The following is a 57,671-nucleotide window of genomic DNA, read 5'->3' as shown; positions in this document are numbered from 1 at the left end:
GGCATTGGCGGACGGGGGAATGGCGTCAATGCCCGATAGATTGCCAATGCCGCCGGCCAGGGTTCGGGGGTAAGAGTAAAAAACTGCCGTCCCAGCGCAAACCGCCAATCTGAGGGCAGCCAGCCGGCAACAGCAATCTCATAGGCCAAAGAGACTGCTGTGTGGCTGCCCTGCACGTATGGAAGTGCCGCCTCATCATCACCGGCGTACCAGCAGAGGAAGGTCAGTGCGAGATCAGAATTGACAAGAGCCATCACCCCGGCACCCTGGGTTGGTGCCGGCTCAAAGGCACTGCCACCACGTAAGCCGGGCGCAAAGAAACGACGGGGCAGAATGTTACGATCCTGGGTGCAGGCGATGGTATACGGTGCACGTGGCCGAACACTGTTGCCCGGCGCCTCAAAGGTACAGCGATCTGGCGAGCCAATCTGGACATGAGGAATGATCAACCGTACACCGTACATGCGGAGTTCATCACCGCTGACATTTTCGATCTCAATCCAGCGCTCGATCACCTCGTCAGACAACAGGTAATGATCAAACACCTTGAACGGGCCAAGACCGACAATAATTGTCATCTGCAGGTAACCATCTGGCAGAATCTGCAAACGATGCCAGATGTAGCGCGCGAACGTCTGCGCGGTAATCCAATTGGTCGGCGAACCGATAGCAACATCAACCCCGGCAACCGGAGGGCCAAAACCGAGAATATTTGGGCCATTATCACGACGAAAGACGATCAGAGCGCCACTATCCGTTGACCAGCCGAGTTCATAACGAGCGGTGCGTAAAATGATCTGGTCAGTCTGTTCGTAGAGTTCGTAACTCATTGAGCAATTGGCGAGTGTCAGGAGAGGTAGTAGATACTACCTGTCAGGTTGTAGAGATTATAACACGAAGTATGGCCGCTTCATAAGGCAAGGTCACGCTGTCGATTGTTCGATGACAAACGTCGTGGCAGCATTTGTAGCAAACAGAAGGATTTCCTGCCAGTCCCATCCTTTCCAGATACCGTACACCACACCCGCCCGAAAGACATCACCGGCTCCGGTGAGATCACTGCTCTCCGTTGAAGGCGGTGCTGCTTCGTACCAGCTACCGGCAACCAAAACCCAAGCCGGACGAGGGCCGTCGGTGATGAAGACGGGGGCGCCACGCACCTGTTGCAAAGCAGCTGCCCGTTGAAACGGTGCGGTACCCAACAGATCAACCGACGTAACAATCACATCGGCGGCCTGAGCCAGGGGATCGGCAGGATCGCTCACATCACCGACCACCACCAGCCGATTGAGCTGTCGTGCAGTGGTAGCGACTTCCGTGGTGTAGAGGCCGTAGCGACTGACACTAACGATCTGGCAGGTTGCTAAGACTTCTGCTGATGGTGGCGAAGCCGCCGTCTGTTGACGCAAAGCAATGATCGTGCGTTCACCATCGGGGGTAATCAGGATATGGCATACCGGCGTTGCGACGTTCGCACTTCTTTCGATGTGGGTCATCAGGCCCAACGCGGTTAACTCAGCCGCAACCAGATCACCGCCGGCATCGTAACCTAACCGGTCTCCGTACAGGAGCGGCTTGACACCCCAGCTCACCAGTGCGCGGGCTTCGTTCAACGCATTGCCGCCGGCCAACCAGCGTGTACGCACGGCATGGATACCGCTGCCTTGTCGCGGCCAATGGGGTAACCAGATGCGCAAGTCAGCACAAAGAGAGCCGTAGCAGAGGATTGCATTCATGACGACACCGGGTCAGGCAATCACGGGTACATGCTGAGGCCTTGCCACTGCTGCGGTGTGAATATCATATGCAAAGCCTGGGTATGAATAGAGTATGGTTCTGCGGTTGTATTGTCACCGCAGAACCATCAACGCTTTACCTATGCACCGGCTGGGGTTGGCGAGGGTTGACCGCGATTATTTTGATGATGCGGCCCGCTGACCTGATTGTTTGCAGTCGGCATCCGACTCAGCGCAATTTGCAGCACCTCGTCCATCGAGGAGACCGGGATTAGATTCAGTTCCCGCCGCACCTTTTCTGGCAGTTCACTAATATCCTTCGCGTTTTCCTTCGGCAAGATAAAGGTACGAATACCGGCCCGATGCGCGGCCAGCGTCTCCTCTTTCAGTCCACCGATAGGCAAGACCTTTCCGCGCAGAGTGACCTCACCGGTCATCGCCACATCGCGGCGCACGGGGGTGCCGGTCAGCGCACTGATCAGCGCGGTGGTCAGCGTAATACCGGCGGATGGACCATCCTTCGGGACTGAACCCTCTGGGATGTGAATGTGAATATTGGTTTCTTCAAAGATCGCCGGATCAATCCCGAAGTCGGCAGCACGTGAGCGAACGTAGCTCACCGCAGCCTGCGCGCTCTCCTTCATAACCTCACCGAGCTGACCGGTGAGTTGAAGCTGGCCCTTGCCCTTGAACGGCAACACCTCGATATTGAGAATATCACCACCGGCGCTCGTCCAGGCCACACCGGTCGCGACCCCAACCTCGTCTTTCTCCTCGACCAGACCGAAGGTGAAGCGCTCGGGACCAAGATATTCCAGCACGGCAGCCTCATCAATCACAAACTTCTGCACCGAGCCATCGGTTGCTTCGCTTTGTTCGGCCACCTTACGCGCCACTTTACGGCACAGACTGGCGATCTCGCGCTCAAGGCCACGCACACCAGCCTCGCGGGTGTATTCGCGAATCAGCTTGATGATGGCGCCATCGGTAAACTCGATCTGATCCTCACGCAGCCCATGGAACTCGCGCTGCTTGGGAATCAGGAAACCGCGTGCGATCTCCATCTTCTCGTCTTCGGTGTAGCCACTGATCTCGATGATCTCCATGCGATCACGGAGCGGCAGCGGGATTGGTTCAAGCTGGTTCGCCGTGGCAATGAAGATAACCTTACTGAGATCGAACGGCAATTCAAGGTAATGATCGCTAAATGCGTTGTTCTGCTCTGGATCGAGTACCTCTAACAATGCCGAGGTTGGATCGCCGCGGAAATCGATACCAATCTTGTCAACTTCATCAAGAATGTAGACCGGACTCCGCGATTTAGCCGTCTTCATGGCCTGGATGATCCGACCGGGCAACGCGCCGATATAGGTGCGGCGATGACCGCGGATCTCAGCCTCATCGCGCACGCCACCGAGGCTGGTACGGACAAATTTGCGGCCCAACGCACGGGCAATGCTGCGCCCCAGGCTGGTCTTACCTACACCGGGCGGGCCGACAAAGCAGAGGATGGGACCGCGCATCTTATTACCGGCCAGTTTAAGCACAGCCAGGTATTCAAGAATACGCTCTTTGACCTTTTCGAGGCCATAGTGATCTTCGTCGAGCACCTTTTTGGCCTCAGTAATGCTGATCTCTGGCAACTCCTCATCAGCCCAGGGCAGCGAGAGAATCCAGTCGAGGTAGGTCCGAATCACGCCTGCTTCAGGGCTGTGCATCCCCTGCTGGGACAGCCGCTTCAACTCGTGCAGCGCCTGATTCTTCACATACTCTGGAGCGTTCATCTCGTGAATCCTGCGCCGCAGCTCGTCAATCGGATCATCGCCATCTTCATCTTCACCCAACTCACGGCGAATAACCCGCAACTGCTCGCGCAGGAAATACTCACGCTGACTCTGGTCGAGTACCTCGCGGGTATCCTACTGAATCTTGACGCGCAGCTTCAGCAGCTCCAACTGTCGTGCCAGCACCAGGTAAGCCTTGCGCAGGCGCTCGACCGGATCAAGCGTATTGAGGATCTCAAGCCGGTCCTTGAAATCGAATGCCGGCCCCCAGGTCACAATATCGGCCAGATGACCGGCGCGATCAATGCGATGCACAAACTGCACCGCCTCCTGGGGCACCTCACCGAGATGCTCGACGAATTCATCAACCTGCTGCTTCACCGTCTCCATCAGGGCTTCGACCTCGATCCCCCCGACCGGTGGATCAAAGATTGGTCGGCAACGCACCCGATAGAAGGGTGTAATCTGGATCGCTTCGATAATCTGTGCCCGCTGCTGGCCTTCAAGGATTACACGGGCTGTGCCATCGGGCAACTTGGCAAACTCCTGCAACTGCGCAATAACCCCAATCGGCGGTAGATTCTGCGGCTGGTTGCTCTTGTATCCTTCGAGCTGATTCTCGCGCACAAAGATCAACAAAACATCACGATCTTCTTCCCACGCTCGCTCCATCGCACGGTACGACTTCCCCTGCGGTACCTGGAGCGGGATGGTCATATGGGGCATGATGACCATTTCGCCGAGCACCACCATCGGGAGACGGCGTTCTGGCTCTTCGTGCAGGTCATCCTGCTCTTCAGGCAGATCGTCAAAGAGAGACATTGGTTCATTCATAGTAGTTTTATCTCCTACGTTCTATGAGGAACGTTACTCACACTATTTACACAGCAGCCGTTGCCGGTATTGGCTGCAAAAATTGTCGTTCGTACAACCGGGCATAGACACCATCACGGGCAAGCAGCTCGTGATGAGTACCAATTTCAACCAGCTCACCCGCTACGATCACCGCAATGCGATCAGCGCGCTGCACTGTGCTCAGGCGATGGGCAATGACGATACTGGTACGTCCGGCCATGAGCCGTTCCAGGGCCTCTTGCACCAACCGCTCGCTCTCGCTGTCGAGCGAACTGGTGGCCTCGTCCAAAATCAGGATGCGCGGATTTTTCAGAATCGCCCGGGCAATGGCAATCCGCTGGCGCTGACCGCCACTCAAGCGCACCCCACGCTCGCCGACCGGTGTATCGTACCCATCTGGCAATTGACAGATGAACTCGTGCGCATTCGCCATCCGGGCAGCCGCTTCAATCTCTTCATCAGTGGCTTCGAGACGGCCATAGCGGATGTTATCGCGAACACTGCCGCTGAAGAGTTGGGTTTCCTGCAACACGATTCCGATCTGATCCCGGAGCGACTGTATCTGGACCCGCCGCACATCATAACCATCGATGAGCACGCTACCGGCACTCACGTCGTAGAACCGTGGGATCAGGCTGGCAATCGTACTCTTGCCGGCACCGCTAGGCCCAACCAGGGCTACCATTTCCCCTGCTTCAATGGTGAGCGAAAAGTCGCGCAGGACTACCGGTGCAGGCGAGCCATTGCTGGTTGCCGATTGATAGGCAAACGACACCTCGCGGAACTCAATCCGCCCCTCGACAGGCGGTAAGGGAATGGCATCAGGCGCATCGGCCACCAATGGTTGCTGATCGAGCAGCTCGAAGACCCGGGTGGTTGCCCCAAGTGCCTCTTGCAACTGAGCAAACAGGCTTGCAAACACACCCATTGACCCGGCAGCCATCACTGCGTAGAACAGAAACGAGATCAGGCTGCCCGTCGTCAGCACACCGGTGCTCACCAGATAGCCGCCGATAGCCAGAATGCCGATCAACGCCATCCACACCGCCAGCGACATTGCCGGCTGAAAGATCGCGCGAATCCGGGCAAGCTTCAACGCTGTCGCAAAGGTTGCTTCGACCGCTGCCCGAAAACGGGTAATTTCGTAGTCCTCACGTCTGAACGAGCGAACGACCCGCACACCGGCAACCGTCTCTTCCAGAATGCTGGTTGCATCGGCCAGCCGGTCTTGCACGGCGGTCGAAATCTGGCGTAGCCAGCGACCGAAGAAAACCCCAATCAACACCAGCGTCGGCACCAGGATCAACGCCAGACCACTGAGCTGCCACGAGACAACGAGCATCAGAGCAACAGCCCCAACTAACTGAATGACACCTCCCAGTAGCGTTGGCAGACTATTGGTCACCGTTGTCTGGATAAGGGTCACGTCGTTGGTAATGCGCGACGTGATTTCACCTGTTCGACGCTGCTCGAAAAAGGCGAGATCGAGCTTTTGCAGATGTTCATACGCTGCAATGCGTAGATCGCTGACAACACGCTCACCAACGAAGCTTAGACAGTAGGTCTGAATAACACCGGTCAGAAGTTGCCCAATCATCACAATACCCAGAAGTTGGGCAATCTGGACGACCGGTAATGCCTGGTCGCCGGTTATCAGATTAACAACCTGACCAATCGCTAACGGAATTACCAGACCCAAACCGGCACTGATGACCATGGCGATCAGCGCTACTACGATCCAACCACGGTAAGGACGCAGATAGGAAAGTAGCCGGGACCAGCTTACATTACTGGCAGCTTGTGGTGGCGGTATCAATTGAAACGGTAACCGTAACAAAGTACGCTCCTTGAACGCAAGCAGGCGAACCTGCTTATCGTTCACCACGATAATGTCATCCTTTATGCCAATCGTCCTGTCTCACTCCGTTCGAGCACGCGCGACATCCCGGTTAATACCCCTTCCAGAAGTTCGAGCAAGCGTTCGGCATCAGCCGCCGGCAGATGTCCAAGTGCGGCATGGATTTGCTCGCGCCGGGCCTGACGAATCGCAGCAATCAAGGCTAGTCCCCGCGGCGTGACCTGCACCATCACCTGACGACGATCCCGCTCGTGCCGTGTGCGCTCTACCAACTGTTTATCAAGCAAACGATCAACTACACCGGTGAGCGCCGCTGCCGACTGCTGCGTCGCTTCGGCCAGATCTGACATCTTGCACTCGCCGTTCGTTTGCGCCAGATGAAGCAGGGTGTAGAACTGGGTCAATGTCAGGTTAAACCGCTCATCATCGAGCAACTGCACAAACTGGCGCTGCGCCAGCCAGCTTATGCGTAAAATCATTTGCTCGATGGCATCGAGGGTTGACGGGTTATTCGTGGCATTGGCCAGTTCTGATTCGGTCATGCGTTACCCTATTCCTAGCGCGTGTAGATATTTAACAATGTTAAGTATATCAGAAGCAAGCATCCTTGTAAAGAGGATCACGACCTTTGGGGGCGATATGAGTCAGCGCAATGTCTACGACAAATACATCACTGCCCGGTACCAGATATGGCGTAGGGGCGGGTTGGCACCTGGGGCGGGTTTGGCACCCGCCCCTACTGGTTCACGGATTGTCAGACCCGTTGCGCACAACACAACCGCACGTTATCGTCATCACCAGCAGTGACACCACTCCACCACGCACCTGCGCGTGAGCACGGTCGGGGCGGCAGTATGAGGGTAAGGGCGTTCAAGACGTCTCTAAACTCTATCCCCCTCATACGCTCTTATATCATCTTGAGTGATCCAGTGCATCACTGTCCGGCACCGGATATGGCGTAGGGACGGGTTCGGAACCCACCCCTACAATCCGTCACCTCCGCAACGATCTGTCTATACAGATCAATGGTACGACCCTGATGGACGTGGGGTGATCGAATAAACAGTGTCATCCCCGTACTGGAGGACTATCAGGAGTGACACCGACGAGCCGCAGGTAGGTGGTCGCAATATGAGAGTAAGGTGTTGGCATCGTAGCGGATTTTCTATGCTATCAGATATGCCGGAAACCAGGGTGATACGCACCCGGCATAGAGCACGCCAGACGTGGCAGCGTGGCTGTCGAACTCCAAACGACACGACACAGACAATCCTGAGCGAGAACTACACCCACGAAGGGACTAGAACCTATTTCAAAAAACACCTACTAGAAGTTATATCATTCATTACTGACCGATCCCATAATTGTGACGAGCGCACCCAGCCTCCCCGTAACCAGCAGGGTCACCAGCGTGACACGTGCCGGATCGTGAACACGGCTGCTGCGGGAGCATGGCAGCCATACTCCAAACTCTGCAACACGCGCATGACGAGCGGGCAAGGCAACCAATCCAACGCGTGATTGGACTATATGCTGTCATTGACGATTGGCAAGCGTTTATGCGTCTGTGCGACAGTCTGGATGCACCACAGCACAGCTTTTACGAAATAAGTTCTAAAATTATGCTTTTCCTACCTTCTCTCTCCTACCTCCTATCTACTATCTTCTCTCTCCTATCTCCTCAACCAACTACCGACACGCTACCAGGCACACTACTTCACGTTGCAGGAGTGGCACCCAGACTGTCGGATTGAGATCGAGGCGCTGCGCTCCCGGTGCGCCCCACAATGCCGAACCTCGCACAGTCATGCCGTTGACGCGGAAGGTTACCTGCCGACCGGCCATCCCACACCCTTCGCTGCCGGGTTGGGCCGCAGCCACGTCGATGACGTAGGCAACTTGATTGTTTACTAATCGCGTTTGGGCGCTGCCACAGACGACACCATTGATCAATGCTTCTACGGTCTGACCGGGGGCAAACGTTGTCGTACCCAATGGTGCAATATAGCCGTAGTAGGTTGTTGGCGGCTGCGGCAGTGCCGATTGCAGGGTGGCACCACCTGTCAATGAAGCGGTTCCGGTTGCCCCATCATCAGTCACAAAAACCCAATAGCCGCGACCGTAGGTCAGGCTGGTGAGTGTGTTCACCAGAGTATCAAAGGCAGGGGCAACCGTTGGGTCGTACCGACGCCAGCTATTGGTCACTTCGTCATAACCGTATACAATGCGATAATGACGACTATCGACGTGAAGACGACTGAACGCAACCGGCACACTTTCACCCGACCACGGATAAGCCAGCAGGTTCCAGCCGGCTGCCGGGCGCAGCGTTGTTAATAAGGTGTACAGTCCTGCCCCGGCCGCATCACCGGCCAGCTCGCGCCGTTCGAGATCGCGCCGATAGACAACAATTTCACGCCATGCCTGGCTGGTTGGATCATATTTGAACATACTCAACCCACCGGCCGTTCCGGGTGGCAAACTGATTTCGTCGTAGCTCAAATTGATCGAGAAGCCGGTCAGGTCTGTTGCAGTTACGCCATTCAGCCAGTAGCCCGATCCGACCTGCTCGCTCCACGGCGGTGGTGTAGCCGGTGCACGAGTAGCCGCTTGAAATGAGAGCAGATCACCCGGTCCAAAGACACCATCAAGGTCGTATATCATCGCCTGGCCATCGAGTGACGCCGGAGCATCGTTTGGACAGGTTTGCCGCCGTGGATTGCACGGTCGTCGTTGCTGAGGGACTGGTGATTGATCGGCAGCCAGACGCGGGGTATCCGCTGGATAGAAGTAGAGATTGACATCGGTGATGGCCTCGCGCCGTGGTGCCGTCTCATCAACCCACAGGTGGAGCAGCGCCTGCTCGAAAAATGTCGGGGCAGTTATCTCAGCCTGTGCTACTCCAGCGCTAGCAGTTAGAGTGACGGTAGCCGATGACGGCGCATCAAGTGGGAACAGGCGAGCACGTAAGGGAGCAGTAATACCCTCTGCACGCACGATCACCCGAATCCGTTGACCATCAATCGGTTCGATCCGGATGTCTGGTTGCCAGTCAGATCGCTCGGTAACAGTTAGCGCTGTCTGACCACTCACCAGCGCTTCGACGCAGCCGAACCGCCGTACCGCCAGCTCAAACAGGCAGAGACGATCACCCGCTCGCGCACCGCGTGCTTCGAGCTGATCGCGCACCGGAGCACCGAGATCGATCAGTCGATCAATTGTCCCATTGCCATCATCATCGGTAAAGAGGATACCACGTGCGCTGCGGTCAGGTTGAAGGCGGATTGTACCTTCGTCAGTTTCCTGCAGCAGACTGAACGTAGACTGGCGGAGTGTGCGCGGCGAACCCGCTAGTGGCATTTCAATCACTTCGGTGAGCTGCGCCGGCAGCGTGTTAGGGCCGGTTATCTCATTGAAGGTTGTCGGACGATGTGCGGCTAACGCCGGGTAAAAGGCAACAATTGTCTCCCAATCAGCACGGCCATTTTCAAGCTGCGAAAGCGTTTGTTGACAATTGGTCGTCCACCCGGCAAGCGGATGAAATTCCGATTGTTCTTCACGGTAGGGATTATTCATTGCGCCTGGACAGCTCTCAACCCCAACCAGCACGCGCCGACCGTCAACCTCGCTAAAACCGATATAGTTGTCAGACAGGAAGAGTAAATAGTGTCCCAATTCATGCGCCAATGCCCGTGGCCAGTCCTCACCCACAGCACCGCGACTGGCACCGTACTGATTCCAGGTTGCCCCAATGCGAACCCGTCCCGGATAAAAGACCACCTCTTCTCCCAGAGCATTGGTAGTAATTGTGGTCTGTTGAACAATGCCACCTCGATCCGAGTTCGGCCGCAAGCGATTCGTCGCGTAGATCCGCACATCGGCCAGATTCCAGCGTTCACGGTTGTGAAAGATTCTGACCCGCCCCAGCGCGACCTGGCCATTTGTCCAATCGTAGAGCAGCTCCGAGGCACGACGGAGATCGGTGCGTAATTGGGCCATGTAACCGGTATCATTGCGCGCATCCCACTCAAGCGAGACATCGATATCGAAGAGGAGAAGAGGGTTATCAGGGCTGACATTGACCGCATTGACACCCGCATCGCTGAGGGTGGTCAGTGTTGGCGGGTCGCCAGGAACGATATTGGTGTAGTAGAGCGGACTATCGTTGACCAGAAGGCGAAGACTCCAGGCGGTGAGTGTACCGCCATCGAAGGGAAAGTTATCGGCAATAACCAGTCGCCAGTCACCGGTAATCGGCTCACCACGCAGTTCGTCTAGTGGGTCAATGGCCTGAAACTGTGCGCCTCCAGTAGGCGGACAATTATTGCCGGCGATGGTATCGCTGACCGCAATCGCAAAACCATTATTGTCACCACAAGATCCATCAACCAGACGCACGACTGTTCCTGAAGGACTGATCAGGGTCATTGAGAGATCGCTAAAATAGGTGTGCGTGCCTGTAATAATGACCGAGTCAATGAACTGAATAATCCCGGTCTGCGTAATCGACAGGGTTGCTGTGATCAGATCGGTGCGATCAGAGGCAATTGGAATTGGAGCATGGGTACTGGTATAGGAGACCAACTCACCAATAGGCTGCAGAACAGCCACATCGTCACCCGCATTCACCAACCCGGTCAACGTAGCATTGCCACTCGCATCAGCTCGTAATGGCCGATCATCAACAAGAACGGGTTCGGCCAGTGCAGTACTACCGGCGGGCTGGCGGAAGAAGAGAGCACCGTGGGCCGGCGCCCCACCAGCCCCGGTAACCACTGTCTGCACTGCCCCACTGAGCTGATTGCGATAGACGCGGGCCGGCGCATTCAACCGAACGACCACCAGGTCAGGAGTACTTGACCCCGCCATCTGCCCCCACGCCAGTCGGCTACGATTCGTTGCCCGATTCGCAAGCGTGGAGACCAGGGTAAAACCACCACTGCCATTATTCCGCAGCAGATGTTCACCGATGGGTAGCGTCTGTATTACATCACTTCGTGGTTCACTACTGAGTGCAACATCGATGAAACCATCACCATCGTAATCAGTTGCAACAGCAGCAACCGCATTGATCCGCTGACTCGTCACCCATGACAAAGCCAGTGTCAGCGGCATATCTGACTGATGAAGATAGAGGCGCACATTTTCACGCACGCCGGCGATGAACAGATCGGGTTTACTGTTGTTGTCAAAATCGCCGGTAATGACGGCACGGGTGTTCGTATTCACTATATCATCGACCCAAATTGGGGCCGAACCGAAGAAGGGCGCGGCTGATACGCCGCCAAAGATGTGAGTTGGCCCACCTCGTAAACCAACCACTAAATCGGGTATATTGTCACTATCCATATCGGCCAGGGCCATGCTGACGGTGGTGAACCCTGCCGGAACAGCTTCCTGCAACGTATTCGGCACACCGGCCAGGATTTGATCGTCGAGGTAGTAATAAATAGAACCCGCTTCGGTACCAATCAGCAGGTCTGGATCGTTATCACCGTCGAGATACCCCCACAGGATCGTCTGTGAGAACAGGTTTGGGGTGGTAAATTGCACATTGACCGCCACCCCACTGGAAACCAAATCTACCCGATATACGAATAGAGGGTCATCGTAATTCGCTTCTGCTAACAGAATCGTCCCACTGTCAGTGACAGCCCAGGCCAGATCAACGGTTTCATTAGCATTCGGCGACGTCCAGATCGGTGTTAGAATAAGTTGACCTGTGCTGTCCAATCCGTCGTTGCGCCAGATCTGAGTCGGTAAGTTGCGCCGACCAACGGCCAGATCATCATCACCATCGCTATCAATATCGAATGCAGCAACACTCGTATACTCATCACTGGCCGCTGATTGCCAGATCTGTTGGAGTGGTCCGGTTTCGGTTTGAGCACGAACCGGTAGCGGCGTGTTACCGACAATACCGGCAATGAGCAACAGGCATAGCATTATATACGCTCGTGACATAGGCCCCCCTATGGTTTTGTGGTGGCGACTGCCGATTGCGGTAACACGTATGTTGCTGCAAAGAACGACAGTCGGTTCGATCATCACTGACCAATCACGATGTCAGCACAGTGCATACCCGGCAGAAACAACAGCAGATAAACGTGAATGCCCAGATCAGATAACGGTCATTGACAAAGCGAAGCGTCTTCGCGCGCAAGCTGGTAACGTACACACTCATCGGCAGTGGGACGACGACTACGCATTACAGCCAGATCAAGCGCTGTATCCAGATTGAGCGGTAACCGAATAACACTCCCATTCGCACTGACGGCGACCAGTTCACGCGGGCCGCTAAACCCGATTGCCACCGGCAAGCCATCAACCCCCATGCGCATCTGCTCAATCCCATCGGCAAACTGCCAGATTTTCACTGTTTGATCAAAGCCTGCGGTTGCAATCAGTGTACCACTGGGGTCAAATGCAAAATCGGCAATTCCTCCGCGATGAGACGCCGGAAAATCGCGCTGATTCAACGTGGCACTGTCACGCACGAGGATGATTCCCTCATTCGACTCACTAACCACAACTGTGCCCTGCGGATTAAAGCGAACCTGGCCATTAGCCCGCTCATCGACAGTCTTAACCAGTGTCTGGGCAGTCCGATAGTTCCACACCATCACTAGCCCATCACGGGTAACAATCGCCAGCAGGGGTTGGGTTGGATGTAGAGCAGCGCCGGTGATCACCGTCTCAAAGCGATCGCTCAGATCGAGCATTGTCAGCGGACGGGTTACCGACTGTTGCCACTGCCAGAGCAATGCCTGCGTCCGGCTGCTGGTTAACAAGAGGCTGCCATCGGCACTAAAAGCCACATTGCGCACGCGCGCCCGGTGTTCAATGACGGCTTGCAGGCGACCAGACGCAACGTCCCAGACACTCACCTGTGCATCAGCACCGGCAGCAGCCAGCCAGCGCCCATCGGGACTAAACGCCAGCATCTCGATAGCTGCGGTATGATGAAGGAGTGGACGAGCCGGGGTGTTGGGACGTGTGAAGAGGGCGATCCGACCATTCTCACCGCCTACGGCTACCCATCCACGTTGAGGGTCGGCGGCCAGTGCAGTTGGGGCAAACCACTGAAGATCACTAACATCCCAAAAACGCACCGTCCCATCGAATGATGCCGTCACCACCTCCTGCCCACCGGGCAGCCAGCGGGTCTGGCTGATCTGGTCGGTATGACCACGGAGAACGGTGATAATCTTGCCGTTACTTAAACTGATCACATACTCGTTGCCATCGTTGGCCGCAACCAGGGCCAGAAAACCATCCGGGCTGAGGTAGAGATCGTTCAGGGGCGTGCCGAAGGTCGTTAATACCGTGCTATCCTCACCATTCGTCTCGATCAGCCGTGTCTCTTCAATGAGGGCCAGCGTACCTGCCGGTGTGTACGCCAGCGCCGCAATCGGTTGCCCACTGAGTACTGCGCGTCCAACCAGTTCTCCATCGCGCATGCGCCAGATCAGCACCTGCCCCTCTTGACTGGCAGCAGCGATCCGCACACCAGCCGGATCGATAGTCAGGCTACGCAGTGGAACACCTTCGATTCCGCCCATCACGATCTGCCGCCTGGTTGCTAAGTCCCACCGTCGTAACCAGCCATCGTAGCCCGTCGTGTAGAGCGTCTGCCCATCAGGACTGAATGCCACCGCGAGGAACCGCACTGCCAGCGGATCATCCGGTGGGATACTCTGGGTAGCCAGCGGATGCCACAACCGCTCTGGCTGATCAGGACTGAGCGTATTCCAAATCAGAATGGTGCCATCCCAGGTGACCGCAGCGAGTTTCGCGCCGTCGGGGCTAAAGGCGATGGCCGAGACATTGATTGCGAAGGTCGCTAAACGTTGCATCTGACCGGTAGACCGTTCCACCAGAACAACCTCAGCCAGATCATCAGCAGGCGACACCGCTGCCGCCCACCAGCGCTCATTCTGACTGACTGCCAGCGCGGTCACCGGTGCGCCCAGATCAAACGTTGCTCGCACCCGTGAGGTAGCCAGTGCGCGGTAGAGCATTGCCATTGCGCCGAGATCAACCGGCTCTTCACGTTCTCGTTGTATCAAAACTGCCTGCCGGGCCAGCAACAATGACAGTTGTGGATCAACGGACAGGTTCACAGCCGCCTCTGCCGTCAATTCACGGATACGAGCCAACCGCGAGAGTCGTTCAGCTTCCTGATAAGCAAAAAAAGCAGCGGCTGCTGCAATGAACATAACCACTGCCAGGATTGCCGATACAACTCCTAATTGTTTGATCAAACGCTCACGACGACGTTCAGTATCAATCTCAGCCTGCCGCGCCAGACAGGCAGCAAGAAACTCTTCATCAATCTGCTCGACCAGTTCAGGATGGGCCGCCACCCAATTTCTGGCTGCCACCAGATCATCATCGTGGAGCAACAGACTTTCTGGACGGTCAGTTGCTGCCCACAGCGCAGCCTGACGTTGAAACGGACTCAACTGCTCACGCCAGGCCGCATTATTCTGGCGAACCGGTTCGATGAGCCGATCATGAGCCAGCTCATACCAGATAAAATTGCGTCGCTGCTCAGCCCGGATAAGATAGGCATCGATCAGGGGCAGCAATGCCTGATTGGGTAAACCGGCGGTTGTATCTTCGCCGCGCAAGACCTGATTGCGAATGCCGGTTGCAGTGATGAGCTGTTGATCAAACCAATCACGAATCACCCGCTCGCGCACACCACTGGTTGCCGCTGCCGCCGCTACTCGTTCGGCATAGTAATCGGCCAGGGCAGCATCAACTGACCCCACCGTGCGTAGTGCAGCGGCATTGATAACAGCTCCTGTCGGCGCACCATCGGGAAACAGGCGTTGCCAGAGTCGATAACAGACCACCTGTAACTGCACCGGTTCCACCGTACTCCCCAGCATCGTGCCAATCTGGTCGGAGACAAGTTGAACGCGCGACCGGCGCAAATCATCAACCAGTGTTTGAGCAGCCACCTGATCGAATTCAACCCCCAACGCCAGGGCCGGCTGACGAATGGCAGCCAGTGCCGCTTCCGGGCCAAGCAGATCGAGCCGGAAGGTTGTGCGAAACCGCGACGGCAGCAAGTAGGCATATTCCATTAACGGTGCCAGGTAGTCTTCGCGGATTGCGAAGAGCGCCCACACATTCCGGTGCTTGCGCAACAGATCACCAATTGTCTGGCAAAATGCTACCTTCGCTGCCCGATCAAGCGGATCGACGGTGAGCAGTTCTTCAAATTGATCGAAAATGATGACGGTATCGTCCATCTCCGATTGATCGGACGGCACGATCAGATCGGCCAGCGACCGGTCGATAGCTTCGTCGCCACCAATTGAGAGTGCAGCAGCCGCCAGATAGCGATTAACACCGGGGGGTATATCGTCCGGCAATGCCAGACCAACCCGTACAATCGGCAGGACCCGAAACTGACGTGCTTCCAGTGCTGGAATCAGTGCAGCCTGGATCAGCGAACTCTTGCCGGCACCTGACGGTGAATAGAGCAAGACAATTCGTTCAGCGACAAGCAGGCTGGTCAGGTCACGCACCTCGCGATCGCGACCGTACAACCGATGTTCGCGGGTAAAAGCCCGTGGCCCAAGATAGGGGTTTTGCTGTAACATATCCTAGAACCCACGCCGACGACGAGGTCGGTCACTCTCAACAAGGTGCAGGGCCAGCGCTGTACAGAAATCGCGTGGACTACCCCAGAAAATACTGATCGCTGCGGTATCTTGAAAATAGGCTTCCAGATAACGAATCGCCCGATCAGGCTGCAAGACCTGATCTTCGCGTGGCAAAAGCTGTCCGGCGATTTGCACGTAGCGCCGTCGCCGCGATCCACCGCGTAATGGTTTAATCAAACTATGAAACAGGGTACGAAAGCCTATATCCTCTAGCTCAAAGCCCAAGAAGAGGAGTGCGCTATCGGCCAGCGCATCACGGACAATCGCAGGGATGCGCTCGCGTTCTGCCGAAATGTTGATGAGAAAATCGAAGTAATCATCTTCGGTTAACACCAGCGTTTCGAGCTGATCAAAATTACCAAACAAATGAAAGACCAGCGGGCGTTCGGCTGATGGCCGATAATCCGGCTCGCGCTCGAAGATTGACGGCAAGTGATCCAGGTCTTCGTTCCAACGACACAGTTCGATAACCGGCTGCTTGCCGGCTTCGATCAACGCATCACTCAGCATATTCGAGGCATTGGCCGTGATGTACACAGGCAACGGTTGTGCCGCCAGCACACGGTACGGATCGTGCGGATCGCGTTCCCGCTCGTGGCGACCGATCAGGCTATACATCTGCTGAAGATCGAGCTGAGCGAGATCGGGCAGCGTGTCGCCATACGTATCAAGTAACAACTGGCGCAATGTTTCAACCAACGAGCGGCGGGGGAAGCGGTAGTCGTGTTTGATCGAGAGAAATTGCGCGACATACGCCAACTGCTCGCCTTCGTAGCTCTCCATTGGATAGCGATACCGTTCAGCCCACATGCGGGCAATGGCCCGACTGGTACCCAAACGGGTCTCGGCCAGTTCCGGGCCGATAATCGGCGTACACAGCCCATCGGCCATATAACTGGCGAGAGCTTCGATCTTCTCTGCCGTTTCATGTTCATCGGCAAAACCGGGCACATACCAGATACGACCGCTCTTCAAGCGCGAGTAGAGAGCCGGCATCCAAAAATCAGGGAGATCACGGACAGTGCCCCTGGCTACAGCCATCGCCGCATCGATCATCCCGTGATGCTGCAATTCCTGGCAGAATGCCGGTATAAAACGCTCGATTAAACGCATCGAGACATTGCCCTGCATCGCGACCACCGCAGGTACACCGGCTTCGGCCAGACGCGGCCCAATTGCTGCCAGCGCACCATTGTCGGTCGTCATGCCACCACCACTTTGACAGGCAATCAGCATCACCAGGCGCGGACGTTCGGCAAGTTCGCGCAACCGCTGACAGAACGACGAACCATCAACCCGATCAAAGGTATTGTCCGGTTTCACCAGCCAGAGGTACGTATTTCCCTCGACAAAACTTCCGTGTGCCACGACGTAGAGCACATCAAACGGCTGCCCTTTACGAGCAGAAGTGCGTAGGGTAGAGATGATCTGTTCAAGTGTTGCAGCACCGGGTTCAACCAATTCAACAATGTCAAAATGGGCAAAGCCGGCACGTGCCCGAGCGAGTTCACCCGCAACGTCAACCGGTGCCAGACCAAAGCGCTCGATGCCATGGGGATTAGCAATGGCGATCAATACCCGCAGCGCATTGCGCGAACGAGCACGAATCGGCTGCACATCGTTGCTGGTCAGGTAACGCGAAAAATAGACCTCTTCCCCCATCAGCAACGGCTCACCATCAGGCATACAGAGCGTTTCCCACCGCAACGCATGGAGTTCGGCAGCGCTTGGCGCGATGAAGAGGCGAAAACGGATGGGGAGCGGACGCCGGCCACGGCGCGCAATTGCACGGGCGGCCTGAAATTGAGCAAGTAGATCGGGATCGCTCAACAGCATTGTGCCCAACGCAGTGCCGTATGCCACCGGGTCGGTATTTAGTTCACGCAGACGGTTGAAATCAAACTGGATTGGACGATCAACATTGCCCCGTTCAATGCGTACATCAGCATCACTGTCAGGATCAGCGTATGAGAGTGTCACCGCGTAGCCTGCATTGCCAATGCTCCGCAGACTGAATTCGAGGTCAATGATCTCGTCCATGAGGAATAGATTTCTGTCCAGGAAAGGGAAACTACCTGGCTATCAGTATAGCAGGTAGTTTCCCCTCCTGCAAGGATTTAGGGCGCTGCAATTGGCCAGTGTGCCCAGGCAACGAAAAGATCACCGTGTGGACGAGCGCCGACGTAACCACCATTGATCGCAGCAGCTCCGTTACTAAGGCCATAGGCATTGGCAACCAGCTCGGCGCAAATGGCCAGACCGAAGCCATGACCTTCCTGACCACCGCTGCTAAATGTGAAACCGCCGCGGAAGAGATCACTCCATTGCTGCCCGAAGCGCTGCACGAGGGCTGAATGCTGCACAGGATCAATGCGATTGGCAACCACTAGCCGCAACGATGGCGACTCGCACTCTAAAATGGGAAAGATGCCAATCATCACCCGCTGATCGGCACTATGGCGTGTCGCATTGTTCACAAGATTGTACAGCACCCGATCAAGTGCAGAGAACTCAACACAGCGGTCGGCTACCACCCCATTGTAGCGGGCATCAACGATCACACTCGCCGTCCCATCAGGCAGGCGATAGTCTGCCTGTTGCCACTTCTCAAGCAACAGATCAACCCCGTGCTCACGTAATTCGATGTCACGAGCAGTGCGTACCGGGTCGAGGTCGGGAAGGCAATTGCGCATAATCTTGAGGTGATCACGTGTTAAGAGGTAGATACGCTCGGTATCAACTGGCTGGTGTTGCGCCAGTTCGAGCAATTGCAACTGCAATACAAGTGCCTGCAACGATCCACCACGCACATCGTGGATAACCTGGCTCAATGTTGAGTCGCGTTGTTCAAGCGAAATATTGCGCAATTCGTTGAGCAAATCGTGCCAGCCGGTTTCGCCAAGCAAATGAAGCAAATGACTGTGATCAACGTGGCGCTTCTGAACAAAACTGCTGTAAATCCTCAGCAAGGTGTCGTATAAACGTCGTACCAGGTCTTGCAGCGACGGCGGTAGTTCAGAAATACTCAGGCTACTACTACTGCGGACAAATGGATCACGACGGAGAAAAGGCAAATTGCACGGCGCAAGTGCTTTGACGGTATCATCACTGAGGGGAAATGCGCCAGCCATGATTGAAACCCTTCCAAATCAGATCAATCAATATTCCATATAGTTAAACGTCATTGTACTCGATTTTACTAACGATGTTGACGAAGATTTATCAGGCACAGCTACTCACGCAGAAATGCAGCACAGGCTTCGGGAATGCTGGGGTTGATAAAGATGCCGCTGCCCAGCTCAAAGCCGGCCATATACGAAAGGCGGGGAACAATTGCCAGGTACCAGTGAAAGTAGCCGTTCTCTGCTTCTTTGGCCGGAGTTGAGCGCAATACCAGATTAAAATCGGGATCGTTGAGCCGATAGTAGAGGCGATGAAACACCTCACGGACAACATCAGCCAGACCATCAAGCTCCGCCTCGGCAATGTGAAAAAAGCTGGCACGATGTTTTCGCGGCAAGACCCAGATATGAAATGGTGACGAAGCAGCGTAGAGAACAAAAGCCACAAAATCATCATTGGCGTAGACGATCCGTTCCCGCTGCGCCAGTTCGTCGGCCAGCATTGTACAGAAGACACACTGTCCGGTATCGTCGAAGAAACGACGTGCCTCTTCGATCCGGTGGCGCACATCAGCAGGCACAACCGGAACGGCCATGAGCTGGCTGTGCGGATGTGGCAACGAGGCCCCAGCCCGTTCACCGTGGTTTTTGAAGATCACCACCTGCTCAATCCGGGGATCACTGCTCATCGCCAGTCCCCGGCTAAGATAGGTTGCCAGCACCAGCCGCACCTCAGCATGGGTCATCAGACCAAGCGTGGTATTGTGGTGTGGATGCTCGACCAATACCTCGTGGTAACCATAACCACTTATGTTACGCCGTACACCCTCGAAGTGACGTACAAGCGGCCTATCACCGTGCAGCGCCGGATACTTGTTGCGAACAATCCGCACCTGCCAAGGCCCGGTGATCGGATAGCGATCAACTTCGAGGTCGAGTTCTTCATTGCCTACACAGAAGGGGCATTGAGGATCGTGCTGAGGTCGCTCGGCGGTCAACAGTTGCTGACGATGTTCGGTAAACGAATTTGGACGACGGGCACGTTCGCTGGCAATGATAACCCATTCACGAGTAGCGATATTTTGCCGTAATTCGGACATGAACCTGCTCCACAGCGGACAAAGACCGCAGCGCCGCGTTATGCTCTGTATTGTAGCCGTGATGGGCAGGTTCGGCAAGTGGATATCTGTCGATGGATGTTATCAGGTACGTGGAGAGCACTTCTTTTCATCATCGTTCAACATCGACAATTTTCGCGTTTAACAAGAGAGCATGACGCTTTTAATCATTTATTCATCTGATAAATCACATTTCATTTTGTTCACATTACTTGACTTCCCGTGATTTGACTGAATAAAATAATGACAAGAGATAATATCGCAAACAAACTTCGCATTTCACGATCCTTAATTCACGATTTATCTCATCAACGTAGTCGGAGTAACGCTATCAGACACTATCTAAGCATTAAATCCATCGCAAAACATATTGTAAGCTGAGACACCATCAATACCGTATCTCTGCCAGTAGCGTCTACAGCAAGCAGTGCATTACCAGTTCTGTGGCGGAATCGTTTATACAGGCATTCTCCTCGTAAGGCAGGTATCGTGATGTATCGTTTGCCAGCATCCCTCGTTCTGTTTACCGGTGTGATCCTTTTCCTGGTAGCGACGTTCTCTATCGCTCAGGGACAACCGCAAAATCTGATCCAGGATGGTGGATTTGAGCAGGGGGCTATCAATTGGGCAGGATGCGGAAATGTCGGTCTGGTGGATGCGCAGGTTAGCGGTTCAGAATTCGTGTACGCCGGTCGTTATGCTGCTGCGTTAGGGATTGACGCCGACGGGAGCGGTTGTCCGCAGTTGCCCAATCTGACTACCCCTAAACAGATATTGCAACAACAATTGAGTATTCCGGCCAACGCACCAGCAGTGACTGTTTCCTTCTGGTACCGCGCTGCTGCCGGTACAGCAGTCGATATGTTCCTGGCACGTGGTCTCTACCAGTTCGATCCGAGTCTTGGTGGTGTGAAGCTTGGTTCATTTGCCACCGATCTCCCTCCCGGCTGGCAACTTTATCGCACTGTCCTGACTGGAGAGAACCTGGATCGGGTACGCGGCCAGACACTCTTCTTCTCCATTGTTATTCAGAGTGATGCTCCCACAGAAGAAACCGCCTATCTGCTCGTTGATGATGTCCGGGTGGTAGCCGCTGACCAGCGTACTCGTGCCTCACCGCTGCCGCCGGCCTTACGCGGCGATGGCAGTCGCCCACTGGCTGTGATTCGACGTGAAGGTGATAGCCGGTTCCTTTACCGGATGGATACCGATGGCGGAAACCGTACACTGCTCTACCGCGGTTTACTCAACAATGTGCGCAATCCGGTCTGGTCACCTGATGGGCAGCGGATTGCTGTGGTTGACTACAATACCTGGCCCTGGCCGGTGCCCGACCCTGATCCGCAAAATAACCTGCTGGCCTCAGCCATCACCGTTCTCAATGCAAATGGTGGTGGGGGACAACAGGTATTTCAAACGCAGAGCCAGAAGGGGTCGCGTTGTCCGTTTGTCGGCGTGCCAGGCCAAAGCGAGGTGCCATCTCAGATACTACGTGTGAATCATCTGGCCTGGTTGTCAGCCGATCAGCTTGTCTTCGACATCGTTGGTTTTAACCAGTTCTGCAATGGGCAGGTGACAGGTGGTGCGGCCAATATCCATGTCGCTCCGGCACGCCCAAATAACACCTTTCCCCCCACACTGGCCGCAGCAGCAGTAAGACCTACCGCCAATCGCAATGGCCGGGTCTTGTTTGAACATTTTGGCGGACGAACCAGCGGGATATGGGAAGTAGTCGCAACATCATCTTCACCGACGCCGGAACTGTTGCTAGCGGGCGGACGCGAAACCCAACCGGTCTGGTCACCTGATAGCAGACGCTTTGCCGTCGTGCGCGACACAGTGAGTCCATCGGCAGATGCGAGCGAACGGGTTACCGCTATTATGGTATATGATCGCGACAATCTCGCGTTGCCGCGTCAGGTGCTCTTTGCCGACCATGGTCGCTCCGTCAGATCGATAAGCTGGTCACCGAACGGTGCGTATCTCGCTTATACCCTCGAACAGGCAAACGGTCAGAGTGACATCTGGTGGCTGGAGATAGCCAGTGGCGCAACCGGCCCCATCACAACCGATGGCGTGAGCCTTGAAGCAAGCTGGCGACCGGTCAGTATCGCATCGGTCTACTTACCGATGGTAATCCGCTAACAACAACGTGTCAGATCACATCTCTATCAAATCACACACCTGTTTCAGCGGAGGAGCGGCACATTCGCAGCTCCTCCTTTTTATGATGTATAATCGAAGCAAGGAGCCGATACACCACCAGCTACCAGTGTGACAACATTACTATCAATAAATGAAAAGAGAAAGCAGTGAGAAGATTACCATTCTACATTGTTGATGTCTTCGCTGAACACAAATATACAGGAAACCAGCTTGCAGTATTTCGCGAAGCAGGAACGCTCTCCGATGATGAAATGCAACACATTGCCCAGGAGATGCATTTCTCGGAAACCACATTTATTGTATCAGACCGACCACGTAATGGTGGTTTTGATGTTAGAATTTTTACCCCTGCAGAAGAGATACCTTTTGCAGGCCATCCCACTCTAGGCACTGCGCATATTATCAATACATATATTCTTCAACGTACCACCGACCAGATCATTCTCAACTTAAAAGTGGGCCAAATCCCCGTGACATGTCAAACAGACGGGTATAGCTGGATGCAACAGATGAAACCGGTCTTTGGACACCAGCATGATCCGGAAATGATCGCCGGTATCCTTAATATAAACCCTTCCGAACTAGACGAACGATTTCCGATCCAGGAAGTTTCTACCGGTCTTCCCTTCTTTATTGTGCCATTAAAAACTATCACAGCCTTAAAGAAGGTGAAGATCAACAAAGACAAATATTTTTCTTTTATAGCAAACACCGCCGCGAAAGCTATTCTTGTCTTTTGTCCCGAGACTCACAATCCAGACAACCATATCAGTGTCAGGGTTTTTACCGACTATTATGGTGTCCCCGAAGATCCGGCAACAGGAAGTGCAAACGGATGCCTGGCTGGGTATCTGGTAAAGTATCGCTATTTTGGCAAAGATAGTATCAATATTCGCAGTGAGCAAGGCTACGAAATCAATCGACCTTCACTTTTACTACTGAGAGCAGAGCAACATGGCAATGATATTAATATCTTCGTTGGCGGGAAGAGTATTGTGGTCGCACAGGGCGAATTCATCTAACGTGACAAACTGGAATTTGATTGCTACCCATAACCGTATCACCAGAAACCTGATGGTCACGCAGTTTCGTGCTGCACTACATCCATACCGACGAAACCTGGAAGGTGATACGCTGGCATGAACTCACCAGATATTCGCTGGATACAAAGGTTCAAACATTTTACAAAAGCTCTATGGCAACTTGAACAGGCAATAGAACTATCTCGCACCAGAGCACTTTCGGAATTAGAAACCCTGGGACTCATCCAGGCTTTTGAATATACGCATGAACTGGCATGGAAAACTCTAAAGGATTTTCTCGAAGATAAGGGTGTGTACAATCTGTACGGTTCCAGAGACAGTACTCGCGAGGCTTTCAAGCGTGGTCTGATTGATGATGGCGAAGTCTGGATGGACATGATCAAGAGCCGCAATCTCTCTTCGCATACGTACAATCAGGAGATTGCCGATGCGATTGCCGGCAGAATCGTTGAACGCTATGTCACGGCCTTTCAGCAATTGTTGAACAGACTCAATATCATCGCTGAGGAAGAACGGGCATGAGATTTGGTCTTAAGGAAACAACGATCGAGCAGATTTGTACCGTGTTGTCGCATTATCCCCAGGTCGAAAAGGCTATTCTGTACGGATCACGCGCCAAAGGTAACTACAAGCCCGGCTCTGATATTGATCTGACCTTGACCGGCAATGAAGCATTGACCCTCGACGTGCTCTACCGAATTATCAATGACATCGACGATTTGCTGCTGCCCTATACCTTCGATCTCTCTATCCTGCACCAGATCAGCGATCCCGACGTGATTGAACACATCCAGCGGGTTGGGGTAGAACTTGTTGCAAAAAACAGCTACCAGAAGTTATCTCATTCTACCGACCGACTCCAGGATCGTGACAGGCACACCGCATCCGCGTAACCAGCCGGTTCAACGGCGTATCACGCACCGGATCGCAAGCACGGCCGGCGCGGCAGCATGGCTGCCGCACTCCAAACGACGCAACACGCGGGTGATAGACGAGCAAGGCAACCAATGCAGCGCGTGATGGCACTGGAGATGGTTATTAGAGCGCGACAGTACAGCTTTTTTATGAAATAAGTTCTAGTATTGTACGAGAAAGGAACGGCCAACACGCATCTCCAGCCCGACGAGCACTGAATTACACGGCATCATTATTGATTATCAAATACGGTACGCGACCGGTCGCACGGTGATCTGCGGGTGTCCGATCCATCCACGAGCAGTCATGATTATTATGTCAAGTCTAACAGGGTAGCAGTCATGGCCCACCAGCCAACGATAACCCTGATGCTGTGCCTGAACGATGTACCGCCGGACGCCAGCGCTGGTATGATAGGGGTCGTAGGGGCACGGCATGCCGTGCCCCTACGACTGCCACGACAACAGCAACATAATAGTGCACGGCTAGAGCCTGTTATGGACTTTTCGGTTCTGCTCGTATATCATGACGCTATGACACGAAAAGCGTATCCCAGTGATGTTTCCGATGAAGAGTGGGCGTTTGTTGCGCCCTATTTGACACTGATGGACGAAGCAGCGCCGCAGCGGAACTATTCCCTGCGCGACGTCTCCAACGGGCTGCGCTACCTTCTGCGTACCGGTGCGCCGTGGCGGATGCTGCCCAACGACGTACCGCCGTGGCACGTGGTGTATCAACAGACCCAGCGCTGGCTGAAAGCGGGCGTGGTTGAGCAGATGGTGCATGATGTGCGGATGCTGCTGCGCGACATCACCGACCGCACACCCCAGCCCCGCGCCGTCATTGTGGACAGCCGGACGCTTCAGTCGACGCCAGAAAGCGGGGGACGTGCCGGCTACGATGGGCACAAACGTCGGAACGGCTCGACGGTGCATCTGGCCGTGGATACGCTTGGACAACTGCTGGCGGTGGTGGTCACCCCAGCCAACGACCAAGACCGGGCGCAGGTAGCGGCACTGGCGCAGCGCATTCAAGAGGTAACTGGCGACACGGTAGAGGTGGCCTTCGTTGACCAGGGCGACCCTGGTGAGCAACCGGCAGCCGATGCCGCCGCCCACGGCAGTCGCCTGGCGGTGGTCACGCTGCCGACCGCCAAACGAGGCTTTGTCTTGCTGCCGCGGCGCTGGGTGGTCGAGCGCAGGTTTGCCTGGATGACGCGCTTCCGTCGCCTGGTGCGTGACGACGAACGTGTGGCAGCGACGCTGGCCGGCTTGCATTTCGTTGCCGTTGCCATCTTGTTGGCCCATCGGTTTGTCGCTCTCATGGTTCAAAGTTCATAACAGGCTCTAGTGGCACAACAGGAACGCTTTAGCTGGGGATGGGAACAACCGGTGCAAGCCTCACCACGATTGACCTTGAGGTTGAGGTGATGACTGCGCAGATACGACGTGGGAACAACCGGTGCAAGTTTCACCACGATTGACAGCCTGCTACACATCACGTATACTGAAACATCAGATGATATGATCTTTAGTCAGGAGTGATCATGTCAATTACCAGACAACCGCTCGTTGAACAAGTAATCGAACATCTCCGACAGCAGGTTCAGGCACAGGTGTATCCGGTAGGCAGCCGCTTACCACCAGAGCCACAACTGATGGCACAACTCGGCGTTGGGCGTTCGACGGTGCGCGAAGCGATTCGGGCCTTGGCCCACGAAGGGTTGCTGGAAGTTCGCCAGGGCGATGGCACCTACGTGCGTGCAGCGGTCACTACAGAACCGTTAGCAGCACGCCTGCGCCAGGCCAAAGTGCAGGAGGTTCACGAGGTTCGGCGGGCGCTCGAACTGGAGGTCGTTGCCCTGGCCGCCGAGCGGCGCAGTGCCGATGATCTGACAATGATCCGGCACTGGCTGGCAGTGCGTACCACCGCGCTGGCAAACGGTGATACCACTGCGGCTCTCAATGCCGACATTGAATTGCACTGCGCTATTGCCGGTGCTACGCAGAATGCAATGCTGCGTGATCTGTATCGGATATTTGCCGTTACCTTGCGCGATGCGCTGGGTGTGCTGTGGGATGTCACAGCGCCGGCCCGCGATGACCATTCCCACGCCGATCTGGTGGCGGCCATCGAAGCCGGCGATGCTGAAACTGCCATTGCGGTGACCCGCCAGATTCTGGCTCGCCACGAAGCGACAATTTATCGCTACGGCGCAGAGGAAGCGCACAGGCAGGAGGCTGAACGGTAGAACAAGCAGGGAAAGGCGGTATGGCGCTGAACATCACTCACCAACCGACAGGCATGTACTCCCTGCTGACGGCAGCACCGGCAGGTACAGGCAGACCGCAGTCGGTTGTTATACTACGCCAGCATTACAGATACGTCACTATTTTTTATCGTTCTTAAACATCAGATCATCAGATGAATTGAAAGGTGTTGTGTACTATGGACGTGTTCGATCTCGGTTTGATCTTTGGTGCAGCACTGCTAGCCGGTGCGCTCAATGCCATTGCCGGCGGCGGTAGCTTCTTTTCGTTTCCGGCCCTGCTGGTGGCCGGCGTACCACCGATTGTTGCCAATGCCACTAATGCGCTGGCCCTCTGGCCGGGAACGCTGGCCAGTGTTGGTGCGTACCGACAGGAACTGCACGGTCAGCAACGTGACATCTGGCTCTTCAGCGGGCTGAGTCTGATCGGTGGATTGGTTGGGGCGGTTCTGTTGCTCTATACCGACGAGCGACGATTTACCGCCTTGATCCCCTATCTGTTGCTTTTTGCGACCCTGATCTTTACGTTTAGTCCGCAGATCACGCGCTTGACCCGTTATGTGGCAGGCACCCATGGCGGTAGCCAGCGCTTGCTGGTTGTGATCGTTTATGTCGCGATTGCCATTTACGGTGGCTTTTTTGGTGCCGGGTTAGGCATTTTGACCCTGGCAGCTCTGTCGTTGCTTGGCTACGACAATATCCATCGGATGAACGCACTAAAGACTCTGCAGGCCGCGCTGGTGAATGGGATCGCGGTTGTGACCTTCGTTGCCACCGGTCTGATTGCCTGGATGCCGGCACTGGTGATGATTGGCGGCGCAATTGTTGGTGGTTACGGCGGTGCGGCAATCGCGCGGCGGATTGATGCCGGGCGGGTACGAACTGCCGTGGTCTGGTTGAGTATCGGGCTTACGATCTGGTTTTTCGTGCGTGGGTAGAAGTTATCTCATTAACTACTGACAGACTCCATAATCGTGATGAGTCCACCCAGCATCCCCGTGACCAGCAGGATCAACGTCATAACACGCGCCGGATCGTGAGCACGGTTGGAGCGGCAGCAAGCATGGCTGCCGCACTCCAAACGCCACAACACGCCCCCACCCTCGCCCGCCCCCGCTGGGGGCGGGAATATGACTTCCGCTGTCGCGCACCGGTTCGTGGGTGCGATACCCCGCTGGAAGCGAGCACGGCAGGCGGTTGCAAGTGGTCAGCGCACCGGAGGCGCGCGCTCCCAGGGCGTACCAGTGCTTGTGCGCCACGATGGAGCGCTCAAGAGCGCCGATGTCAGGTTCAGCGTGAGGGTCACAGGTAGCGAGGGTGAAGATGGTGCTGCGTCTAGCAGTGTGCTGCGACACGCCCTATACTCACTCGTCCCCGCTGGGCTATACATCACCCACATGTCACCCTGCGTTAGATCAGGCTGTAAGCGTTCCCCGTGGCGCGGGCTTCCAGCCTGCGTGGAGGCATCATCGCCACCGCCGTCAGGGCTGGCCGTGGCCGCTGGTGCGCAGGCACAAATCTCTTGCAACATACCCGTCTACGCGCAGGGATCGCATGCATGCCTGACGGACGCGATGATCGGCACGATCCCATCCAGCACCCCCGTGACCAGGATGGGTAACAGTATGCCACGCGCCGGATCGAGAGCGCGGCTGGCGCGGCAGCATGGCTGCCGCACTCCACACTGCGCGACACGCGCATGACGGGCGGGCAAGGCAATCAATCCAGCACGCGCCGGCACGGCTTGAGCAGCGCACTGCCACCGGGCCAGTCGCTCAAACCAGCACCAATAGCGATACACACCCGCTGATACGCACGTGGTTAACACCAGTTGTGGGTAATGCATAGACCGCCGTCAGGGCTGGCCGTGGCCGCTGGTGCGCAGGCACAAATCTTTTGCAACATACCCGTCTACGCGCAGGGATCGCATGCATGCCTGACGGACGCGATGGTCGGCACGATCCCATCCAGCACCCCCGTGACCAGGATGGGTAACAGTATGCCACGCGCCGGATCGAGAGCGCGGCTGGCGCGGCAGCATGGCTGCCGCACTCCAAACTGCGCAACACGCGCATGACGGGCGGGCAAGGCAATCAATCCAGCACGCGCCGGCACGGCTGGAGCAGCGCACTGCCACCGGGCCAGTCGCCCACAACAGCACCCATAGCGGTTATACCCGCTGATACGCACGTAGTTAACACCAGTTGTGGGTAATGCATAGACCGCCGTCAGGGGCTGGCCATGGCCGCTGGTGCGCAGGCACAAATCTTTTGCAACATACCCGTCTACGCGCAGGGATCGCATGCATGCCTGACGGACGCGATGATCGGCACGATCCCATCCAGCACCCCCGTGACCAGGATGGGTAACAGTATGCCACGCGCCGGATCGAGAGCGCGGCTGGCGCGGCAGCATGGCTGCCGCACTCCACACCGCGCGACACACACATGATGCGCGTGTAAGGCAACCCATTCAGCACGTGATACCACGGCTGGAGCAGCGCACTGCCACCGGGCCAGTCGCTCAAACCAGCACCAATAGCGATACACACCCGCTGATACGCACGTGGTTAACACCAGTTGTGGGTAATGCATAGACCGCCGTCAGGGCTGGCCGTGGCCGCTGGTGCGCAGGCACAAATCTCTTGCAACATACCCGTCTACGCGCAGGGATCGCATGCATGCCTGACGGACGCGATGATCGGCACGATCCCATCCAGCACCCCCGTGACCAGGATGGGTAACAGTATGCCACGCGCCGGATCGAGAGCGCGGCTGGCGCGGCAGCATGGCTGCCGCACTCCACACCGCGCGACACACACATGATGCGCGTGTAAGGCAACCCATTCAGCACGTGATACCACGGCTGGAGCAGCGCCCCGCCACCGGGTCAGTCGCCCACAACAGCACCCATAGCGGTTATACCCGCTGATACGCACGTAGTTAACACCAGTTGTGGGTAATGCATAGACCGCCGTCAGGGGCTGGCCATGGCCGCTGGTGCGCAGGCACAAATCTCTTGCAACATACCCGTCTACGCGCAGGGATCGCATGCATGCCTGACGGACGCGATGATCGGCACGATCCCATCCAGCACCCCCGTGACCAGGATGGGTAACAGTATGCCACGCGCCGGATCGAGAGCGCGGCTGGCGCGGCAGCATGGCTGCCGCACTCCACACCGCGCGACACACACATGATGCGCGTGTAAGGCAACCCATTCAGCACGTGATACCACGGCTGGAGCAGCGCACTGCCACCGGGCCAGTCGCTCAAACCAGCACCAATAGCGATACACACCCGCTGATACGCACGTGGTTAACACCAGTTGTGGGTAATGCATAGACCGCCGTCAGGGCTGGCCATGGCCGCTGGTGCGCAGGCACAAATCTTTTGCAACATACCCGTCTACGCGCAGGGATCGCATGCATGCCTGACGGACGCGATGGTCGGCACGATCCCATCCAGCACCCCCGTGACCAGGATGGGTAACAGTATGCCACGCGCCGGATCGAGAGCGCGGCTGGCGCGGCAGCATGGCTGCCGCACTCCAAACTGCGCGACACGCGCATGACGGGCGGGCAAGGCAATCAATCAGCACGCGCCGGCACGGCTTGAGCAGCGCACTGCCACCGGGCCAGTCGCTCAAACCAGCACCAATAGCGATACACACCCGCTGATACGCACGTGGTTGACACCAGTTGTGGGTAATGCATAGACCGCCGTCAGGGCTGGCCGTGGCCGCTGGTGCGCAGGCACAAATCTCTTGCAACATACCCGTCTACGCGCAGGGATCGCATGCATGCCTGACGGACGCGATGATCGGCACGATCCCATCCAGCACCCCCGTGACCAGGATGGGTAACAGTATGCCACGCGCCGGATCGAGAGCGCGGCTGGCGCGGCAGCATGGCTGCCGCACTCCACACTGCGCGACACGCGCATGACGGGCGGGCAAGGCAATCAATCCAGCACGCGCCGGCACGGCTTGAGCAGCGCACTGCCACCGGGCCAGTCGCTCAAACCAGCACCAATAGCGATACACACCCGCTGATACGCACGTGGTTGACACCAGTTGTGGGTAATGCATAGACCGCCGTCAGGGCTGGCCGTGGCCGCTGGTGCGCAGGCACAAATCTCTTGCAACATACCCGTCTACGCGCAGGGATCGCATGCATGCCTGACGGACGCGATGATCGGCACGATCCCATCCAGCACCCCCGTGACCAGGATGGGTAACAGTATGCCACGCGCCGGATCGAGAGCGCGGCTGGCGCGGCAGCATGGCTGCCGCACTCCACACTGCGCGACACGCGCATGACGGGCGGGCAAGGCAATCAATCCAGCACGCGCCGGCACGGCTTGAGCAGCGCACTGCCACCGGGCCAGTCGCTCAAACCAGCACCAATAGCGATACACACCCGCTGATACGCACGTGGTTAACACCAGTTGTGGGTAATGCATAGACCGCCGTCAGGGCTGGCCGTGGCCGCTGGTGCGCAGGCACAAATCTTTTGCAACATACCCGTCTACGCGCAGGGATCGCATGCATGCCTGACGGACGCGATGGTCGGCACGATCCCATCCAGCACCCCCGTGACCAGGATGGGTAACAGTATGCCACGCGCCGGATCGAGAGCGCGGCTGGCGCGGCAGCCATGCTGCCGCACTCCACACCGCGCGACACGCGCATGACGGGCGGGCAAGGCAATCAATCCAGCACGCGCCGGCACGGCTTGAGCAGCGAACTGCCACCGGGCCAGTCGCTCAAACCAGCACCAATAGCGATACACACCCGCTGATACGCACGTGGTTAACACCAGTTGTGGGTAATGCATAGACCGCCGTCAGGGCAGGCCGTGGCCGCTGGTGCGCAGGCACAAATCTTTTGCAACATACCCGTCTACGCGCAGGGATCGCATGCATGCCTGACGGACGCGATGATCGGCACGATCCCATCCAGCACCCCCGTGACCAGGATGGGTAACAGTATGCCACGCGCCGGATCGAGAGCGCGGCTGGCGCGGCAGCCATGCTGCCGCACTCCAAACTGCGCGACACGCGCATGACGGGCGGGCAAGGCAATCAATCAGCACGCGCCGGCACGGCTTGAGCAGCGCACTGCCACCGGGCCAGTCGCTCAAACCAGCACCAATAGCGATACACACGCGCTGATACGCACGTGGTTGACACAAGTTATGGGTAGTGCATAGCCCGCTGGGGGCGGGAATGTGGCTTCCGCTGTCGCGTACCGATTCGTGGGGGCGATCCCCCGCTGGAAGCGGGCACGGTGAGCTGTGGCAAGTGATCAGCGCGCCGGAGGCGCACGCTCCCAGGGCCATTGTTTGTGCACCACAGTAGAGCGCTGAAGGGTACGGCGTAAGGATCACGGCAGATACCATGCAGAACAACCCTGACGTTGCCCTCCCAATAGCACCCACTCTACGCTGCCGGTAGCGTAAACCAGAAGGTCGAGCCGTGTCCTTCCTGACTGCTCGCCCAGATGCGGCCACCGTGGCCCTCGACCAGGTGCTTGGCAATTGCCAGACCCAACCCGGTACCTCCAGCGTGGCGGGTGCGCGCCCGGTCAACTTTGTAGAAGCGCTCGAAGATGCGTTGAATATCGCGATTGGGAATTCCGATGCCGGTGTCGCTGACCCTGATCAGTAACCACGTCCCCGCCGGATGCGGAGGACGATCAGGCCGTGACGGTTGTTCATCATCACGCAGGGTCAGCACCTCAGCCGCTACCGTGATGGTTCCACCTTCAGGTGTAAACTTCACCGCATTGTGGAGCAGATTCAACAATACCTGACCAATTCGATCACCGTCCATCAATGCCAGTGGCAAATCAGCCGCCGGCTCGACGCAGATCACTTGTTGTTTACGATCAGCCTGGGGTCGAATGCGCTCAACGGCACGTTCGATCACCGGCCAGACCGGTAACGGTTCCAGCTTGAGCGAGACCCGCCCCGACTCAAGGCGGGAAAGCTCGTGCAATTCGTCAACCAGTTGCGTGACGGCATCAATCTCTTGCGCCATCTGCTCCAGCATACGGCTGGCAATATCGGGGGGTGGTGCTGATTGTACGGTCTCCACCAGCAACTTAAGCGAAGCCAGTGGCGTGCGCAACTCGTGCGATACATTCGCCACCAGATCACGCCGCGCACGTTCAAGCATACTGATTTGCGTCAGGTCGCGAATCGTGATCAGAGCGCCAACCGGTTTTCCGCCCCCTTCCCGCAATGGCACGTAGTGCAAATGTAATGTCCGCCCGGTTGCGATTGGACGGATCGTCAATTCACGATGTTCTCCATCGCTAAGCACATCAGAGGCTAACTGATCGGCTTGATGATCGCGGAGCAGTGTAATCAGGCCGCTGTCTTGCATCGGCGATTGAGTAGCCAGGAGATGCAGCGCGGTGTCGTTGTGAAAGACAATACGACGTTCGGTATTGATCACAATCACACCGGTATCAATCGCTGCTGCCAGCGCCAGAAAGAGCGGCTGACGATGAATGGCTAACAACGCAAGATGCGAATCGGACGTTATCGTTTCTGATCTGGCAGATGAGATCATGGAGTGTTCCTGAGTACCGGGCGGAGAGGGATGGTCAACCAATGATGAATGGCTCTTCTGATGTCGGCGATACATACTGACGATAAACCCAACCGCCAGTGCAATCGTCGCTACCATCAGCATCCATTCGAGCAGCATCATTGGTGCAATTTACGCATCATCAGATGGCGGTTCAAACCGATACCCAACCCCTCGCACCGTCTGGATATAAACCGGTTTGCCAGGGTCTGGCTCTATCTTCTCGCGCAGCCAGCGGATATGGACATCGACAGTGCGACTATCACCGATGAAGTCCTGTCCCCATACCCGTTCGAGCAGCAGATCGCGCGTCAGGGCAATCCCACGATTACGCATCAGACAGGTGAGCAGATCGAATTCTTTCTGCGGGAGATTCAGTTCCTGCCCATTCCGCCAGGCCCGACGGCTGCTGGTGTCCACCCGGATCGCCCCGGCCTCTAGCACTTCACGTACAATCGAATGAGGCTGTCGTTCGCTGCGCCGCAGGATCGCCCGCACACGAGCAAGGAACTCGCCGAGGCTAAACGGCTTGCCCATGTAGTCATCAGCCCCCAGTTCCAGACCGGCAATCCGATCAACCTCGTCCTGACGAGCCGTGAGCATGATGATCGGTACATCGCTCTCTTGACGCAGAATCCGACAGACCGAGAAGCCGTCAAGACGGGGGAGCATAATGTCGAGGACAACGAGATCGGGTTGATCACGGCGAGCACGGTCGAGACCCTGAACACCATCACCGGCGACAATGACGGAATAGCCTTCGCGTTCGAGGTTGTAGCGTAGTGTCTCGGCCAACGTGGTTTCGTCTTCGACGATGAGAACCGTCGCCATAGTTACTCCACACATAAAGACCGCCGCTTGTGAGTCGGCGGTCATTGCCACGTGGCGAATGTGGTCGGGGCGGAGGGATTTGAACCCACGACCCCCGCGTCCCAAACGCGGTGCTCTACCAGGCTGAGCCACGCCCCGACGCCATTAAGATTAACAGCAGTGACGCCATTTTGTCAAGCGTCATCGCCTGGCTCCGGCGGCACAACCGGCGGCCCAGAGCGTGGTTGCAGGTGCAGGCGCGCCCGCACGCGAGCCATTTCCCCAACGGCCAGGCGGGCTTCGGCCAGCCATTCACGATGTTCGTAGGCAAAGGCACGTGCAATGTAGGCGAGTGCACTGCTGCGCGTATCGGCAATCCCAACCGCAACCAGCAGATCGAGCAATTCACGCTCGGCACGACCAAGACGGGTCATGACCGGTACTGTGCGTGTGGTAAAGAGCACTTCGTGATCAGCAGATCGCATCCCCCAGGCCACCGGCAGACCGGTCTGGCGTTCGATTTCGCGGGCAATGCGCATCCGCTGACGGCGCGTCTGCTCACGCAAGAGTGGAATGTCTTCAGCCGGACGGCTAATGTGGAGAATGATCAGCAATTCATCACTATACCGGCGAATGTCAGGCAGCCCGGCCCGCACTTCAATCGGCAAATACTGGTTAATGAGACGTTGGATCTCTTCATCGTGCATTGAGTGTGTCCTTACGGAGCAAATGGCACCATGGGATGATGATACCACGAATTCACATCTATGTTCGGCGCCCGGATACCTCTCGCATTACCAGGGCGGCCAGGAGGCCAACCAGGCATGCTGCTGCCCCGAAGAGAAATGTCTCCCCGATGACCCGTGCCGCAATCTCCATCAGAAAACGAGCCGGCTCGGTGACAGCGAGCGGGTTGTCAGCGCCAGCCCGCCGCAGCTCGTCCTGGCGATGAACGCCCCACAGGGTGAGGATTGCTACACCCACCGTCATGCCCACCAGACGCAGGGCGATCACCAGAGCCGAGGCTGCACCGCGACGATCTTCACCGGCAGCGGCAATCACTGTGTCGGCGACCGGCGCAATCACCAGGCCCAGACCAATACCGGTCAACGCCAGTTCCAGACCCATCCGCAGGTAGGTCGCGTCCGGCCCCCAAAACGCCATCAGGCCATAGCCAATGATAGCCAGTCCTAAGCCCAACATTGCCGGCAACCGTGCTCCAAACCGCCCGGTGAGCAGTCCGCCGGGGAGTGCAGCAGCCGCCATTGTCAGGGTTAATGCTGATAGCATCCAGCCGGCATCCCAGGCGGCGATACGGAGAATGTCGCTATCGGTCGGATGGTACAGCAACAAACGGGTGTTGATGTAGAGAGGTACATTCGTGATCGCAATTGCCAGTCCGAACCCAACCATCACGTTGATCACGCAGGCCATCGCGGTATGACGGTGGGTGAACAGTTCCAGGCCAATCAGCGGATCGTCACTACGGCGCTCGACCCAAACGAAGAGTGCCAGCAACAGCAGGGACACTATCACCAGCGGCCCGGCGTAGGGCGGTGGTCCCAGGCGCTCACCGTAGAAATCGGTCGCGCCTAGTTCGCTCCCGGCAGCCAGACCGATATTCAACGCAACGAGGCTAGCGCTCAACAACAGCGTGCCCGGCCAATCGAAACGCCCGACCCGCGGCGGGGTCGGCACCTGACGCAGCGCATACCACGTCAATGCCAGGGCGACCAGACCAATAGGCAGGTTGAGCCAAAACAGGAGCCGCCAGTCGTCAAAGATGCGCATAAGCACGCCGCCGTAGAGATGCCCGACCATCCATCCGGCGGTATCAACGGCACCGATCAGACCGAGCGCGGCTGCCCGTTGTCCTGGCGGGAAGAGATCGCCAACCAGGGCCATCGAGACCGGCACCATCGCTCCGGCCCCAAACGCCTGAATCACCCGTCCGATAATCAGCATCGTCAGATTCGGCGCGGCTGCCACCCAGGCTGAACCGATGAGGAAAACGACCAGGCAGATCAGATACACCATTCGCCGGCCAAACAGATCAGACAGCCGACCCATAAAGGTCATACTCACCGTGTAGGCCAGCAAATAGCCACTCACCGCCCAGGAAGCCCGATTCAACTCCGTATCCAGGGAAAGACGCAGGTCAATCATGACCTTCGGTAACGCAGCACTGATCACCGTCAGGTCAACTGCGCCGATGAAGATTGCCAGACAGACCAGCCCCAGGGTCAGCCGTGGATCGACCGGACGGGTTTCAACCGTTGTCAAGGCAGGATTTTTCATGGACATTGCACCGGTTCACGAACATCAACCGCTTTGTCATAGTCACTGAACTCAAGCGTCCAGGTGGTGGGGCTACTGGCGTCAGTGGCTGTATCGACCAGTACCACGCGACTGGCGCGCAGCGTCTCTTGATCCGCCCAGAGATCGGTGGTCACCGGCCCGGCGCCCAGGAGGTTGAGGCTAATCGCACGCAACAAATCGGCAGGCAGGGTTCCCCGCAGATGGTAATGTGGTCGACCGTTCAACTCTTCAATCCCGACGAGCGTCACATCGGTAAAGCCGTTCGCCAGCAGCGCTTCGATGCCGATCTCAGGTGCGAACAGCACTGCCGGATCGAAGGTTGAACCGGCCTGCAAGCACATCCACTGGCGGGTAATCGGGTTGGTAGCGTACTGTTTACCGGCCAGCGAGACGGTGCGAATCTCGCCAATTGCACTGCCAAGGGTGATGTTGAGAATGGAGAGAACCGCGTCAGGACGGCGCAAATCACCTTCGATGCTGTTGAGAATAGTCACGCCACCGGCATCGAGCGCGACCGGCTTGCCACTCAGGGTAATACGGAAATGAGCACTCTGACTATTCTGCGTCGCCTGTCCGATAGCAGCCGCCAGTGCGCGTGGGTCAGGAGTTGGGGTAGGAGTGGGAGGGGAAGCGATACCACCACAGGCCACCAGCCATAACAGGGAACCAGCAATCAGCCATTTCCAGACATGCTTCATAAAGCACCTTTTCAGTTGCCGTGCTACCATGGTTGTGAGAATAGTATACCAGAGGTAATTCCTATGAAGATCGCGATTATCGGCGCCGGTGCCCTGGGGAGCGTGATTGGATTCCATCTGGCAGCCAATCACGCCGTCACGCTGGTAGACCCGTGGGAAGAGCACGTTAACACAATTAACGAGTATGGCCTGCGCTGTAGCTTTGACGATCAAGAGCAGGTGCGTCTGTTACCGGCTACGACCAGCGCTGACAACCTTGAACCGGTTGAGGTTGCCCTGATTACGGTCAAAGCAGCCCAAACGCCCTGGGCTGCTGAGATTGCCGCACAGATAGTACAACCGAACGGCGTTGCCTACACGCTGCAAAACGGTCTGGGCAACGCCGAACGACTCGCCAGCCGGTTGGGAACACAACGGGTCGGGCAGGGGGTGACCACGATTGGTGCGACCTTGCTGGCGCCTGGACACGTGCGGATGGCCGGTCGTGGCCCCACGACATTTGCCGCAACCCCCTCGCTGCAATTAGCCTACGCCGTCGCCGATGCCTTTCGCGCCAGTTCATTACCGGCGGGTGTCTCAACCGATCTGGCAAGTCTGGTATGGGGCAAATTGATCGTCAATACCGGGATCAATGCGTTAACGGCTCTACTGCGGGTGCCAAACGGAGCGTTGGCGAACATCCCGGCTGCAGAAAAACTGGTGCGCCGTGCGGTGGAAGAGGCGGTCGCTGTAGCCTGTGCCGCCGGAATTACGATTGGATTGAGCGACCCGGTAGCCGAAACGCTGGCAGTTGCGCGGGCTACGGCAACGAATCGCTCATCAATGCTTCAGGATGTACTACGTGGTGCGCCAACCGAAATTGACACGATTAACGGGGCAATTGTGCGCGAAGGGCAACGGCTTGGTGTACCAACACCGTTTAACGCCTTCCTCTGCGACTTGATCACTGCCCTCGAAGCGACTACACCGCTGCGGGTGAAGTGAAAATAAGGACGCGGATAAACACGGATGTGGCGGATTATCTGCGTGTATTCGCGTAAACCCGCGTGCATCCGTGTTCTATTGAACAGGGTACGCGGATGGACGCGGATTGGGCGGATTGGCGCGGATTATCTGCGTGTATTCGCGTAAACCCACGTGCATCCGTGTTCCATGAACAGGGTACGCGGATATGCGCGGATTGGGCGGATTGGCGCGGATTATCCGCGTGTATCCGCGTAAACCCGCGTTTATCCGTGTTCTATTGAACAGAGTACGCGGATGGACGCGGATTGGGCGGATTGGCGCGGATTATCCGCGTGTATCCGCGTAAACCCGCGTTTATCCGTGTTCTATTGAACAGAGTACGCGGATGGACGCGGATTGGGCGGATTGGCTATAAACGACGGAGCACAGGTTGACTCCTGTGCTCCGTGTCCTTACCTTCACAAGATCATTGCCATAATGTGCCGATGAAACCCATCACGATTATGCACTTCTGGGACCACTAAAAGCTATCGAGCAGCAAATGTTAGATATATCATGAAAGATGTCTTAAGTGACCAGTGCTGCCCATTGTTCGCATCAATGAACACTGCACAGTCGCTATCGGCGCAGGCCCGCACCTGCCAATAGTAAGTTGTGTTGGGGGTGATGCCGGCAACGGTCACACTGGTGTTGGCACCCACATTGGTTGTCGGCGTACAGCCAGGGTTAGTATCCAGGCAGTAGCGATAGTGATGAACCGTGGCCCCTGCCGACTGCCACTGGAGGGTGAGATTGATGGATTGATTAGTGGTACTGACAGCCGAGCTGGTTTTGGTGAAGGCGAAGACCAGCTTGCTGACAAACGCATCCCTATCACCATTGTACACCCCACCATACGCCCCTGCCGTGATGGGGAAGTTATTAGACTCAGTATACCCCGCCACATAGACAGTGCCCTGGCCGTCCAGCGCGAGCGCGGTGGCAGAGTCCCAAGCACTCCCGCCGAGGAAGGTGCTGGCGAGCAGGCCACCCAGGTTGCCGCTCAATCTGCTTACGAAGGTGTCACCACTACCATTGTACGACCCATCATACGCCCCCGCCATGGTGGGGAAGTCAGCAGACCCAGTCTCCCCCGCCACGTAGACACTCCCCTGCCCGTCCAGCACGAGGGCAGTGGCAGAGTCCCAATCACTCCCGCCGAGGAAGGTACTGGCGAGTTGGCTGCCCAGGTCACCACTCAAGCGACTTACAAACACATCGCTGCCACCACCATTGTACGTCCTATCATGCGCTCCCAACGTGGTGGGGAAGTCGGTGGAAGAGGTCTCTCCTGCCACATAGACATTGCCCTGCCCGTCCAGTGTGAGAGCGGTAGCGCTTTCATCAATGCTCCCGCCAAGGAAGGTGCTGGCAACCAGGCTGCGCAGCTCACCACTCAATTTACTCACGAACCCATCGCTACCATTGAACGACCCATCATACGACCCCGCCGTAGTAGGGAAGTTAGCAGAGTCAGTCCATCCCGCCACATAGACATTCCCCTGCCCATCCAACGCGAGGGCGGTAGCACTGTCGGGGAGACTCCCGCCGAGGAAGGAACCGGCAAGCAGGCCTCCCAGATCGCCGCTTAAACGGCTCACGAACGTATCGCTGCCACCACCATTGTACGCCCTATCATACACCCCCGCCGTGGTAGGGAAATCGGTGGAATAGGTATCCCCCGCCACATAGACATTCCCCTGCCCGTCCAGCGCGAGGGCGGTGGCAGAGTCCCAATCACTCCCACCGAGGAACGTACTGGCGAGCAGGCTGCCCAGGTTGCCGCTCAACTTGCTCACGAACGCATCTCTGGCACCACCATTGTACGTCCTATCATACGCCCCCGCCGTAGTGGGGAAGTTGGCAGACCAGGTCTCTCCCGCCACGTAGACATTCCCCTGCCCGTCCAGCACAAGGGCGGTGGCGACGTCCCAATCACTTCCACCGAGGAACGTACTGGCGAGCAGGCTGCCCAGGTCGCTGCTCAAGCGGCTCACGAACGCATCTCTGAAACCTCTATTGAACACCCCATCATACGCCCCTGCTGTGGTGGGGAAGTTGGCAGAACCAGTCCACCCCGCCACATAGACAGTGTCCTGGCTGCTGATCGCTAACGAGTTCGCGACATCATTTCCATTCCCAAACATTCCGCCGAGGAAGGTGCTGGTAAGCAGACTGCCCAGGTCACCACTCAACTTGCTCGCGAATGCATCCCTGTCGCCACCATTGTAAGACCCATCATACGCTCCCAACGTGGTGGGGAAATTGGTGGAAGAGGTATACCCCGCCACATAGACAGTGCCCTGCCCGTCCAGCGTGAGGGCGATGGCGACGTCCCAACCACTCCCGCCGAGGAAGGTACTGGCGAGCAGGCTGCCCAGGTTGCTGCTCAAGCGGCTCACGAACGCATCTCTGTAACCGCCATTGTACACTCTATCATACGCCCCCGCCGTAGTGGGGAAGATAGTAGAACCGGTCTCCCCCATCACATAGACAGCGCCCTGCCCGTCCAGCGCGAGGGAAAGGGCGTATTCAGAGTCATTCCCGCCGAGGAAGGTACTGGTAAGCAGACTGCCCAGGTCGCCGCTCAAGCGGCCCGCGAACGCATCGCTGCTACCACCATTGTACGTCCTATCATACGCTCCCAACGTGGTGGGGAAATTGGTGGAAGAGGTATACCCCGCCACATAGACAGTGCCCTGCCCATCCAGCGCGAGGGCGGTGGCGACGTCCCAATCACTCCCGCCGAGGAACGTACTGGTGAGCAGGCTTCCCAAGTCACCACTCAACTTGCTCGCAAATGCATCCCTGTCACCACTATTATAAGACCCATCATACGCTCCCGCCATGGTGGGGAAGTCAGCAGACCCAGTCTCCCCCGCCACGTAGACATTCCCCTGCCCGTCCAGCACGAGGGCGGTGGCAGAGTCCCAAGCACTCCCACCGAGGAAGGTACTGGCGAGCAGGCTGTTCAGGTCACCGCTCAAGCGACTTACGAACACATCGCTGCTACCACCATTGTATGTCCTATCATACGCTCCCAACGTGGTGGGGAAGTCGGTGGAAGAGGTCCCTCCTGCCACATAGACAGTGCCCTGCCCGTCCAGCGCGAGGGCGCCGGCGAAGTTCCAATAACTCCCACCGAGAAACGTACTGGCGAGCAGGCTGCCCAGGTCACCGCTCAAGCGACTTACGAACACATCGCTGCCATCACCATTGTACGTCCTATCATACGCTCCCAACGTGGTGGGGAAGTCGGTGGAAGAGGTCTCTCCTGCCACATAGACATTCCCCTGCGCGTCCAACGCAAGATCATTGGCTTCGTCCCAATCACTCCCGCCGAGGAAGGTACCGGCAAGCAGGTTGCGCAGGTCGCCGCTCAACCTGCTCACGAAGGCGTCACCACGATCACCTCCATTCAACGACCTGTCATACGCCCCCAGCGTGGTGGGGAAGTCGGCAGATCCGGTATTCCCGGCTACATATACAGCCCCTTGCCCGTCTATGACCATTGCCGTAGCGGTGTCTTCGCCGCTACCAGCCGCTCCTCCCACAAACGTACTCGCTCCCAGCAGCATTGCCGCACTGGTCTGGGTGGGTGTGGCCTGACCGGTAATGCCTATCCCTTCTGGTATGCCAACCGGTGCCCGTACCACGCCATCCGGTGCGATAGCCGGTGAGAAGGTTTGCTGATGGGGAATACCGGCTGGTGTGACCGCTTCCAGCAGCGGCAGACGCAGGCGGTGCGCTCCGGCCTGCACCTCCAGTTCCCCATCCACCATCCCGATTACCTCACCACCGCTGACCTGCATCTGCACACGGTTGAGCAGCGTCGGGTCGGCGGTACGTGCGCACAGACGCAACCGCCCGTCAATTACCGTCAGTTCCAGCGTCACCCCTGGCGTCAGCGCCAGCCGTGCCACTTCCCACACCGGCACGTTCACGTGCTGATTGGGATCATTACCGGTCAGGAACGATATTGTCGTTGCCAGTGGCCCGTGCAGGCTGACGTCAGGCGTGGTGGTCACTCCGGCAGCAGTGAAGGTCAGGGGGGCTGCCCCATCCACGTGCAGGTGCAATCGTCCATCGTGCCCCACGGCCAGCCGGGCATCCTGGCCTATCAGTATCGCCACAAACGCAGGGTCGAACTGCCCCCAATTTTCGATGAAGACGTTACTATCGGTGCGAGCGTAGGGGAGTGCCGGGGTGGTTGTCGATGGTAGCACTGGCGCTATGAACACAACGAGCGGCTGGATTGCTGCGAGTAAGAGCACAAGCAGCAGGGAAAGAGGTAACAGCGTTATCGGTGAACGAGGAAGCGGCAGTGGAAACGCAGGACGCGGGAGAGGAACGACCGTCATATATATCTCCTCTCCGTGAAGGAACCGAATTATACAGACGGTACTCTGCAATTATATAAGGCGCTCTGTGCTGGTGTCAATTGCTATTGAGACGCGGATCGACGCGGATTGGGTGGATGAACGCGGATTATCCGCGTGTATCCGTGAGCACCCGCGTCAATCTGTGTCCCATAGACAGGGTACGCGGATGGGCGCGGTTGGGCAGATTAGCGCGTATTATCCGCGTGTATCCGCGTAAACCCGCGTTAATCCGCGTTCTACACACAGAGCACACAGATCGATGGGAGTTGCGAGTTACGACCCACCACCCCGCTGCGCCGCAATGGTCATCAGGGTTGCGACCATAAACAGGGTACGCGGATAAACGCGGATGTGGCGGATTGGCGCGGATTATCCGCGTGTATCCGCGTCAATCCGTGTTCTACACACAGAGCACACAGATCGATGGGAGTTGCGAGTTACGACCCACCACCCCGCTGCGCCGCAATGGTCATCAGGGTCGCGACCATTTGCTGGGCACGCTGAAGTAATTCGTCCATCGCATCGACGTTGGGCAACAGGTAGAGGGTGGGGCGCAGACCGCCGGGAGCAAATGCTGGATGGTAGAGGGCAAAGGGGTCACTGCCTTCACGGCGGAAGACCTCGATGGTCATTGATTGGCCGGCTGCCTGAACCACGAAGGTTGAGAAGCGTTCGTAACCCTCCTGGGCCAGCCAGGCTTCCATATCGGCGGCAATCACTGCCGCACGTGGTTCGGGCGCACGGTCGTAGCGGACAACCTGAAGCACGGGCACGTTCCTTCCTGTATTTACGCTGCCTGTTCGGCTAAGAAGCGGTGTACGGCTTCATCCAGACTGATAACGCCGGCGATCACCGGTTCGTTGTAGACCGGCCCAAAATCGAAGAGCAGCGAGCGGGCAGTCTCTAGTTCACGCAGCATAATGTGGGCAATTGGCCCACCAGCCGGTAGCATCAGCTCTCGCGCCGCCCGTAGCGTGGCAGCTTGATCGTAAGCCACACGGACAATCTCTGCCCGCCAGCCATCCTGATCCAGGGTCAACCGGGCATAGGCAGCCCGCCAGTCGCCATCGAAGGGCAAGCCGACCGATCCGACATTAACAACCAGGGTCTTGCCAACCCGACGGGCGAATGGCATATGCGTATGAGCGGTACAGAAGACTGCTGCGTGCGGATCGATGCGCGATTGCAGCTCGTGCTGGTCGTGGGTTGGTAGTAGTCCATCACGATCATGATGGATTGAACCGTGGTAAGCCATAACCACGCCTTCACGACTTGTCAGCGCAAGGTTGGTCGGTAGTGCCGCCACAGCAGGCAGCAGATCGGCAACTTCGTGATGGGTCCAGATGATCGGCCCCAATAGCGCACGCCGCCCACCCTGTGGCGGACGACCCGCACGCAGGTCGTGATCGTAATTCAACACATACCCCTCGTGATTCCCCCGCAGCACATACCACCCCCGCTCGGCACGTAGACGCAGAGCCAGTTCAAGGCACGGACGCGGGTTGGGGCCACGATTAATAATGTCGCCGGCAATAATCACCGCATCGGGTTGCCACCGGTCAATATCTGCAATAACGGCAGTGAAGGCAGCCAGGTTGGCGTGAATATCGGCCAGAACAGCTACTTTCATCGTTTTCAGGTTCCCTTTTGCGCTGGTATACCTATCGTCACCATCAGGTAGTGTACCATGGAAGAGGAAGCATTGTACCCAGGAGTACCTATTGTGTTTACGTTTGGACGCGCTCTCTGTACAGAACCGATGATTGCTGCCAGCCGCGAGTGGCTGGTGACGAACGGCATTGGCGGTTATGCAGCCGGTACCATCGCCGGCACATTAACGCGGAGCTACCACGGGTTGCTGATTGCTGCGCTCGAACCACCGCTGGGCCGTGTCCTTACGCTTGCTGCTCTCGATACACATGTGTCATATCTGGGCCACCATTTCGATTTGACAACTCACCGTCGGGTAGGTGAACCGGCGCGTGCCTGTCGCTGGCTCGAACGCTGGTGGCGTGACGGCACGACGCCGGTGTGGGAATATGCGCTGGCCGATGCCCTGCTTGAACGACGAGTCTGGATGGCGCCAGGTGCCAATACCACCTTCATTCGCTACACTGTGCAACGCGCCTCGGCACCACTGACGATACGCCTTGATGCCCTGGCAACAGCACGCGATCATCACACGGTGGCGCAGGTCGGTAAGATCGCGCTTCAGGTCGAGACGATCAATAACGGTCTCCGGATCGGGCCAATGATTGGTGGGCATAGTTTACGTCTGCTCAGTGATCGAGCGTCCTGGAAACCGCTCGGCGGATGGCTGACCGATCTGTACCTCGCAGTGGAAGATGAACGTGGTCAACCGGCTACCGACAATCTGCGCCGGGTGGGGCGGCTTACAGTGACGTTGAGCACCGGTGAGTCGCTCCTGGTGGTTGCTACCACTGAACAGACTGCCACACTTGATGCCGATGCAGCCTGGAGCCAACGTGCCCGTTACGAAGCGGAGCTGCTCAGCCGGATCGAGTGGACTGATGATCCAGTGGTTCACCAGCTTGCGCTGGCTGCCGACCAGTTTATTGTTGACCGACCACTCGACACCGGTCTGCGCGGACGGACGATTATCGCCGGTTATCCCTGGTTTACCGATTGGGGACGCGATACGATGATCAGCCTGCCCGGGTTAACGATCCCGACACGACGACCAGAGGTAGCGGCGGCTGTGCTGCGCACCTTCGCCCGTTTTGTTGATCAAGGTATGCTCCCCAACCGATTTCCCGATGAAGGCGTCGCCCCTGAGTACAACACTGCCGATGCAACGCTCTGGTTTTTTGAGGCGATTCGTGCCCATCACGCTGCCTTTGGCGATGATGACCTGATCACCGAACTCTTCCCGCTGTTGGAAGAGATTATCGATTGGCATATCCGTGGCACCCGTGACGGAATAGGGTTGGATCGCGGTGATAGCTTGCTGCGGGCCGGCACTGCGACAACCCAGCTCACCTGGATGGATGTACGGGTTCGCGGTTGGGTAGTGACACCGCGTAGTGGCAAGCCGGTTGAGATCAATGCGCTGTGGTACAACGCCTTGCAAAGTATGGCTGCGTTCGCCAGACATCTCGGTAAAGCCGACGAGCGCTACACGACGATGGCCGCAGCGACCAAAGCCGGATTTAACCGTTTCTGGTATGCCGATGGCCACTATCTCTACGATGTGATTGATGGCCCCGATGGGGTAGACCCCACACTTCGACCTAATCAGATCATTGCGGTGAGTCTGCCTTACAGTCCGCTTGACCGCCAGCGGCAGGAAGCTGTGGTACAGGCATGTGCCCGCTCGCTTCTGACCGGCGTTGGTTTGCGCAGTCTGACACCAGATCATCCCGATTATGCACCGCGTTACACCGGTTCGCTGCTGGCGCGTGACGCCGCCTATCATCAGGGCACGGTTTGGGCCTGGCTGATTGGCCCCTTTGCCAGCGCATGGTATCGCATTACTCGCGACCGTGACGCCACACGCCGCCTTCTCTTGCCGCTGATCGATCACCTCGTCGATGGCTGTGTTGGGACGATCAGTGAAATTTTCGACGGCGATCCGCCACACCAGCCACGCGGCTGTTTTGCCCAGGCATGGAGTGTAGCGGAAGTGCTGCGGGTATGGTATGAGGTAGAAGATAGGGGTGAGGAGATAGAAGATAGGAGATAGAAGATAGGAGATAGAAGATAGGAGATAGAAGATAGGAGATAGAAGATAGGAGATAGAAGATAGGAGATAGAAGATAGAAGATAGGAGATAGAAGATAGGAGATAGAAGATAGGAGATAGAAGATAGGAGATAGAAGATAGGAGATAGAAGATAGGAGATAGAAGATAGGAGATAGAAGATAGGAGATAGAAGATAGGAGATAGAAGATAGGAGATAGAAGATAGGAGATAGAAGATAGGAGATAGAAGATAGAAGATAGAAGATAGAAGATAGGGGACGAAGGAGAGGGGAGAATGTAGGCAATATATCGCTACAGGGTAGCGGTCCAATCATGCTTTAGAAGAGATTGTTCTGACCGTACTTTGTAGGGGTGTGTAGCCTCGCCCCCTGTCGTTGCGGTGGTGGTACGATTAACTCTTACCATCACCCTTTTCAAAATGTGTGAAATGACTCCTGCTTTACGACAAATCCGGCTACGTGTACTAAATGGGTTCCAAACGTTGTCTCGATGGTATACTATTGAAAACAGTGCATTGTCGATCAGAGTGTGTAAACATACCTTGCAAAACCAATGATGAAAGGCTATCGCCCATGGAGCAACAGTTTCGCAGTGCGGTGCGAGAGGTTCTTACTATTCTGTTGGATGAAGCAATTGATCCGGCAGATCGTGTTAAGCGTGCAGCAGACATTCTCTTGGGACTTCCAATCCCTGTATCACCGGATATAACCCACGAGACACGCATCGAGGAACATTCTCCTATCCTGTACCTGGCAGGTCCAGACGGTTTACCAACTCACATCGAGTATATCCCCGATCCTGAAGAAGGACCGCTTAGCGAGGAAGAAGTCGCGATCATGCTTCGTGAGCAGCTCAAAGGATAATGCATGTACCTTGATGTTATCTGGACAAACCGTGCAGCTATGTAGTTTCAGACCCTTTCTCCCGCTGAACAAATCAACGCATAACGACTTATCGAGATTTTGCGCTCGCACCCCGACATTGGACGTTACGATTATACACGTCCTCTTCCCAACAACAGACAACAAATCGTCTACGCCGTGTATGGCTTACTGGTGAAGGTGCGTTACACCTACCGCGGTATCTTTCGGCGCAAATTAGTCTTACAAATCGAGGAAGTTCTTCCGACAGATTTACAGGGTGGATTTGACATGGTGTAAAACCTGGTCTCGTATAACTGTAACAAAACGTTCCTCCAGCTACCGTATATGGCTGCTCTGGATGCCCAATCGGTAAGGAAGTATCAGTCATTTTTACAAGCATGTGTGAGATGATTTCTAAAGCCATATTGTAAAGTTTTGTACACCAGGCAATCAATCTGTTAACACAGGCAACTATTCCACACTCACCCCTTCCGGGCGCTCGTCACAATCAGGAGATGGCGCGGTTCGGGATCGGCGACCGGACTGGCACACGGGGGAAGCGAAAGGTACGATGTCAGTGCCTCGCTATTGATCAACGCAACCTGCGCCAGTCTGCCACCATCCAGCAGATATGCCTGTGTCTGACGTGGTTGGAAACCGGCAGCCGCCATCAGGAGCAACCACTCTTCATCAAGGCCGTCGGCGGGCGGGAGTGGCAATGGCGTGTCAGGTAGCGCAGCGATTAGCGGCGCTGGATGGTTGCGCAGCCGCACCCAGTATTCACCGGCACTCGCAACAACCAGCGTTCCCCCATGACGCAGCACACGCCACATTTCGCGTAGCGCAAGGTGGCGATGTGGGAAGAGGTTGAGCGCAGCAATACACCAGACCAGGTCAATACACGCATCACGGAGCGGGAGGTGCGAGGCATCACCTGCGATGAACATCATGTCGTCAGCAGCACGCAAGACAGACCCGTCGCGATCTACCCCCACGATGAGCGCGTCAGAGGCACTGCACGCACGCAACCAGCGTGTTTTTGAGCCATCACCACACCCTAGATCGAGGGCTACTCGTGATCCAGATGGTGTAGCTGCCAGCATTGCCTGCTGAAGCAGTGCGAGGTATGGCTCGTGGAGACGTGTTATCATTGCAGGTAGTTAATTGAAACGCTATCTGGGATGCCCTTATGACCCAACCGCTCCGAATACGTCATCTGGCTGCCCTGTATGGCCCCAACATCTACCGTCCGCAACCCGGTGTTGTGCTCCGCGTCGGCGCCGCCGCCGATTACAGTGATCGGCTACGCACGGCACTCAAGGGTGGCGCGTTAGCGATTGGGTTGGTGATCGCACAACTCCACGTCGAGGCCAAACCAGACAACGACGACATGCTGATGAGTGCGTTCTTCACAACGCCTGAACCGGCGATTGGTGCCGAACTCTGTCGGTATGTGGTCGACGGGATCAACGCCGAACTCGGCCACGATGAGAGCTGGGACCCCGATGAACCGTTGCTGGCACTACGTGACCGCCGTCAGGCGCAGGCATTACCGGTGGCGGCATTGCAATTGATGGCCAACGCCCGTCACCGAGACATCCCAACGACGATCCTGGACGATGGCAGGCTGCTGATTGGGCAGGGTGAGCGGGGCTGGATTGTCGCTCCTGCCGATCTACGCGCAGCGCCCGATCTGCAACCGCCGTGGTCACGTCTTGGTCGGATTCTGATCATCGCGGTTACTGGTGAGCGCTACCGTCAACAGGCCATCGCCGAACAGGCTGCTCGCCATCAAGGTATCATTCTCGACCAGGCCAATCGAGCATCAGTCATCACAGCATTGGCCGATCCTGCCTGCACTGCCCTGATTGTCGGCTTCGATACCGACAGCCTGATCCGGGAAGGACTACCGTTTGACCGTTGCGACCTGGCGATCATTACCGACCGCGCCGGTTCACGACCACCAACTGCCGCCGATGATGATGAATGGCTGCGCGCACTCGGCCTACCCATGCTGTGCAGCGTCGCCCCAACCCTGATAAACCTCACCGATCCGGCGCTGCACCCCTTGCTGAGCTACGCACCAAACGGTGTGATCGGTTGGACACCGGTCAAGGAATGACGGCTATGAAGCCATTGCGGCAGAGAGCAGTGCCTCTGCCGCAATGGTATGCAACTACTCGCTAAACCGGTCGGTTACCGCGCCCAGACTGGCCGACGACACCAGACGGGCATATTTGGCCAAAACACCACGAGTGTAGCGTGGTGGTCGCGGCTGCCAGGCAGCCCGTCGCCGTGCCAGTTCTTCATCAGAGACATTCAATTGCAGCAGACGAGCATCGGCATCAATCGTGATACTGTCACCCTCTTCGACCAACGCAATCGTACCACCGACGGCGGCCTCTGGGGCAACGTGGCCGACGACCAGGCCGTAGGTACCACCGGAAAAGCGACCATCGGTAATCAACCCCACGCTGTCACCCAAACCAGCCCCAATAATAGCCGACGTTGGTGCCAGCATTTCACGCATACCGGGGCCACCCTTTGGCCCTTCGTAGCGGATGACCACTACATCACCGGCCTTAATCTTCCCGCTTAGAATAGCCTCCAGGCACTCCTCTTCAGCATCAAAGACCCGAGCGGGGCCGGTAATACGGCGTTGCTTGATACCGGTAATCTTGGCAACACAACCCTCTTCGGCCAGATTGCCGCGTAGAATAGCCAGATGCCCTTGAGGATAGATTGGTTGACTGAACGGACGAATGACGTCCTGATTGGCCGGAGGTTCATCAGGCACATCGGCCAGCGTCTCGGCAATCGTCTGCCCAGTGATAGTCATACAATCGCCGTGTAGTAAGCCGGCATTCAACAGTATCTTCATCACCTGCGGCACCCCACCGACCCGGTGCAGATCGGTCGCCACGTAGCGGCCAGAGGGTTTCAGGTCGCAGAGCACCGGCACCCGCTGGCGAATTGTCTCGAAATCATCAATCGTAAGCGGGACATCGGCGGCATGTGCAATCGCTAGCAAATGCAAGACCGCGTTGGTTGAACCACCGAGCGCCATCACTACCGCAATCGCATTCTCAAGCGACTTGCGGGTCAGCATCTGGCGGGCAGTACGATTGGCGCGAATCGCCTCAACCAGCACTTCACCAGACCGCGCCGCGCTCAATGCCTTCTCTTCATCTTCGGCAGCCATCGTGGAAGAGCCGGGCAGACTCAAACCGAGGGCTTCAATTGCCGACGACATCGTATTGGCGGTGTACATCCCGCCACATGAGCCGGCGCCAGGACAGGCATGACGCTCAATCTCAAGCAGCTCGTGCTCATCAATGCGACCGGCACTGTATTCACCGACTGCTTCAAAGGCACTGACAATCGTCAGGTCACGCCCCTTATAATGTCCGGGCTTAATCGTCCCACCGTACACAAAGATGGCCGGAATATCCAGCCGCGCCATGGCAATCAGCGCACCCGGCATATTCTTGTCACAACCACCCACCGCCAGAATGCCGTCCATGCGCTGAGCATTGACAACCGTTTCAATTGAATCGGCAATCACTTCACGGCTGACCAGCGAATACTTCATACCTTCGGTACCCATTGAAATACCATCACTAACGGTAATGGTACCGAAGATTTGCGGCATCCCACCGGCAGCCCGAATGGCCTCTTCTGCACGGGCAGCCAGCGCACCCAACCCGGCGTTACAGGGTGTCAGCGTACTATGGCCATTGGCCACTCCCACAATCGGCTTGGTGAAATCGTTGTCGCCAAACCCCACAGCGCGTAACATCGCCCGATTCGGCGAGCGCTGCGGCCCTTCGGTGATCATGCGACTGCGGCGATTATCGCTCATTATGAGCCTCCTCACACATCTGAACCACAAGGTACATGGCCTATTGTAACGCTATTTTTAGTCGGTGCTGCCGGTAACAGCAAAAAGAGTGGCAGTATTATGCCACTCTTTCCCATCAGTGAAAAAAGCTCACTTTTAGCAAGGAGGGTGTCGCTTCAGCAACGTTTGCTAGCGCCTAATCACCGATATTCTGCGCTTCTTCCATAATCGGCACCGGTGCCTCACCGCGACCAACCCCCCAATAGATGAAGCCCAAATTGCGCATCTCACGCGGATCGTAGAGATTACGGCCATCAATTACGACCGGCTGGCGCATATAGCGTTTGATGCGTTGCCAGTCCAACTGCTTGAACTCATTCCATTCAGTAACCAGCAGCAACGCATCGGCATCTTTTGCCACATCATACGCTGTCGCGGTAAAGGTTACTGTTGGCAACAGCTCTTCGGCACGCGCCATGGCTACCGGGTCATACGCCTTGACCCTGGCCCCCTTCTTCAGGAGGGAATTGATAATATCAACGCTCGGTGCCTCACGCATATCATCAGTATTGGGCTTGAATGACAGACCCAGCACCCCAATAACGCGGCCTTCGAGATCACCCAGGACTGTTTCGACCTTCTTCACAAACCGCTTGCGCGCATCGCTGTTGATGTCCATCACTGCCTGAAGCAACTGCGGGTGGCAACCGGCAGAGGCAGCCATGTGGTACAGCGCCAGCACATCTTTCGGGAAACAGGAGCCACCGTAGCCAACGCCGGCTTCCAGAAAGTGGGGGCCAATGCGTTTGTCGGCACCCATACCGCGAGCAACCTCACGCACATCAGCGCCCAGACGCTCGCAGATTTGCGCAATTTCATTGATGAACGAAATGCGGGTCGCCAGAAAGGCATTGGATGCATATTTAATCATCTCGGCTGTGCGCAGATCGGTGATGATAATCGGCGCGCCCAATGTTTCATGCAGCGCAGCTACCCGTTGTGCCGCCTCGCGATTCTTCGCACCGAGGACAATGCGGTCGGGCTTGAAGAAATCACTCAGCGCACTCCCTTCGCGCAAGAACTCCGGGTTCGACACGACATCAAACTTCACATCAGGTCCGGCATACTCGGCAATGATGTTTTCGACCATATCACCGGTGCCTACCGGCACGGTGCTCTTGTCGATAATGATTGAACCCGAACGCAAGTATTGACCAATGCTACGTGCGGCGGCTTTGACATACGTTAGATCAGCCGAGCCGTCTTCGCCCATGGGGGTACCGACTGTGATGAAGATAAACTCAGCATCGGGAATACCGACGGCATAATCATCGGTGAAGCGCAAGCGACCGGCGCGCATATTGCGCTCTTGCAACTCTTCCAGACCAGGCTCGAAGATGGGGGATTTACCGCTGCGGAGCAATTCCAGTTTGTGCAAGTCAATTTCGATACAGGTAACAGAATGACCGAGATCGGCAAAACAGACACCGGTCGTCAGTCCAACATAGCCTGTACCTACCACACAGATGTTTTTCACGTTTGTGTCTCCTTATGTTGCCTTCAATGAAGCATTATCCATCGCAATTGTCATGATGGTTGTACGGAATCGGCGTGACATTTTGATGAATAATGCTCCCTCACCTGATGACAAAAGCTCAGATTGTCACTTCAACGCCGAGACCTAGAGTGGTCGCCTGGGCCAGAGCCAATGAGGCCACGGCCAGGTCTTGCACCGCATTACCAACCGACTTGAAGAGGGTGATCTCATCAGCAGTCGTTCGAGCCTGTACGGTACCATTGACGAGATCACCCAATTCGGCGATCACGTGCTGCTCATCGATCAGACCGGCAGCACGAGCCTGAATCAAATCGCCGGCCTCGCTCCAGGCTGCGTGACGCTGATCGACCACGACCCGACTACGGGCAACCAGATCGGGGGGCAGTTCGGCCATGTCGGGGCGATAAGCACCAACCGCATTGATATGCGTTCCAGGGCGGATCAGATCGGCGGCGAAGAGTGGGTTTGGGCTACTCGTTGCGGTACAGACCACATCGGCTTCGGCCAGTGGCATTGTCGGATCGGTAGCGATGCGAATGTCGCCACGAAAACCTTCGCCACGTAAGCGTGCCGCCAGTAATGTCGCCCGGTCACGAGTACGGTTCACAATCCAGACATTATTGATTGATGGTCGTACTGCCAGCACTGCCTGAAGCTGCGGTAATGCCTGGGCACCAGCACCGAACACCACCAGGGTGCGGACATCCTCACGTGCCAGCAGACGGGTCGCCACCCCCGACGCAGCACCGGTACGCAGTGCCGTAAGATAGGTACCGTCAAGGACCGCAATTGGGCGACCACTGGCCGGATCGAAGAGGGTGACCAGCGCGTAAATTGTTGGTTCAGCACGGTAGACATTATGGGGGAAGACTGAAACGGTCTTGATACCAAGTGCGGGGGTTTCGCCACCGAGACGACCCGGCATAAAGAAGGTCGTCGCTGCCTGTGCCGGGGTTGTAATTGCTGTTCGTAACGGAATATCAGCCTCACCGCGTGCCAGCATACCAAACGCCTGCGCAACTGCATCAATCGCGGCTGACATTGGCACTGCCTGCGCAATATCGGCTGCTGAAAGAAAACGCATTCATCCCTCCTTCAACGTGCCGGCAAAACACTTCACGCACTTATCATACGACAAAACCGGCACGGATAACGATCCATGCCGGTTCGCAAGTCAAGTTAATGAAGCTGAAAAGTAACAGACAATTTACGCCTGGGCCGGCTGGTCAGCCTCATCAGCAGGCGCTGGAGCAGGCTCGTTCTCATTCTCGCCAATCCGGCGCAACGACAGACCCATGCGCTGGCGCTGGCGGTCGAGGCTAATCACGCGCGCGGTTACGATCTGACCCGGCTGCAGAATATCGCGTGGCTGAGCCTGGGGATCGGCATCAAGCTCACTGGCGTGGATCAAACCTTCAACAGCCTCTTCCACCTGGACAAAGGCCCCGAACGGTGTCACATTGGTTACCGGGCCGGTCACCAACTGGCCGAGCGTATAACGCTGGTCAATCGTCTCCCAGGGATTATTCTGCAACTGCCGGATCGAGAGACCGATGCGCTCGCGCTCGCGATCAATCTCGACGACCACAACCTTGACTTCCTGGCCGGGTTGCAGAACTTCGCGTGGATGGTTCACCCGCTGCCAGCTCAGCTCAGAGATGTGGGCCAGACCATCAGCCCCACCCAGATCGATAAATGCGCCAAAATTGGTAAGCTGATTGACGCGACCAACCAGGACATCACCGGGCTGCAACTCAGTCAGCAGGCGATGCTTCTGCGCCTTACGCCACTCTTGCGTCGCTGCCCGCTCAGAGAGCACCAACCGATTGCGTTCGCGATCAACCTCAATAACCTTCAATGGAATTTCTTGATTGACCATCTTCTGCAGGGCCTGCTGGCGTTCATCAGCAGCGGTTCGCCCGTGCAACTGGGCAACTTGCGATGACGGCACAAAGCCGCGAATCCGGTTAAACTGCACCAGCAAGCCGCCTTTGTTAAAGCCAATCACCTTGCACCGAGTGATACCGCCATCGTGGAAGAGTTGCTCGGCAACCTCCCAGTCCTTCGCCACCTGCACCATCGAAAGCGAGAGGATCAGATCACCGTCGCGATTCTCCGGCTCCTGTACGTACACCTGAACCGTATCGCCAACCTTCAGCGAATTGATAAAATCTTCGCCCATCTGGCGCAAATCCTGAGCCGGAATAATACCTTCGCGCTTAGTGCCAATCGAGACCAGAACACCACTCTCTTCGATGTGCATGATCAGGCCCTCGCGCAGCTCACCACGCTGGGGACGGGCATAATCATACTCATCAAGTAATTGGGTCCAATCCAGATTTTCCTCATTCTGCTGGGTTACAGGGTCGGGCTGGACAGACATGCTACAAAGCCTCCTCAAAGAGATTTGATTTGCCTCTACCTTCCGCTTAGACGTAAAAAGAGCGCGAACCAATTGGTGCAGTGGCGCACGTCAGTCGCGCAAATGCTTTATGCAGGTTGCTATACTGGCGTGAGCCGCCGGCTCCGCTTGCTGGCAAGTGCTCCAAGGCCGTCGTAACCGTTCCAGTCTGTGGAGTTCGACCGTCGCGGAAGTCGAGACATGTTTTACAATGCCGGTAATTATAGGTGATGATGATGAACCTGTCAACATTTTCACAAACGGTGCCTGTGCGTTTGTCGCGAGGGGCAAACAGGACAACTGTCCGGTGTACCATTACAGAGTTCAATTCATCGCACAGGCACGACTTTGCAGGCAGCACGTGCTGTCACCCTGGCAAGAGCCTCTCAATCACGGCGACCAGCGCGGTTGCAGACCACGCGCCTCTGTTCCGAAGCATAGGCTGGACGAAAACACAACTGCCGCACTCCCAACAGGCCACACGTGATTCACTGCGCAGGCACGACTTTGCAGGCAGCACGTGCTGTCACCCTGGCAAGAGCCTCTCAATCACGGCGACCAGCACGGTTGCAGACCACGCGCCTCTGTTCCGAAGCATAGGCTGGACGAAAACACGACTACCGCACTCCCAACAGGCCACACGTGATTCACTGCGCAGGCACGACTTTGCAGGCAGCACGTGCTGTCACCCTGGCAAGAGCCTCGCAATCACGGCGACCAGCACGGTTGCAGACCACGCGCCTCTGTTCCGAAGCATAGGCTGGACGAAAACACGACTACCGCACTCCCAACAGGCCACACGTGATTCACTGCGCAGGCACGACTTTGCAGGCAGCACGTGCTGTCACCCTGGCAAGAGCCTCTCAATCACGGCGACCAGCGCGGTTGCAGACCACGCGCCTCTGTTCCGAAGCATAGGCTGGACGAAAACACAACTGCTGCACGCCAACAGGCGATACGTAGATTATGGCCCCCATCACGGATCGCTGTTGAAGCTCTCTCCTCCTCAATGTGATATACTTCCCCTACGTTCTATTTCCTATTTTCTACTTCCTATTTCCTACCAATGGCTATTACATTCGTCTTTCTCGACGGCATCGGACTGGCCCCCGCCACAACCGACAACCCACTGGCAACGGTACCAATGCCGGCCATCCACCATCTGTTGGGAGGCCCACTCACCAGTGAACAGATTGGCTACCGTGATGGGCTGTTATTGAGTGCACTTGACGCCTGTCTGGGAGTAGAAGGATTACCGCAGAGTGGCACCAATCACGTCGCCTTACTTGCCGGCGTCAATGCACCGGCTATTCACGGTCGCCACCAGCCCCACTTTCCACCCGTTGCCCTGCGTCCGCTGCTTGCCGAACGCTCGCTGTTTCGACGAGCCCTGGAACAGGGCTGGCGGGTTGCGTTTGCCAATGTCTTTACTGCCGGTTACTGGCAGGCACTGGCAACCCGCCGGCTTCGCCGGTCGGCGAGTGTGATTGCTGCCGAAGGGGCCGGGCTATATTTGCGCAATCTCGATGATCTGAAACGTGGACAGGCACTCAGTTGGGATATTAGCGGCGACAGGCTGGCAGCACGCGATCCGGCTGCCGCAACTATACCATTCATTGATCCACACCTGGCAGGTGAGCGGCTGGCCAGTCTTGCCGGCGACTACGACCTGGTCTTCTTCGAGAGTTTTCTGCCCGACCTTGCCGGTCATGGTCGCCTGGGTGAGCACGGGGTATGGGAAGCCCTGACCCGGATCGATGGTCTGATCGCAGGCTGGCTGCACGCCCGTCGCCCCGAAGACAGTTTGCTGATTACGTCAGATCATGGCAATATCGAACAGGCAGCAACCACCACTCATACGACCGCACCAACACCGCTGCTGGTGGTTGGGCCACACGCCGGCTATTTCCGGCATGTGCGTCGAATCGATGAGGTGGCCGATGCGATTCTGTATGCATTGGCTGCCGGTATGCTGTGAGGAGACTATGCACCGTAAAATACGTGTGTTGTTCGTCTGCATGGGGAATATCTGTCGTTCACCGATGGCCGAGGCGGTTTTTCGCCATCTGGTCAACGAAGCCGGCCTGAGCGAGCACTTTGAGATTGACTCAGCCGGAACCGGCGGCTGGCACGTGGGAGAACCACCACACCCTGGTACCCAGCGTGTGCTGGCCCGCCACAACATTTCGACCGCCGGTATACGGGCACGGCAGGTACGCAGTAGCGATATCGATCAGTTCGACTACATCCTGGTGATGGATCACGAGAATCTGGCCGATCTGGGCCATTTTCATCCGAAAGCCCGCGAACGCGCCCGGCTTTTGTTGAGTTTTGCGCCAGAATTGGGCACAGCGGAAGTTCCTGATCCTTACTACAATGGTCGCTTCGATGAGGTCTACCATCTGATTGAGACGGCCTGTCGTCGACTACTGGCCCACATCCGGGAACGTGAAGGTTTGTGATCGGGGAGAATGCCGAGTCGCATTCCTGGGTAGAAGTAATCTCAAATCATCGACAAGCCTGGTATCGTAACGAGAACATACGTCGCGTCTGTGACCGGCAAGGTCAAAGGCGTACCACGCCCCAGATCATGAGCACGGCTGCTTGCGGCAGCTTGGCTGCCGCACTCCAAACTGGCAACACGCGCATGAAGAGCGGGCAAGACCACCAATCCAGCGCATGATGGCACCGTTATCTGCATCTACGAACGCGAAGGCTGATCACAAACTAGCGACGAATGATAAAGACCAGCTCACCGGGTAAGACTATCTCGTGCGGTGACCAGCCTTCCGTCGCGGCAAGCGTTGTCATATAGCGGCGATACGTTTCGAGCATCCCTACATTCCGCCCACCCAGACTGCGCGTCGGAAAGGACACTACCAGGCGCGGCGCCTGAATAGCGCGCAACAGATCGGCCCCGGCGCCGCGTC

General features: G+C 56.7%; 41 protein-coding genes, 1 tRNA gene and 1 pseudogene (2 of these 43 running past the window's edge). 18 read left to right on the top strand and 25 right to left on the bottom strand.

All coding sequences use genetic code 11. The annotated features are described in order from the left end of the window. From CAUR_RS15150 to galT, 10 genes and pseudogenes are all read right to left on the bottom strand, one after another. On the bottom strand, nt 1-830 hold the 5' end (the start) of the coding sequence (locus CAUR_RS15150; protein ID WP_012258734.1) for an alpha-amylase family glycosyl hydrolase. 1,231 nt of this gene lie to the left of the window's left edge; only the first 830 of its 2,061 coding nucleotides appear in the window; it begins with the start codon at nt 828-830; its stop codon lies beyond the left edge, outside the window. A gap of 93 nt (nt 831-923) precedes the next feature. After that, on the bottom strand, nt 924-1,736 hold the full coding sequence (locus tag CAUR_RS15145; RefSeq protein ID WP_012258733.1) for a carbohydrate kinase family protein: 813 nt from the start codon (nt 1,734-1,736) through the stop codon (nt 924-926). Between the two features lie 140 nt (nt 1,737-1,876). Beyond that, a pseudogene (gene lon / locus CAUR_RS15140) lies at nt 1,877-4,354 on the bottom strand (endopeptidase La). A 46-nt stretch (nt 4,355-4,400) separates the two neighbouring features. After that, nucleotides 4,401-6,260, bottom strand: a complete 1,860-nt coding sequence (locus CAUR_RS15135; protein WP_012258732.1) for an ABC transporter ATP-binding protein — start codon at nt 6,258-6,260, stop codon at nt 4,401-4,403. A gap of 14 nt (nt 6,261-6,274) precedes the next feature. Further along, entirely contained in the window at nt 6,275-6,775 is a 501-nt protein-coding gene (locus CAUR_RS15130; RefSeq protein ID WP_012258731.1) for a MarR family winged helix-turn-helix transcriptional regulator, read from the bottom strand. Between the two features lie 1,147 nt (nt 6,776-7,922). Continuing rightward, the gene (locus CAUR_RS15125) at nt 7,923-12,197 is read right to left on the bottom strand and encodes an FG-GAP-like repeat-containing protein (protein ID WP_012258730.1); all 4,275 of its coding nucleotides are present in this window, start codon (nt 12,195-12,197) and stop codon (nt 7,923-7,925) included. A 167-nt stretch (nt 12,198-12,364) separates the two neighbouring features. Next, nucleotides 12,365-15,850 (bottom strand): nSTAND1 domain-containing NTPase, encoded by a 3,486-nt coding sequence (locus CAUR_RS15120; protein WP_012258729.1) that lies wholly within the window; start codon nt 15,848-15,850, stop codon nt 12,365-12,367. Between the two features lie 3 nt (nt 15,851-15,853). Further along, nucleotides 15,854-17,953 carry a CHAT domain-containing protein gene (locus tag CAUR_RS15115; RefSeq protein ID WP_012258728.1) on the bottom strand — a complete coding sequence of 700 codons (2,100 nt, stop codon included), beginning with the start codon at nt 17,951-17,953 and terminating at the stop codon, nt 15,854-15,856. Nucleotides 17,954-18,030: 77 nt separating this feature from the next. Next, a complete protein-coding gene (locus CAUR_RS15110; protein WP_012258727.1) occupies nt 18,031-19,044 on the bottom strand; it encodes an ATP-binding protein in 1,014 nt (337 codons plus the stop codon). Between the two features lie 101 nt (nt 19,045-19,145). Continuing rightward, nucleotides 19,146-20,135: a galactose-1-phosphate uridylyltransferase gene (gene galT, locus CAUR_RS15105; protein WP_012258726.1), complete on the bottom strand. Its 990-nt coding sequence runs from the start codon at nt 20,133-20,135 to the stop codon at nt 19,146-19,148. A gap of 510 nt (nt 20,136-20,645) precedes the next feature. Here galT and CAUR_RS15100 point away from each other — a divergent pair. The 11 genes from CAUR_RS15100 to CAUR_RS15050 all read left to right on the top strand — a co-directional run bounded on the left by CAUR_RS15100 (nt 20,646) and on the right by CAUR_RS15050 (nt 31,011). Continuing rightward, nucleotides 20,646-22,298 carry a TolB family protein gene (locus CAUR_RS15100; protein WP_012258725.1) on the top strand — a complete coding sequence of 551 codons (1,653 nt, stop codon included), beginning with the start codon at nt 20,646-20,648 and terminating at the stop codon, nt 22,296-22,298. Between the two features lie 167 nt (nt 22,299-22,465). After that, nucleotides 22,466-23,341, top strand: coding sequence for a PhzF family phenazine biosynthesis protein (locus tag CAUR_RS15095; RefSeq protein ID WP_012258724.1), 876 nt, complete (start codon nt 22,466-22,468; stop codon nt 23,339-23,341). Nucleotides 23,342-23,458: 117 nt separating this feature from the next. Then, nucleotides 23,459-23,884: a nucleotidyltransferase substrate binding protein gene (locus CAUR_RS15090; protein ID WP_012258723.1), complete on the top strand. Its 426-nt coding sequence runs from the start codon at nt 23,459-23,461 to the stop codon at nt 23,882-23,884. Next, nucleotides 23,881-24,255 (top strand): nucleotidyltransferase domain-containing protein, encoded by a 375-nt coding sequence (locus CAUR_RS15085; RefSeq protein WP_012258722.1) that lies wholly within the window; start codon nt 23,881-23,883, stop codon nt 24,253-24,255. The genes CAUR_RS15090 and CAUR_RS15085 overlap by 4 nt, the downstream gene beginning before the upstream one ends. Nucleotides 24,256-24,810: 555 nt before the next feature. After that, complete coding sequence (locus tag CAUR_RS15080) at nt 24,811-25,617, top strand: IS5 family transposase (RefSeq protein ID WP_012258721.1); 807 nt, start codon at nt 24,811-24,813, stop codon at nt 25,615-25,617. A 206-nt stretch (nt 25,618-25,823) separates the two neighbouring features. Continuing rightward, entirely contained in the window at nt 25,824-26,528 is a 705-nt protein-coding gene (locus tag CAUR_RS15075) for a FadR/GntR family transcriptional regulator (protein WP_012258720.1), read from the top strand. Between the two features lie 197 nt (nt 26,529-26,725). After that, entirely contained in the window at nt 26,726-27,484 is a 759-nt protein-coding gene (locus CAUR_RS15070; RefSeq protein WP_012258719.1) for a sulfite exporter TauE/SafE family protein, read from the top strand. Nucleotides 27,485-28,211: 727 nt separating this feature from the next. Next, nucleotides 28,212-28,394 carry a hypothetical protein gene (locus tag CAUR_RS15065; RefSeq protein WP_157866456.1) on the top strand — a complete coding sequence of 61 codons (183 nt, stop codon included), beginning with the start codon at nt 28,212-28,214 and terminating at the stop codon, nt 28,392-28,394. 191 nt (nt 28,395-28,585) lie between these two features. Further along, nucleotides 28,586-28,729 carry a hypothetical protein gene (locus tag CAUR_RS21260; RefSeq protein ID WP_157866458.1) on the top strand — a complete coding sequence of 48 codons (144 nt, stop codon included), beginning with the start codon at nt 28,586-28,588 and terminating at the stop codon, nt 28,727-28,729. Nucleotides 28,730-30,454: 1,725 nt separating this feature from the next. After that, a complete protein-coding gene (locus CAUR_RS15055; RefSeq protein WP_157866456.1) occupies nt 30,455-30,637 on the top strand; it encodes a hypothetical protein in 183 nt (60 codons plus the stop codon). 191 nt (nt 30,638-30,828) lie between these two features. Beyond that, on the top strand, nt 30,829-31,011 hold the full coding sequence (locus tag CAUR_RS15050; protein WP_157866456.1) for a hypothetical protein: 183 nt from the start codon (nt 30,829-30,831) through the stop codon (nt 31,009-31,011). A 976-nt stretch (nt 31,012-31,987) separates the two neighbouring features. Here the strand turns inward: CAUR_RS15050 and CAUR_RS15045 are convergent. From CAUR_RS15045 to CAUR_RS15020, 6 genes are all read right to left on the bottom strand, one after another. Beyond that, nucleotides 31,988-33,265 carry a sensor histidine kinase gene (locus CAUR_RS15045; protein ID WP_015909314.1) on the bottom strand — a complete coding sequence of 426 codons (1,278 nt, stop codon included), beginning with the start codon at nt 33,263-33,265 and terminating at the stop codon, nt 31,988-31,990. Nucleotides 33,266-33,274: 9 nt separating this feature from the next. Continuing rightward, entirely contained in the window at nt 33,275-33,973 is a 699-nt protein-coding gene (locus CAUR_RS15040; protein WP_012258717.1) for a response regulator transcription factor, read from the bottom strand. A 61-nt stretch (nt 33,974-34,034) separates the two neighbouring features. After that, nucleotides 34,035-34,111, bottom strand: a tRNA-Pro gene (locus CAUR_RS15035). 35 nt (nt 34,112-34,146) lie between these two features. Further along, nucleotides 34,147-34,659, bottom strand: a complete 513-nt coding sequence (locus tag CAUR_RS15030; RefSeq protein ID WP_012258716.1) for a hypothetical protein — start codon at nt 34,657-34,659, stop codon at nt 34,147-34,149. A 58-nt stretch (nt 34,660-34,717) separates the two neighbouring features. Then, complete coding sequence (locus CAUR_RS15025) at nt 34,718-36,250, bottom strand: MFS transporter (RefSeq protein ID WP_015909313.1); 1,533 nt, start codon at nt 36,248-36,250, stop codon at nt 34,718-34,720. Beyond that, complete coding sequence (locus CAUR_RS15020; protein WP_012258714.1) at nt 36,247-36,969, bottom strand: LppX_LprAFG lipoprotein; 723 nt, start codon at nt 36,967-36,969, stop codon at nt 36,247-36,249. The genes CAUR_RS15025 and CAUR_RS15020 overlap by 4 nt, the downstream gene beginning before the upstream one ends. 63 nt (nt 36,970-37,032) lie before the next feature. Between CAUR_RS15020 and CAUR_RS15015 the strand changes: the two genes are divergently transcribed. Next, nucleotides 37,033-37,953, top strand: coding sequence for a ketopantoate reductase family protein (locus CAUR_RS15015; protein ID WP_012258713.1), 921 nt, complete (start codon nt 37,033-37,035; stop codon nt 37,951-37,953). Nucleotides 37,954-38,462: 509 nt separating this feature from the next. On the opposite strand, the gene CAUR_RS15010 is transcribed toward CAUR_RS15015, so the two are convergent. The 3 genes from CAUR_RS15010 to CAUR_RS15000 all read right to left on the bottom strand — a co-directional run bounded on the left by CAUR_RS15010 (nt 38,463) and on the right by CAUR_RS15000 (nt 43,986). Then, nucleotides 38,463-42,335 (bottom strand): beta strand repeat-containing protein, encoded by a 3,873-nt coding sequence (locus CAUR_RS15010; RefSeq protein WP_012258712.1) that lies wholly within the window; start codon nt 42,333-42,335, stop codon nt 38,463-38,465. Nucleotides 42,336-42,793: 458 nt separating this feature from the next. Continuing rightward, entirely contained in the window at nt 42,794-43,123 is a 330-nt protein-coding gene (locus CAUR_RS15005) for a hypothetical protein (RefSeq protein WP_242604941.1), read from the bottom strand. A 20-nt stretch (nt 43,124-43,143) separates the two neighbouring features. Continuing rightward, nucleotides 43,144-43,986 (bottom strand): metallophosphoesterase family protein, encoded by an 843-nt coding sequence (locus CAUR_RS15000; protein WP_012258710.1) that lies wholly within the window; start codon nt 43,984-43,986, stop codon nt 43,144-43,146. A gap of 93 nt (nt 43,987-44,079) precedes the next feature. On the opposite strand from CAUR_RS15000, the gene CAUR_RS14995 reads away from it, so the two are divergent. The 3 genes from CAUR_RS14995 to CAUR_RS14985 all read left to right on the top strand — a co-directional run bounded on the left by CAUR_RS14995 (nt 44,080) and on the right by CAUR_RS14985 (nt 47,238). Beyond that, entirely contained in the window at nt 44,080-46,059 is a 1,980-nt protein-coding gene (locus CAUR_RS14995; RefSeq protein WP_015909312.1) for an amylo-alpha-1,6-glucosidase, read from the top strand. 591 nt (nt 46,060-46,650) lie between these two features. Next, a complete protein-coding gene (locus tag CAUR_RS14990; protein WP_012258708.1) occupies nt 46,651-46,941 on the top strand; it encodes a hypothetical protein in 291 nt (96 codons plus the stop codon). Between the two features lie 99 nt (nt 46,942-47,040). Beyond that, nucleotides 47,041-47,238 carry a hypothetical protein gene (locus CAUR_RS14985; RefSeq protein WP_157866454.1) on the top strand — a complete coding sequence of 66 codons (198 nt, stop codon included), beginning with the start codon at nt 47,041-47,043 and terminating at the stop codon, nt 47,236-47,238. A gap of 185 nt (nt 47,239-47,423) precedes the next feature. On the opposite strand, the gene CAUR_RS14980 is transcribed toward CAUR_RS14985, so the two are convergent. Continuing rightward, entirely contained in the window at nt 47,424-48,092 is a 669-nt protein-coding gene (locus tag CAUR_RS14980; protein WP_012258707.1) for a class I SAM-dependent methyltransferase, read from the bottom strand. 38 nt (nt 48,093-48,130) lie between these two features. On the opposite strand from CAUR_RS14980, the gene CAUR_RS14975 reads away from it, so the two are divergent. Next, the gene (locus CAUR_RS14975; RefSeq protein ID WP_012258706.1) at nt 48,131-49,063 is read left to right on the top strand and encodes a DUF4938 domain-containing protein; all 933 of its coding nucleotides are present in this window, start codon (nt 48,131-48,133) and stop codon (nt 49,061-49,063) included. Between the two features lie 54 nt (nt 49,064-49,117). On the opposite strand, the gene ilvD is transcribed toward CAUR_RS14975, so the two are convergent. The 4 genes from ilvD to CAUR_RS14955 all read right to left on the bottom strand — a co-directional run bounded on the left by ilvD (nt 49,118) and on the right by CAUR_RS14955 (nt 54,723). After that, on the bottom strand, nt 49,118-50,803 hold the full coding sequence (gene ilvD / locus CAUR_RS14970) for a dihydroxy-acid dehydratase (protein ID WP_012258705.1): 1,686 nt from the start codon (nt 50,801-50,803) through the stop codon (nt 49,118-49,120). 175 nt (nt 50,804-50,978) lie between these two features. After that, nucleotides 50,979-52,319: a UDP-glucose dehydrogenase family protein gene (locus CAUR_RS14965; RefSeq protein WP_012258704.1), complete on the bottom strand. Its 1,341-nt coding sequence runs from the start codon at nt 52,317-52,319 to the stop codon at nt 50,979-50,981. Between the two features lie 118 nt (nt 52,320-52,437). Next, on the bottom strand, nt 52,438-53,424 hold the full coding sequence (locus CAUR_RS14960) for an ornithine cyclodeaminase family protein (RefSeq protein WP_012258703.1): 987 nt from the start codon (nt 53,422-53,424) through the stop codon (nt 52,438-52,440). A gap of 123 nt (nt 53,425-53,547) precedes the next feature. Beyond that, complete coding sequence (locus CAUR_RS14955; RefSeq protein ID WP_012258702.1) at nt 53,548-54,723, bottom strand: 30S ribosomal protein S1; 1,176 nt, start codon at nt 54,721-54,723, stop codon at nt 53,548-53,550. Between the two features lie 1,084 nt (nt 54,724-55,807). Here CAUR_RS14955 and CAUR_RS14950 point away from each other — a divergent pair. Then, on the top strand, nt 55,808-56,719 hold the full coding sequence (locus CAUR_RS14950; RefSeq protein WP_012258701.1) for a metalloenzyme: 912 nt from the start codon (nt 55,808-55,810) through the stop codon (nt 56,717-56,719). Nucleotides 56,720-56,726: 7 nt separating this feature from the next. Continuing rightward, the gene (locus CAUR_RS14945) at nt 56,727-57,203 is read left to right on the top strand and encodes a low molecular weight protein-tyrosine-phosphatase (RefSeq protein ID WP_012258700.1); all 477 of its coding nucleotides are present in this window, start codon (nt 56,727-56,729) and stop codon (nt 57,201-57,203) included. 265 nt (nt 57,204-57,468) lie between these two features. On the opposite strand, the gene CAUR_RS14940 is transcribed toward CAUR_RS14945, so the two are convergent. Next, nucleotides 57,469-57,671: the 3' portion of a 16S rRNA methyltransferase gene (locus CAUR_RS14940; protein ID WP_012258699.1), read on the bottom strand. Its footprint extends 598 nt past the window's final position; the window shows 203 of its 801 coding nt (coding positions 599-801); its start codon lies off the right edge, out of view; it ends in the stop codon at nt 57,469-57,471.

This window comes from Chloroflexus aurantiacus J-10-fl (assembly GCF_000018865.1).
Classification (GTDB): Bacteria; Chloroflexota; Chloroflexia; order Chloroflexales; family Chloroflexaceae; genus Chloroflexus; species Chloroflexus aurantiacus.
This window is presented reverse-complemented; position numbering and strand designations above follow the sequence as displayed.

Excerpts from the sequence above, each read along its gene's own strand:
- CAUR_RS15145 (WP_012258733.1), bottom strand. The coding sequence starts at position 1,736 with ATGAATGCAATCCTCTGCTACGGCTCTCTTTGTGCTGACTTGCGCATC.
- CAUR_RS15130 (WP_012258731.1), bottom strand. The coding sequence starts at position 6,775 with ATGACCGAATCAGAACTGGCCAATGCCACGAATAACCCGTCAACCCTC.
- CAUR_RS15125 (WP_012258730.1), bottom strand. The coding sequence starts at position 12,197 with ATGTCACGAGCGTATATAATGCTATGCCTGTTGCTCATTGCCGGTATT.
- CAUR_RS15120 (WP_012258729.1), bottom strand. The coding sequence starts at position 15,850 with ATGTTACAGCAAAACCCCTATCTTGGGCCACGGGCTTTTACCCGCGAA.
- CAUR_RS15115 (WP_012258728.1), bottom strand. The coding sequence starts at position 17,953 with ATGGACGAGATCATTGACCTCGAATTCAGTCTGCGGAGCATTGGCAAT.
- CAUR_RS15110 (WP_012258727.1), bottom strand. The coding sequence starts at position 19,044 with ATGGCTGGCGCATTTCCCCTCAGTGATGATACCGTCAAAGCACTTGCG.
- galT (WP_012258726.1), bottom strand. The coding sequence starts at position 20,135 with ATGTCCGAATTACGGCAAAATATCGCTACTCGTGAATGGGTTATCATT.
- CAUR_RS15100 (WP_012258725.1), top strand. The coding sequence starts at position 20,646 with ATGTATCGTTTGCCAGCATCCCTCGTTCTGTTTACCGGTGTGATCCTT.
- CAUR_RS15090 (WP_012258723.1), top strand. The coding sequence starts at position 23,459 with ATGAACTCACCAGATATTCGCTGGATACAAAGGTTCAAACATTTTACA.
- CAUR_RS15085 (WP_012258722.1), top strand. The coding sequence starts at position 23,881 with ATGAGATTTGGTCTTAAGGAAACAACGATCGAGCAGATTTGTACCGTG.
- CAUR_RS15080 (WP_012258721.1), top strand. The coding sequence starts at position 24,811 with ATGACACGAAAAGCGTATCCCAGTGATGTTTCCGATGAAGAGTGGGCG.
- CAUR_RS15075 (WP_012258720.1), top strand. The coding sequence starts at position 25,824 with ATGTCAATTACCAGACAACCGCTCGTTGAACAAGTAATCGAACATCTC.
- CAUR_RS15070 (WP_012258719.1), top strand. The coding sequence starts at position 26,726 with ATGGACGTGTTCGATCTCGGTTTGATCTTTGGTGCAGCACTGCTAGCC.
- CAUR_RS15065 (WP_157866456.1), top strand. The coding sequence starts at position 28,212 with ATGGCTGCCGCACTCCACACTGCGCGACACGCGCATGACGGGCGGGCA.
- CAUR_RS21260 (WP_157866458.1), top strand. The coding sequence starts at position 28,586 with ATGGCTGCCGCACTCCAAACTGCGCAACACGCGCATGACGGGCGGGCA.
- CAUR_RS15055 (WP_157866456.1), top strand. The coding sequence starts at position 30,455 with ATGGCTGCCGCACTCCACACTGCGCGACACGCGCATGACGGGCGGGCA.
- CAUR_RS15050 (WP_157866456.1), top strand. The coding sequence starts at position 30,829 with ATGGCTGCCGCACTCCACACTGCGCGACACGCGCATGACGGGCGGGCA.
- CAUR_RS15045 (WP_015909314.1), bottom strand. The coding sequence starts at position 33,265 with ATGATGCTGCTCGAATGGATGCTGATGGTAGCGACGATTGCACTGGCG.
- CAUR_RS15040 (WP_012258717.1), bottom strand. The coding sequence starts at position 33,973 with ATGGCGACGGTTCTCATCGTCGAAGACGAAACCACGTTGGCCGAGACA.
- CAUR_RS15030 (WP_012258716.1), bottom strand. The coding sequence starts at position 34,659 with ATGCACGATGAAGAGATCCAACGTCTCATTAACCAGTATTTGCCGATT.
- CAUR_RS15025 (WP_015909313.1), bottom strand. The coding sequence starts at position 36,250 with ATGAAAAATCCTGCCTTGACAACGGTTGAAACCCGTCCGGTCGATCCA.
- CAUR_RS15020 (WP_012258714.1), bottom strand. The coding sequence starts at position 36,969 with ATGAAGCATGTCTGGAAATGGCTGATTGCTGGTTCCCTGTTATGGCTG.
- CAUR_RS15015 (WP_012258713.1), top strand. The coding sequence starts at position 37,033 with ATGAAGATCGCGATTATCGGCGCCGGTGCCCTGGGGAGCGTGATTGGA.
- CAUR_RS15010 (WP_012258712.1), bottom strand. The coding sequence starts at position 42,335 with ATGACGGTCGTTCCTCTCCCGCGTCCTGCGTTTCCACTGCCGCTTCCT.
- CAUR_RS15000 (WP_012258710.1), bottom strand. The coding sequence starts at position 43,986 with ATGAAAGTAGCTGTTCTGGCCGATATTCACGCCAACCTGGCTGCCTTC.
- CAUR_RS14990 (WP_012258708.1), top strand. The coding sequence starts at position 46,651 with ATGGAGCAACAGTTTCGCAGTGCGGTGCGAGAGGTTCTTACTATTCTG.
- CAUR_RS14980 (WP_012258707.1), bottom strand. The coding sequence starts at position 48,092 with ATGATAACACGTCTCCACGAGCCATACCTCGCACTGCTTCAGCAGGCA.
- CAUR_RS14975 (WP_012258706.1), top strand. The coding sequence starts at position 48,131 with ATGACCCAACCGCTCCGAATACGTCATCTGGCTGCCCTGTATGGCCCC.
- ilvD (WP_012258705.1), bottom strand. The coding sequence starts at position 50,803 with ATGAGCGATAATCGCCGCAGTCGCATGATCACCGAAGGGCCGCAGCGC.
- CAUR_RS14960 (WP_012258703.1), bottom strand. The coding sequence starts at position 53,424 with ATGCGTTTTCTTTCAGCAGCCGATATTGCGCAGGCAGTGCCAATGTCA.
- CAUR_RS14955 (WP_012258702.1), bottom strand. The coding sequence starts at position 54,723 with ATGTCTGTCCAGCCCGACCCTGTAACCCAGCAGAATGAGGAAAATCTG.
- CAUR_RS14950 (WP_012258701.1), top strand. The coding sequence starts at position 55,808 with ATGGCTATTACATTCGTCTTTCTCGACGGCATCGGACTGGCCCCCGCC.
- CAUR_RS14945 (WP_012258700.1), top strand. The coding sequence starts at position 56,727 with ATGCACCGTAAAATACGTGTGTTGTTCGTCTGCATGGGGAATATCTGT.